Raw genomic sequence first — 51,892 nt, 5'->3', positions numbered from 1 at the left:
GCCTGGTAGTCGGCATAGAGTTTGGGCGCCTTGCCGTCGGCGAAGCCCTCGGCATCGGCGGCGTCGATAAGGTCGGGGGTGAGGCCCTTATTCTTCCACTTGTCGATAAGGCCGGCCATCTGGCGCGCGGGCCAGCGTTTCACGTCGATCCGCTCGGCCTCCATCAACTGCTTCAAAAGGCGCAGCTGGTCGTCCGTGTCGATGATGGTGAAATTGTTCTGGAGGCCCACCAGCTCGGCATGGCGGCGCAGCATGCGCGCGCACACGCTATGGAAAGTGCCGAGCCAGGGCATGTTGTCGACCGCGCCATTGGTGATTTGCGCGACGCGCTCCTTCATCTCGCGTGCGGCCTTATTGGTGAAGGTCACGGCAAGGATCTGGTTCGGCCAGGCGCGGCGGGTGGCGATAAGGTGGGCGAGGCGGGCGGTGAGTGTCGCTGTCTTGCCCGTGCCCGCGCCCGCGAGAATGAGGACAGCGCCATCCAGCGCTTCCGCAGCCTCGAGCTGGGCCGGATTGAGATGCGCAAGATAAGCGGGCTTGTCGCTGTTCTGGGGTAGAGATTCGGTCACGAGTGACAGGTAGGGCGAGGGGAACATTTGGGCAACCCGGACGAGCGCCCATCCGAATCGATTCGTCGATTCGACGCGATTCGGTGCGAATCATTGGTGGCGGGATGCGATTCGGGCTTGCGAATCGGCTGGACCGGGGGTACTTGGCCCGCAATTCTGGGGTAGTGCCCGCAAAAAAGCGCCACTTACGCACGATATCCCCGTTATCCACAGGCAAAAACACTTCTGAAGCGGTTGAAAACCAACCACTTACACACCATCTTGAAAATGTGATCGGGGCAAACGACCCGGCCCCCTCGGGGGAAGGGAACCGAAGCACCGATCTCCGCCGGCAGGCGATGCGATGCGACGATCGAGGGAGCCCTCGAAGGTCTTCGGACCGGAGAGAGCGTTGAAGCCGATCATCTCGCAGAGCAGACCAGCCGGTCAGAGGCGCCGGAAGAGCCGGGTGTCCTAACGCAGCCGCGTTGCGAGGCTTGCCCCCGCAACGAAGGGCGCGAGAAGGTCCCGGTCCAAGAAGGGCCGCAAACGCGCCGCCAGGGTGCGATCCGCTTGACGGGTCGGATCTGGAGGGAGCCGAAGTGGAAAGCGATATGCGGGAAACTGCATGTTGCGAGAAGCGGAGGAAACCAAGAGGTAGCCAGTCATGCTGGCAGGCCTGGAGGAGACGAGCGACGCCTGAGTGGGCGCGCAAGGATGGCGACGGAGCCACGGAAGCCTTCGGGCGGAAGTGGAAGACCGAACCAAGACCGGCAAACCAACTCGGCGCTAGTGGGGTCCAGCAGCAATGCTGGGCCCCATTTCGTTTTGGGGTGTGCGAAGGCGCAGCTAATTGGCGGGTGGTTACGCGCCAACACGCAGACCTGTTCAATTGAAATCAAGATTTTCGGCCCTAGGATGGCGTTAAAGCGGCGGACGATGCGCCATGTTGCGAATGTGATTGCGGGAATTGTCGTATGTTTGCGTTTCTTCTCGATGCCTTGCCTGGGTTGCCGGCCCGAAGCCGATGTCGGTCCCATTCGTCATACTCTCACCCGGACGCGAACGGCGTTCGCAGGATCTCCGGAGACATTCGATGATGCTTATGGCGCTGTTCGCCTCGCTTGCGGTTGATCCGCCGGCGGAAGAGGAAGCCGCGCCGCCGCAGCCGGTGCCGCAGATTACGACGCGCGACATCGAGCCGCCGCGGCCGCCACGCTTGTCGGCGCCGCCGCCGCCGGTGCTGGTGCAGCGCCCGCTGCCGACGCCGCCAATGCCGACCAGCGACCCCATCCGCCTGTTCGACGCGGACAGCTATCCGCGCGATGCCGCGGCCAATGACGATGTCGGGCGCACCGACACCGATTTGTTCATCGACGAGGAGGGCATGCCGATCGCCTGCCTGGTGCGCGCCAGTTCGGGGTCGGCGAGCCTCGATGCGACCACCTGCGATATCCTGATGCGCAACATGCGCTTCGAGCCGGCGACCATCTATGGCGGCGGTGTGGGCAAGGGAATGTGGGACGCCCCGGCCATCGCCTGGCGCCTGCAGGGATACAATCGCGAAGGACCATCGAGCAGCGATCGCCGCTTTCGCGAGCGCATGGCGGAAGCCGGCTTTTCGGACGGCGATGAAATGGTCTTCGATCGGCTCGCCGAGCAGAGCAGGCTCGCCTGCACGGTGACGCGCGACGGCGAGGAGCCGCGCGACTGCAATAATGATGAGAAGCAGATGGCCCGCTGGGCCTGGATGGAAGAGTTTTCACGCCGCGTCGGGACCGGCCCGTATCGCATGGCGATGGGCCGCCAGAAGGTCGACAGCGTTGAATTGCCGATCCTGTGGGATGCCGAAAGCGAGCGCCTGCACCAGTATGACCATGTCTTCCGGTTCATGGAAAATGGCGTGGCAGGCTGTTTCGTCCCGTGGCGACGTGGTGACCGGCCGCTCATCGGACTGAAGCAATGGGGCTCGCGCCTCTGCGAGGAAGACGATGTGATCATCTTCGCCAAGGAGCTGGACCTGTCAAAAGCCGATGCCGGCTACGAGTTCCGCTACTTCCTGATCGCGAGCACTTCCTCGCCCGAATGACCTTTGGAGCGCTCGACGATGCGGCGTAGCTGCTTGATCGTTTCCTCGAGCAGCAGCAGCGCCTCCTGCACGGCCAGCCGGACGGTGGCCGAGAGGTCGGACTGCTCCATCATCTCGGACAGCATGGTCTCGACCTGCTGGTCGCAATCGGCAAGGCGCTCCAATAGCCCCGAATAGTCACCCGTCCGATTGGCTTCCTCGCACGCATCGAATTCGGTGATCGCACAGCATTCCCAATTGTCCTGCTCGAGCGCATCGCCGTTATGCTCGGCGATCGCCTCGTCAATCTGTTCGCCAAGGGCGCTCCGCTTGGTGGCGCAATCGAGCAGCACGCGCTCGAGCTGGCGATTGTCGATCTGTCCCGCGACATGACGGATACGCGCTTCGGTCTGGTCGACCGCAGCACGCATGCGCGTCAGCACTTTCCCGTCATCCGGGCGGTTAGACATGATCCCTCTTTTCGGCACGCGACCACCATGAACGCGGCTGGTCGACACAGAAATCTTTCGGTCACAACGCCGGGGGGCGGTGACGGTTTCAATACTCATCGATTTTGAACGCAATTCTACAAACCAAGGGGGAGGATTAGCGGCCGGAGATTTCTCGAACTTTTTCGGAATAAAGGCGGCCGACCGGCTGCTCGGTATCGTCCTGGAGGCGGGCGACCCAGCGGCCCGACGCATTGCGGGCGAAACCGGCGATAAAGTCCTTGCGAACAATCGCGCTGCGATGCAAGCGCGCAAACATTTCGGGGTCGAGCCCCTTTTCCAGCGCAGTCATCGAGTGGTGGATGAGCCAGCTGCGCTGACCGACATGGAGGCGCATATAGTCCCGCTCGGCCGAGACGCGGTCGATGTCGCGCGCGGCAATGCGGACCAGGCCAGACAGGTCGGAGGCCCAGAACTCCTCCAGATATTCGCTCTTTTCCTTCTTGCCCGTCGGCGCGCTTTCGTTGCCGATCATGTCGCGGGCGCGCTCGATCGCGGTTTCGAGGCGTTTGCCTTCGACCGGCTTCATCAAATAGTCGACCGCGGCGACCTCGAAGGCGGCGACCGCGAACTGGTCGAAGGCGGTGACGAAGATGACGGCGGGCGCGTCATCCTGCTCGGACAGCGCGCGCGCGACTTCGATCCCGTCCTGGCCCGGCATCGAGATATCGAGCAGCAGGAGGTCGGGCTTCAGCTTGTCGGCCATCGCGACGGCCTCGTCGCCATCGCTGGCAACGCCCGCAACTTCGACATTTTCCATGCGACCGAGCAGGGTTTCGAGACGCTCGGCGGCGAGCGGTTCGTCGTCGGCGATCAGGATCTTGAGGGGCTTGTTATCGGCCATGGAGCTCACGCTTTTTCAATGGGGATGATGATGTCGACGCGGTAGCCGTCATCGACGGCACCGAAGCGACATTCGGCGCGATTGCCGAAATGGGCGGCAACGCGTTCGCAGACATTGGTCATGCCGGTGCCGGTGCCTGCCGGGGCAGGGCGGTCTTCCTGCGCGAGCGGGATCGTATTGTGGACGCTCAAGGTGGCGCGGCCGTCGCGGCGTTCGCTGGCGCTGATGGTTACCTTGACCGGCTCGCGGGTGCGGCTGACGCCATGCTTGATGGCATTCTCCACGATCGGCTGGAGGATGAGCGCGGGCACGCGCATCTCGGACAGCTCGTCGGGCACGTCAATTTCGACCTTGAGGCGCTCGGGGAAGCGGCGCTTCTCGATTTCCAGGTAGAGCGACTGCAGTTCGATCTCCTGCGCCAGCGTCACGCTCTCGCTGGGGTCGAGCGACAGGCTGGTACGAAAGAAGGTGGAGAGGGCGAGCAGCATCTGCTCGGCCTGTTCGTTGCGGCCGGTCATGACCAGCGAGGACAGGCTGTTCAGCGTATTGAACAGGAAGTGCGGATTGACCTGGTAGCGCAAGGCCCGGACCTGCGCGGCAGTGGCGGCGGCTTCGGCCTCGGCAAGACGGCGGCGCGTGTCCTGGATCTGACTGGCCGAAATGCCGGCGAGATAGACCGCGCTCCAGGCGGCGAAGAAGAAGAACCAGACGACCGCGGCATCGGCGGTGACGCGCAACTTGTCGGTCTCGTCCAGCTCGTCGATGCGGGGCAGCGTGAAGATCATCGGCTGTTCGCCCGAATGGCGCTGGATGCGGATTTCGTTGCCCTGCTGGATGATGACGGCGCCTTCGCGGGCCTCGACGCGATATTCCTCGCCGGTTTCCTGGCGCAGCGGTGCGGTAGCGATGATCAGCAGGGCCTGGCCGATCGCAGCGACGAGGCTGGCGATGGCGGCGATGCTGGCGCGGACGCGGATGCGGGCATTGTCGTCGACCGCTTGCATCGCAAGGTAGATGCAGCCGGTAAGGACGATACCGGTGCAGATGGTCGGGAGCCGGTTGGAGATAAGCCCGGTGAAACTGCCGCCCAACGCTGCCCGGATGAGCAGGGTGCCGACATAGATGCACCAGAAGATCGCGATCGAGCCGACCGCGAATTTCCAATCGGCGAATAGTGGGCGCCCCCCCGGGGCCTTCAAAGTCACGTGCCGCATAATCTGACCTGTCTAGGCCAATTATCGCGCCGCTGCCAGCGCGTGGCGGCGCTTGGCCGAAGGAAATCCGCCGTTGATCGAAGGAACGCGGGCGCGGGGGTGTTCGTTGGTGGGGGTAGAAGGAGGCTACATGACCGACCGATCCACGACCAAGGACGAACCCAGCCGCGAACTGGAAGAGAAATTGGCGCGCAATCCGCACGATGCCGACACGAAAGTCGATGTCGGGCTGGATGAATCGATGGATGCATCGGACCCGGTATCGGCCACGCGCAGCGATGATGACGAGCCGCATCCCAATTCGGATGCGCCCAAGGACTGACGCGCAAGTCGTTGCGTAACCGCAACGCTTTTCCAATATCGTGGTAAATATCGCACAGTCGCGAACTGCTTTGCGACGTGCGCCCCTAAATCCTTGCGAGAACAAGGATTTCCCGCATGACTATGGGTCGGGAGCGGGAGTCGTTGATGGTTAATGCTTTTTAAAGGCGTGGCCATCTAACGTCTTCATGAAGGGGTGAAAGGAGCAAGAAGAACAATGAGTAACAACCGGGCCGGGGGGAACGTGACTGGCGAAGTGACCATCGCCGAAATGAAGGAATTTGCGAGCTTCCCGAAGGCGACGCAGCGTTACATTCGTCGAAGCCTCGACAATGCGTTCGGACGCAATGATCCGGTCGCAACCTGGGCACGCGACGAGGTCGAAGCCGCTTCGATCGAAGCGCAGCATCGCTTCTACCAGCAGCTCGACCATCTGCGCATGGATATTCCCGACGATAGCGGCCTCGACATGCTCGAGCCTTTCCTCGGCATGCTCATCACCCTGTCGGCGTTCGACCTGGGGCAGGACCGCCTCGACAATTTCAACGCCTATCGCTTCCTTTACGAACGGCTGCTCGGTGCCGCCGTGCGTCCTTGGCTGCCGGCCGCCTTTTGCGCCGCCGCCTCGCTCCCGCACCTGCACCCCGATCGCCGCCGCATGCTGCTCCAGTCGATCAGCGAAAGCGCGGCAACGGCCGCGGGCTGGTCCAATCGCGAGCCCGCATTCTGGCCCGAATGGGTCGAGAAGGTGGACGCGGAGGAAGCCGCCTAAAGCTCGAAATATTTGCCTAGTTCAAGGAGCGTCGTTTCGGGCGCCTTGTGAAGGATGAAGCGGCCTCGGCCCTTCTCCTTCCAGGGCGCCCGAGCCGTTTTGCGGTCATCGACGAGCACGTCGCCGGCCTCGGCATATTTCCATTTGTCGCGTGCCATGCAGGTGATCATCGGGATGCCCGGCAGGTGCCGGTCGCGCCAGGCGAGCTTCTGCCGCCGCGCCCAATTGCCCATCGGCAGCCCGGTGAGGATGGTCGGCTCCAAGTGCCGAACCGCCTCGACCATGTCGAGTGCGCCGGGCAGGGGATCGAGGTCGGCATAAAAGGCGTCGGCGCGCGCCAAGGCTTTCCAGAAGCCACCTTTGCCACGCTCGGCCTCGAGCGCATCCGGCGACAGGCCGGTCAGCTTGCGCACCCCGCCATCGAAATCGGCGAGGACCCCGTCGCAATCGAGAAAGAGGCGGACACTCATCCGATATAGGCCGGGACGGCGGTGACGGGGATCGGATCGATCTCTTCCCAATCATGGTCGGCGATGAGGACGTTGCTGTCCTTTGGCTTCTTGCCGCTGGCGGGATCGAGCGACCAGGTGATGTGATAGTGCGAGCCGTCAGGGCGGTGGACGTTGCCGTCGACGGTAACGACCAGAGCTTCGATGCCGTCGCCTGCATCGGCATGGCCGACGACGGCGATTTCGGCAGGGTCGGGCGGGGTGGCGCGATATTTGCGGCCCCAGAGCGTCACGTGATGCGCGATGATCTCGGCATAAAGCGGCGGGAATCGGTCGAGCAGCTTGGCCCGGCTTTCATCCTCCAGCAGCCATCCGACCGGTCGTCCCATCAGGCGCGCTCCTCCAATTTGGTAACGAAGTCGTGGGCATAGGCGATCAAGCTGTCGTCGCGCGCGCCCATGACGAGGATCATGTCGCCTTCGCCGACATCTTCGAGGATCATCGCGGCCAGCGCCTCGCGGTCGGGATGGTGGACCGCATTGCCGCCATGGCGCTTCACTTCGGCAGCCAGCCAGGCCCCGCCGCGCTCGCGATTGACGGTGCCGCCCTGATAGACCGGGTCGGGCACGTAAAGGCGGTCGTTCTTGTCCATGAGGTCGGCGAAGACCTCGGCCAGTTCATCGCCCATCTGCTTCAGGGGACCGTAGCCGTGCGGCTGGAACATGATGTGGAGGCGTCGCCCGGTGGCGCGCGCGGTCCGCAAGGTCGCGGCGGCCTTGTCGGGATTGTGGCCGAAATCGTCGATGACGGCGACGCCGGCGGCTTCGCCCACCAGTTCGTAGCGACGCTTGAGGCCCGCAAAGCTGGCAAGCGCGGCGATGGCGACTGGCAGCTCAACGCCCGCCTGGTGTGCCGCAGCGATGGCGGCGAGGCCGTTCATCGCATTGTGGCGCCCGGGCATGGGAACGGTGACGGCCAGCGCGTCGTCCTGATGGTGCAGGGTGAGGCGGGTCTGATGCGCGTCTTCGGTGAGGTCGCTGGCGCGATAATCGGCATCGTCGGCAAAGCCGAAGCCGAGCGCATCGTCTGGCGCGATGCCGCGGGCTTCGGCGTCATCCGCGTTGTAGATCGCCTTGTTACCGGCGCGCAGGAAGTCGCCGAACAGCTGGCGCAATTCCTCCATCGATTTGTGGTCGAGGCTGATATTGTTCACCAACGCCACGGTGGGCCGGTAGAGCGCGATCGAGCCGTCGCTTTCATCGACTTCCGACACGAAGAGGTCGGGATCGCCGACGAGCGCGCTCGCAAAGGGTGCTTCGGGGGTCGCGAAATTCTTCATCACCGCGCCATTCATCGCGGTCGGGTCGCGGCCGGCTTCGTGCAGGATCCACGCGGTCATGCCGGTGACGGTCGACTTGCCGCTGGTGCCGCCGATGGCGATGCTGGTGGCAGCCTCGTTGAGCAGGTCTGCGAGCAGTTCGGGGCGTGTGCGACGGGTAAGGCCCAACTCTTCTGCGCGCACCATATCGGGGACGGTGTCTTCGACGGCGGCGCTGGCAACCAGCACCTGGCCGTCCTTGAGACCGGTACCGTCCTGCTCGTACAGGTCGATGCCGAGGCGGCGGAGATAATCGAACTTGCTCGACATGCGGCCGGCATCGAGGCTGCGGTCGCTGCCCGACACGTCGGCACCGCGCGCCTTGATGATGGCGGCGAGCGGCAACATGCCCGATCCGCCGATGCCGCAGAAAAAATAGTTTTTGTTCATGAAGTCGCCCTATGCGAAGAGGATTAGTCACGCAATTGGAGGTGTCATGCGGATCGCGGTAGTTGCGCCGAGTTGCCCGCTGGACAAGGCGGCAGTCCCCCATGCGGCCATCGCCGCTGAGGAAGCCGAAGCAGAACTTATCATCCACCCGCAATGCTTTCGCGAGGACGGCCATTTTGCCGGCAGCGATGGCGAGCGGTTGGAAGCGCTAACCGAGATGCTCGAGGATCCCGACGTCGACGCGGTCTGGTTCGCGCGCGGCGGCTATGGGTCGAACCGGATTGCCGAGGCGGCGGTAAAGGGCCTGTCCGAAGTTGCGCGCTCGAAGACGGTGATGGGTTATTCGGACGGCGGCTTCCTGCTGTCGGCGCTGCACCGGCACGGGCTCGACGTCGCACATGGCCCGATGGTGCAGGACGTGCTGCGCGAGGGCGGCCAGGCGGCGCTGGAACGTGCGCTCGCATGGCTGGTCAATCGCGACGAGGAATCGCTGGAGCCTCATCTCGACAGCGGACGTTCGACCTTCGCGTTCAACCTCGAAGTTCTGGTGAGCATGCTGGGCACGCCGATCGCGCCCGATCTTCGCGACTGCGAGCTGCTGATCGAGGAGGTCGATGAATATCAATATGCGGTCGACCGCGCGCTGTTCGCGCTGATGCGCCAGCGTAATCGGCCCGCAAGCTTGCGGCTGGGCCGGATGGCGCTCAAGGAGAATGATCGCGACTTTGGCGAGGGCGTCGAGGCGATGGTCAAGCGCTGGTGCGAAATCGGCAATGTCGATTATCGCGGCCGCGCCGATATCGGGCATGATGCCGACAACCGCGTCGTGCCCTTTTCATGAGTTAACCACAAAAGCGTCATTTTCTGCGCTTTCCCCCTTGCGGGGCCCCTCAAAGGGCGCTCTACTGTCCCTCTTAGTTTAACAGGGAGGGCCAAGTTAAAATGGCAGATAAACGTAAAGCTGGTGGTGGTCTTGCTCGTCCGGTGACGCCTTCGGCGGAACTGGCGAAGATTACGGGACCGAGCCCGCTTCCCCGCAGCGAAGTGGTTTCGAAGATGTGGGCTTACATCAAGTCCAACAATCTCCAGAATCCGCAGAATAAGCGGGAAATCATGGCCGACGACACGCTCCGTCCGATCTTCGGCGCGGACAAGGTGACCATGTTCGAAATGAACAAGCACCTGTCGAAGCACCTCTCGTAGGCCGCTTGGCATGCCCCCTGATGGGGGTCTGAATTAGGAAGGGTCGTCCGGCCAGGGGGTCGGGCGGCCCTTTTTTCATGGGAATTGGCGCCTGCGAGTCGGGTGCTGCGGCTAGCGGCAGGCGCTCCATCCGACCGCTTCCTCGCGCATGGCGAGGTGGAAATGGTCGGCATGGGCAGCATTATAGTCGGGCGACAAGGTGCTGGAGAAAAGCTCGCACGCCCCGTTGCGGACTTCGCGCAGGAAGGCTTGTTCGGCCTCGCTGCCGCCGTCCCAATCCGCAAGCAGGGTGAGGCGGCGCCCGTCGGCGAGCACGAAACCCGAAATGTCGAGCGCATCGGCCGTGGCATGGCGCGACCAGTTGCCCGATGTGCGGCCGTAGAGGCGGCGGCAATTATAGCTGCCGAGATGGGTGAAGGCGGTGACCTCTGTGCCGAGATGCGTGGCCGCGGCAGGGGCAACAACATCGCGCGCCCAAAGGTGCATCGCCGCAGCGATGGGACAGGCGGTGACGAGGTCGCCGGGCGAGGGTGCGATGGTGAGGGCGGCCATGGAAATGCCGTCGGCATAGCCGCAGGCGGGCTCGCTATTGGCGACCGGCGGGGCGAAGTTATTGGCGAGCGCGACTTCGTCAACCAGCGCGAGGCAGCGGAGCGGCTCGTTGCCGAGGCCCGCCAATTTGTCGCCGGTGAAGGGGCCGATCGGATCGGCGAGCGAAAGCTCGGTCCAGGGAAAGCGTTCAGGATGCTCGCGCGCCATGCGCTGATATTCGCTCCAGCCGTAGAAGCCGAGCGCGGCAATGATGCCGAGCAAGAGGAGACGACGGATCGTGCGCCCCGCCTTAATGCTCGCCACGAAACGCCTCTTCAGTGGGGACGGCGGTGACAGGATAGCCGGCATTTTCGGGGATGCAGATATGCTCGACGCCACCGCGATCCTCGATCCATGGCACGATCTTCTCGACCGTGCGGCCCGCCGTGTCAGTGAAGAGCGCTTCTATCGTGTCGAATGCGGCGAGGCGTTCGAGGTTGCGCATCGTCGGGAAGATGGCGTGGGCTTCGCCTGCAGCGATGCGGTCGAGCATGGCAGCGGCGGTGGTCCAGCTTGCCTCGGCAACCTCGCCTTCCTGCAGGCTCAATGGCGTGTCGTCTCCATCGGCGCGGGCGATCAGGAACCAGGTATCGAAGCGGCGCTTGAGGTCGAGATTGGGGGCCCAACGTGCAAAGGGCAGCAGCTTGTCGGGCTGGAGGGTGAGTTCATGCCGGTCGAGTTCGTCCTTCACCGACGCGCCGCCAAGGAAGGCCGATTGCAGCTCGCGGCGTTGCGCAGCCGTCGGGTGGGGCGACAAGGCCGCTGCGAGGCCGACTTCCTCGACAAGCTCGCGCAAGGCGGCGACCTGGTACGGCGCAGCGCCTTCGATGGTGTGATCATGATCGTCGATGCGTCCGCCGGGCCAGACCCAGGCGCCAGCGGCAAAGGCCATGCGGCGGGTGCGCCGGACCATCAGCATTTCGGGCGCGCCCCCTGCCTCGCGCAGCAGGATGATGGTGGCGGCAGGAAGGATAGGAGAGGGGGAAGCCATGAGCGCGTACCTTGGCAAAGGGCCTTGCAAAGAAAAAGGGCCGGAGGCTGGCCCCGACCCGTTTTTTAAATCAACCGATGATCGTTTGCCCCTTAGAGGCCGACGACATCCTCGGTTTCCGGATTGTCGATGACGACATCGCTTTCGTCGATCTGCGGGGGAGGCGGCGGGGCCGGCTCCTCCACGACCTCTTCCTCGGCCTCGTCAGCCGTTTCCTCAAGGGTCGCAGCATCTTCGTCGTAATTTTCATCGACGAGGGTCGCGTCTTCGGTTTCCGTGTCGACGACTTCCTCGTCGCCGCCCGAGCAGGCAGCGAGCATCAGCGCGCCACCGATCGACAGGGCCGCAGCCTTGGTCATGGTGAGTTTCATTGCTCAGTTTCCTGTTGCTGGCTGTCCAGGGCAGCCTGTTCGGCCTCGAGCTCGTCGAGTTTTTCCTGGAGCCGTTGAACTTCGGGATTGTCGCTGACCGGGTCAGCTTCGCTGGCGAGTTCGCTGGAGGCCTCAGCCTCCGATGTCTCGCCGCTGTCGCACGCCGTGAGGCCCGCGAAAAACAAGAGGGCGGCTGCCCGCGCTGCCAGGGTCATCAAATGGTGCATGATGAGCTTTCCCCGGACCGGCAGGCAACCGCCCGCCCGTCAATTACATGTCGCCTTCGGCAACTTCTTCAGCAATTTCGCCGGCTTCTTCGACGGCGTCAGCCTGCTCTTCGAGAGCTTCGGCTTCGGCTTCGTTGCCAGCAGCTTCGGCGCCTTCAGCAGCTTCTTCGAGGATTTCAGCGTCAGCTTCATACTCTTCGGCGACTTCGTCACCGGCGGCATCTTCGGCCGGGTTGCAAGCGGCCAGACCCAGAGCGGCGGCGCCGGCAACGGCAAAAACGATCTTCTTCATAACAAGTATTCCCCTAGACTTAAAAAACGTTCAGCCGGCAGCGTGGGCTTTGCGCACATCGCACCGACGAACCGCACCAACGGCGGTGCTGCTCCATTGGTTCCGTTCCCGGAGCAATATGTCAATCACTTGTCTCGCTGGCCGCCGATCCTTATCTAGGAAGGGCCGGGCAACCGGCTACGTCGGTAGAGTATCTTATGGAATAGGCGTTTCGGACCCGGGGGGCAGTACCCCGGCGCCTCCACCACCAGCCGCTGGAAAACACAGCGAAATCAAGCGGTTGATGATGGGGGCGAAATAGGATCGACGAGCGCAATAAAGATAAGGTTGCCGATCGGCATGAGACCACCGTGACGGCTCATTTTCACAAGTGCCAACGATAACGAGGCGCTCGCTATTGCTGCGTAACCGACACGGCTAACGCCTTAAGGTTACAATGAAATAAGCGCGGTCGGACCCCACCGGGCAACAGAAGGGGATTCCAGCGGTTTGGGGGGTACCGGGCAACAGAAACCCCCCACTTTTTCCAATTCGAACCGCTGGCCTTCTCTCTGTGGAAGGCCGAATCGCGTCAGCCCTGCGGCCCAGGCGGGGTCGAGCCCTGCGCCTTCAGCTCGGCGAGGATGTCCTTCAACAGGTCGGTCTCGCTCGGGCCGGCGGGTGCTTCTTCCTTGGCTTCCTCTTCGGCCTTGGCCTTTTCGATGACGCCCTTCACCCAGCGCACCATCAGGAAGACGATGAAGCCCAGGATGATGAAATTGATGATGGTGGTAAGGAATGCGCCCCAGCCGATCATTGCGACGCCAGCTTCTTTCAGCTCGGCATAGTTGGTGGTGCTGCCTTCATAGCCTTCGGGAATGTCGCCCAGCAGGATGAAGTAGTTGGAGAAATCGAGCCCGCCGAAAATGTAGCCGACGAGCGGCATGATGACGTCGTTGGTGAGCGCTGCGGTGATGAGCGCAAAAGCGCCGGCAATGATGACGGCCACGGCCAAGTCCATGACATTGCCCTTGGCGATGAAATCCTTGAACTCCTTGAACATCCTGATCCCCATATCCCTGTTGGTGGTACGCCTACCTTATGTCATCGGCCCGACATTGAAAGAGGGCATGAGGCGTCCTATCTTAGCAACACACAGGTTTTAGGGGATTAATCGATGACCAAGCTGCGCCGTTATGGCCTTCTCGTCCCGCTCGCCGCGCTGTCGCTGGCTGGATGCGGGATCAACAGCGTGCCGACTGCCGAAGAGGCGGTGAATGCCGAATTCGGCAATTTGCAGGCCGAATATCAGCGGCGCGCCGACCTCATCGAAAATCTTGTCGAAGTGGTGAAGGCCGGTGCGGCGAGCGAGGAGGAAATCCTCACGCAAGTAACCGAGGCCCGCGCCCGCGCGACCTCGACGCAGCTCAGCCCCGAACAGCTGGACGATCCGGCGGCGGTACAGGCCTTCACGCAGGCACAGGCCGAGCTCACGCAGGCGCGCAGCCTGCTCGGTACGGTGATCGTCGAGAAGTATCCGGAAATCCGCTCGCAGGATCTGTACACGCAGCTGCTCGACCAGATCGAGGGGACGGAGAATTCCATCCTCGTCGGGCGCCGCGACTATAATGCGGCGGTGCAGCGTTATAATACGACCATCCGGACTTTCCCCGACGCCATCGGCGCCAAGATCATCCATGGTGCGGAACCCAAGATCCCGTTCGAAGCCGCAGCCGGCGCGGAAGACGCGCCGTCGGTCGATTTCGACAGCTAGAGGTGTCGCAGAGCCTTTTTCGCCAGCCTGTGCTGCATGGCCTCGTCGCTTTCCTCGCGGCGTTGGCGATGCTGTTCGCGCTGCCCGCAGCTGCGCAGGACTTCCCCCAACCTGACGGCAGCTGGGTAGTCGACGAGGTCGGCCTGTTGAGCGAGACCGAACAGAATAGCCTTGAACTGCGCCTCGATGATTTCTCGCAGACCAGCGGCCGCCAGGTGGTGGTGGCAATCGTCGACAGCTTGGATGGGCTGGAGCCGTTCGACTATGGCTACCAGCTCGGCCGTCTCTGGGAAGTCGGTGATGCCGAGGCGGATGATGGGGTCGTCCTGCTCGTCGCGCCCAATGATCGCGAAGTGTGGATCGCCACCGGCTATGGCGCGCGGATCAACCTCACCGATGTCACTGCAGGCCTGATCGTGCGCGAGGACATTCTGCCGGCGTTTCGGGACGGCAATTATTATGCGGGCATCGATGCCGGGCTGACGCGCATTTTCGAGCGCATGTCCCTGAGCCCCGAAGAGGCGGCAGCGCGCGCCGAGGCCGAGGCAGTGCAACAGGAAGAAATCGTCGCCCAAGCAGGCCGCGCCGGCATGGGCGCGATGATCGGCTTCCTTATCATGATCTGGTTCATTCTCGCCTTTGCGCGGCGACGGATGGGCGTTGCCTATCGCGGCAAGGGCAAGAAGGGCCGTCGTCGGCGCAAACGGCGTCGGCGCGGCGGTTTCGATTCAGGAGACCTTGCAGTTTTGCTGTGGGGCATCGATGCTGCGGCGCGGATCGCCAGCGGTGGTCGCGGCGGTTTCGGCGGCGGCAGCAGCGGCGGATTTGGTGGTTTCGGCGGCGGGGGCGGCTTTGGCGGCTTCAGCGGCGGGGGCGGATCATTTGGCGGCGGCGGCGCCGGGGGGAGTTGGTAGATGTACGAGTTGACGGCCAAGGATCACGAACGGGTGAGCGCGGCCATTTCCAAGGCCGAGGAAGCATCGGACGGCGAGATCATCGCGGTCACGACCGATTTGTCGGATCGCTATCATGATGCGGGGCTGCAATGGGCGGCGCTTGGCGCCTTCGTGGTGCTTGGGCTGCTGACCTTCGTGCCGGGGCTGCTGGAAGGCATGTACGAGATGGTGACGGGCGGCTGGACCGCGCCGCGCCTTGGCGAGCTCATGACGCTCGTCCTGCTCATGACCTTGCTCGCCTTCGTGCTGATCTGGTTGGCGATGAAATATATGCCGCTGCGTCTCGCGCTCATTCCGGGTTCGACCAAGACGCGGCGCGTGCGTCGGCGTGCGGTCGATATCTACAAGGCGGGCGCGGAGCGGCGTACGATCGGGCGCACCGGCGTGCTCATCTATCTCTCGATGGGCGAGCATCGCGCCGAAATCGTCCACGATGAGGCGATCACCGAGCGGGTCGGCCACGAAATCTGGGGCGATGCGATGATCGCGCTGCTGGGGCCGGTCAAGGAAGGCCGCGTCGCCGACGGCATCGTCGCGGCGATCGAAGTGGTCGGCGAGGTGCTGGCCGAGCATTTTCCCAAGACCAGCGAAGACACGAACGAGATCCCCGACAAGCTGATCGAGCTATGAGCGCGGACATGAGCCCCAAGGGCGAAATCAAATATCAGGGCAAGTTCATCACCGCGGTAAAATCGGGGACGTGGGAGTTTGTTCGCCGCGCGCGCGGGATCCGCGCCGTGGTGATCGAGGCGATCGTCGATGACTGCCTGTTGATGGTCGAGCAGCATCGCATCCCCATCGGCAAGTCCTGCCTCGAACTGCCTGCCGGCCTGGTCGGCGATGACGAGGGCGGGGCCGACGATGACTTCGAGAAGGCGGCCTTTCGCGAGCTGGAAGAGGAAACGGGCTATCGCCCCGGGCGCATCGAAGTGATCGGGGAATTCTATTCCTCGCCGGGGCTGGTGGCCGAGAGCTTCACCGCAGTGCGGGCGCTCGATTGCGTGAAAGTAGGCGAGGGCGGCGGTGTCGAGGGCGAGAATATCATCGTCCACAAGATCCCGCTGGCCGACGTGCCCGATTTCGTCGCGCGGCGGCGCGCAGCGGGGGCGGCGGTCGATGTCCGGCTGATGGCCTACCTGTCGGGTCGTTAATCGAACCGTTCCTTGTGGGTTCAGGCGGTCGATGCCATGAAGGCGCCGATATGAACACCAATGGGAATTTTCGCATGAAAAAGACGATGTTGCTGGCCTGCGCGTCAGCGCTGACGCTGTCCGGATGCATGGGTGCGGGCTCGTATGATGCGGCGATCGCCGACGCGGCCGCGATGGCCACCGGTGCCGCCGACCGACAGGAGGCCGAGGCCGTGGCATACAACCCCGTTTTGCAGGAATGGACCGGTCCCTATGGCGGCGTGCCGCAGTGGCAGGATTATTCGGTCGAAATGTTCGACGAGGCCTTCGCCTTTGCGATCGACGAATATCTGGCCGAGATTGACAGCATCACGATGCAGCGCTCGATGCCGACCTTCGCCAACACGATCGACCGGTTGGAGCTGTCGGGCGAGACCTTGTCGCGCGTCCAGTCCATCTTCGGCATTTACACGAGCAATATCTCGACCCCCGAAGTGCGCGCCATCCAGGCCGAATGGAGCCCCAAATTGTCGGCCGCCTTCGACAAGGTGACGCTGAACGAGCAGCTCTTCTGGCGCATCAAGACGCTCTACGATGCGCGCGAGACGCTCGACCTTACCGACCAGCAGATGCGCGTCCTCGAGCGTCGCTATGAGAGCTATGTGCGCAACGGCGCGCTGCTCGATGCGGCGGGCAAGGAGCAGCTGTCGGCCTATAATGGCCGCCTTGCCGAACTGTTCAGCGAATTTTCCAGCCGCGTGCTGGCGGACGAGAATGTCTACACGCAGGCGACCGCAGCCCAGCTGGCGGGCGTGCCCGCCGACGTCGTCGGTGCCGCCAAGGCCGCTGCCGAAGCGCAGGGCATGGACGGCTATGCGATCAAGAATACCCGCTCGATGGTGCAGCCGGTCCTGTCCTACGGCACCGACCGCGCCTTCCGTGAGCAGGTGTGGAACGCCTTCGTCAATCGCGGCGACAATGGCGATGAGAATGACACCAATGCGATCATCGCCGAGATCGTGAAGGTCCGCGCGCTGCGCGCCGACCTGCTCGGTTATGAGAGCCATGCGCACTGGCGGATGCAGGACACGATGGCCGGCACCCCCGATCGCGCCATGGAGCTGATGATGAAGGTGTGGCCCGCCGCTGTCGCACGCGTCGGCGAGGAAGTCGACGACATGATGGTATTCGCCAGCGCCGACGGCGTCCGCGAGATCAAGCCGTGGGACTATCGCTTCTACCAGGAGCAGGTGCGCAAGGCGAAATATGACCTCAGCCAGGACGAGCTGAAGCCCTATTTCGAATTGAACAACATGGTCGACGGCATGATCTGGTCGGCCGAGCAGCTCTACGGCATCTCGATGACCGAAAATACGGGCGACGTGCCCGTTTATCATCCGGACATTCGCACCTTCGAGGTGACCAACAGCCGGACGGGCGAGAATATCGGCCTGTTCTACTTCGACACCTATGCGCGCGACGGCAAGCGCTCGGGCGCGTGGATGAACAGCTTCCGCATCGGCACGACGCTTGAAGGCAATGAGCCGGGCCTGTTCACCAACAACAACAATTTCGTGAAGCCCGCGCCGGGCGAGCCGGTGCTCATCAGCCTGGATGACGCACAGACGCTGTGGCACGAATTCGGCCATGCCATCCACTACATGCTGGTGGACGTCGACTATCCGAGCCTCACCGGCAACCAGCGCGACTTCGTGGAGTATCCGAGCCAGGTGAACGAGAATTGGCTGCTTAGCGAGCCGGTGCTCGAGCGCTTTGCCGTCCATTACGAGACGGGCGAGCGCATGCCGCAGGAATTGCTCGACAAGATTGCCGCCTCGTCGACTTTCAACGAAGGCTTTGCGACGGTGCAATATCTCTCGTCGGCCCTGGTCGACATGGCGTTGCACACCGATCCTGACGGCGATGTCGATGTCGATGCGTTCGAACGCTCGGCGCTTGCCAATATCGGGATGCCGGTCGAGACGGTGATGCGTCACCGCCTGCCGCACTTCAACCACCTGTTCAGCTCGGACGCTTATTCGGCCGGCTATTACAGCTATCTGTGGTCGGAGACGATGGATGCGGATACGTGGGAGGCCTTCGAGGCGACCGGCAACGTCTACGATCCGGCAATCGCCGCCGCGTTTGCGGAGAATATCCTCGCGACGGGCAATGCGACCGACCGCGCGGAGGCTTATCGCGCCTTCCGCGGCCGCGATCCGGACGTCGACGCACTGCTGCGTCGTCGCGGTTTCCCGACCGAGTAAATTCTAGAGCCGGGCGGCCTGGGCGTTGGCCCAGGCCAGCTCGGCCAGGGGTTCGAGCGCCTTTGCGGTTTCGACCGCATGGGCGCTCGATGCGTTTCCGCGGGCGACGCGGCCCTTGATGCCGTGCACGATCGCGGCCAGTCGGAACATGTTGTAGACGATGAGATAGTCGAGGTCGGCAACACCGTCGCGGCCGGTACGCTCGCAATAAGCGGCGACATAATCGGCTTCGCTGGGGATGCCGAGTTCGGCCAGATCGCGGCCCAACAGGCCGGTGAAACTACCCGCGCTCGGCATGCGATACATGAGCAGGTGATAGGCAAAGTCGGCGCCGGGATCGCCCAGCGTCGAGAGTTCCCAATCGAGCACGGCAAGTACTTCCGGCTTCTCCGCGTCGAAGATCATGTTGTCGCAGCGAAAATCGCCATGGATGACGCGAACGGGTTCGCCCGAGCGGTCGGGGGCATTGTCCTTGAGCCAGTCGACCAGCTTGTCCATCGCCTCGACGCGGCCTGCCTCGACATCATTCACATATTGCCCCGACCAGCGCGCGACCTGGCGAGCGATGAAATCCTCGCCCTTCCCATAGTCGCAGAGACCGATGGCGGCAGGATCGAAGCTGTGCAGCTGCGCGATCGTGGCGTTCATCGCATCGAAGTGCGCGGCGCGGTCGTCCGTGTCGGGGAAATGCGCTTCCCAGATGATCCGGCCCGGCACCATATCCATGACGAAGAAAGGCGTGCCGATGATCTCGGCATCTTCCTCGAGACCGTGGGTCCTCGGCGCCGGAAAGCCATTTAGGCCCAATTGCGTCATCACGCGATATTCGCGTTCGACCGCATGCGCGCCGGGCAGCAGGCGGCCGGGCGGCTTGCGGCGCAGCACATATTGGCCCGACTTGGCCGTGAGCTTGTAGGTCGGGTTGGACTGGCCACCCTTGAACTGTTCGACCTCGAGCGGGCCTTCGAAACCCTCGACATGCTTTTGCATCCACTGGGTGAGGCTATTCTCGTCGAACGCGAGACGGTCTGAAACGGGGCGCGTGCCCGTATTGGCGCTGGTCCTGTCCATGGCACGTCTTGTGACAGGCGCGGGAGCCAAGGCCAAGCCCCGTGCGTTGGCGCCCCATGCATACGATCCTACACTTTTCCGACGTCCATTTCGGCATCCATGAAGAGCATCTGGTCGCGGCGACCGAGCAATATCTTGCGGAAACCGAAAGCGATCTCGTCGCCATTGCCGGCGACCTCACCCAATGGGCCAAGGAGGAGGAGTTCGAAGCCGCACGCAACTGGCTCGACAAGATCGAGCAGCGCGGCCACCGCCTGATGGTCGTGCCGGGCAATCATGACGTGCCGAGCTTCAACCTCGTCAAACGCTTCATGAGCCCCAATGCGACCTATGAGAAGCATATGGGCGAGTGGGGCGAGGAGCTGAACCCTTGGCTCAACGAAGAGGGATTCGCGATCCTCGGCCTCAATTCGATGCGCGGGCTGGTGATCAAGAATGGCGAGATTTCGGACGAGCAGATCCAGCTGATGCGCGACAAGTTCGGCGAGGCGCAGGACGATGATCTTCGCATCCTGATGCTGCACCATCCGATGTGGAAATTGCCGCGCGGCGAGGAATTGTCCGACCCGATCCAGAACCAGGTCGCAGCAGTCAGCGCGACCGACGATGTCGGCATCGACCTCATCCTGTCGGGCCACAATCATACGTCGAGCGTGCATCGCACCGTCGACCTGCCCAAGGGGGACGGCTCGGCGCTGGTCATCCAGGCGGGCACGGCTTTTTCGACGCGGATCAAGATTGAGCCGCCCAGCTTCAACCATATCACCGCCGACCGGCATAATTGCGTCATCAAGGTGATCGGCTGGGACGGCGACAATTATGTCGAACGGCGCCAGCATCATTATGTGCGCGAGCATGACGAGGCGCATTGGCAGCCGACCAAGGGCAATACGATGGGGCTCGTCGCCGAGATGGCGCGCGCTGCCGAAGGGAAGGCTTGAGGTTCGGCGCGATGGCAGGCACAGCCAAGCCATGAGCGACCTACCCGAACATTTCGATCTGGATGAATATGTCCGCGCCGTGCTTGCCGAGGATCTGGGCGAGGGCGGCGACGTCACCTCTGCGTCGACCCTCGACGAGGATGCGCGCTTCACCGCGATCATGGACACGCGCGAGGATATCGTCGTCGCAGGCATGGAAGTTGCCGCAGCCTTTTTCCGTGGGCTGGACCCCGATGTCGTCATCGAACAATTGGTCGAGGACGGGGAGAGGGTCGAGGCGGGACGCGACCTGATGCACATCGAGGGCAAGGCGCGGGCGATGCTCAGCGCGGAACGCTCGGCGCTCAATACGATGCAGGTCCTGTGCGGGATTGCGACGATGGCGCGTCGTTTTGCCGACGAGATTTCGCATACCGAGGCGCAGGTGCTCGATACGCGCAAGACGATCCCGGGCCTGCGCGCACTGAGCAAATATGCCAGTGCCATGGGCGGGGCGACCAATCATCGCCTGCGCATGGATGATGGGCTGCTCATCAAGGACAATCATATCGCCGTGAATGGCGGCGACATTGCCGAGACGGTGCGCAGGGCCAAGGCGGCCGATCACGGGTTGGATGTGCAGGTCGAGGTCGACCGGCTGGACCAGATCGAACCGGCGCTGGAGGCCGGGGCCGACCGCCTGCTGCTCGACAATATGCCGCCGGACGTGCTGCGTGAGGCCATCGCCATCGTGAAGGGCAGGGTGCCGCTGGAAGCATCGGGCGGGGTCTCGCTGGAGACCATCCGCGCGATTGCCGAGACCGGCGTCGACTATATCTCGACCAGCAAGATCACGATGGGTGCGCCAGCGGTCGACATCGGGCTCGACTACGCCATCGCCGACTGAGGCGGCCACGGCAATTAAGGCGGGATTGTGGCGGGCGAGGATGCCCCCTATAGCCTGCTCTCGAATCTCAGGAGATTAGTGAACGTGTTCAAGGGTCTTTCGCCCATCCAGTATAATGGCAAGGAAGTCTGGCCGCTGATCGAAGGCGGCAAGGGCGTATCGGCAACCAACCATGCATCCTCGGGCGCCTGGGCGGCGGCCGGCGGCATCGGTACGGTCAGTGCGGTCAATGCCGACAGCTACGATCCCGACGGCCGGATCATCCCGCAGGTCTATGAAGAAATGACCCGTCGCGGCCGCCATGAAGAGCTGATCCAATACGCCGTCGATGGCGCCACGGCGCAGGTGACGCGCGCGCACGACCTTGCTGGCGGTAAGGGCGCGATCAACATCAACGTCCTATGGGAGATGGGCGGCGCCGAACGCGTCCTTCATGGAACGCTGGAGAATGTCGGTGAACTCGTCGACGGTGTGACCTGCGGTGCTGGCATGCCCTACCGGCTGAGCGAAATTGCTCGCCAATATGGCGTCAAATATCTTCCCATCGTGTCGTCGGGCCGTGCCTTCCGCGCGCTGTGGAAGCGGGCTTACTCGAAGTATCCCGAAGGACTTGGCGCGGTTGTTTACGAAGATCCGTGGCTTGCGGGCGGGCATAACGGCCTTTCGAACGCCGAGGACCCGAAGAAGCCGCAGGATCCGTACCCTCGCGTTGCAGAGCTTAGGAAGATGATGCGTGACAATGGCGCGCCCGAAGTGCCGATCGTGATGGCGGGCGGCGTCTGGCGCCTCGACGAGTGGAACAACTGGATCGACAACGAGGAATTGGGCCCAATCGCCTTCCAGTTCGGTACGCGCCCGCTGCTTACCCAGGAAAGCCCGATCCCGCCCGAGTGGAAGGCGCGGCTGATGACGCTGGAGGAGGGTGACGTCCTCCTGCACAAATTCTCGCCCACCGGTTTCTATTCAAGCGCGGTGCGCAATCCGTTCCTGCGCAATCTCGAAGCCCGCAGCGACCGCCAGATCGCCTTCACCAAGGAAGAGACTGGCGAGCATACCTTCGCGCTCGATGTCGGGGTGAAGGGGCGCAAGAATTACTACGTCACCAAGGCCGACCTCAATCGCGCGCGCGAATTCCATGGCGCGGGGTTCACCGAGGCGATGAAGACGCCCGAGGACACGCTCATCTTTGTGACGCCGGAAGAGTTTGCTGAGATCCGCAAGGACCAGGCCGACTGTATGGGCTGCCTCTCGCAGTGCAGTTTCTCCAGCTGGGCGGATAATGAGAAGAATACGACGGGCCGCCTAGCCGACCCGCGTAGCTTCTGCATCCAGAAGACGCTCCAGGACATCGCCCATGGCGGGCCGGTCGACGAGAATTTGATGTTTGCCGGCCATTCGGCATATCGTTTCAAGGATGATCCTTTTTATTCCAACGGCTTCGTGCCGACCGTGAAGCAGCTGGTCGACCGGATCCTGACGGGGGCGTAAATGCGCGTAGTTGCAGGCCTGCTTGCAGTCACTCTGGCCTCGACGGCCCTGGCGCAGGATGAGCGCGAGGTACCCTATTGGGCCTCGATCAGCTCGGGCCAGGTGAACATGCGCACGGGCCCGGGCGAGAAATATCCTGCCATCTGGTTTTTCCAGCGCCGCGACCTGCCGATCAAGGTGGTTCAGCGCTACGACAATTGGCGCAAGGTCGAAGATCCGGACGGGGTCCAGGGTTGGATGGCGGTCGCTTTTCTCGCCGATCGCCGGACCGGCATGGTCAACAGCTCGATCCCCGCCGCCATTCGCAGCGGTCCCGATGCCGACGATCCGGTACGCTATCGCGCGGAGCCCGGCGTGGTCGGTCGGCTGGAGGAGTGCAACGGCACGCGCTGCCTGATCCGCGTCGGCGAACGCGAGGGCTGGATCGACCAAGGTGACCTTTGGGGCGTCGATCCGGACGAAGTCTTCGACTGACCGCTTTTACCCCATGTTGAGCCACTTCTGCTAAAGGAGGGCGAATGGGGATCGAACGCCACATCCTGACGCCTATCCACGACGCTTTCATGGAGCGCCGCTCTGCGCTGTTCGTGCAGGGCGCGATCTTGATCGTGCCGGTGATTATCATGGCCTGGCTCGGCGCCAAGGACTGGAACGGCTTCTTTGCCCTGGCCGGCGTCTATTTCGTCGGCGCGCTGAAGCTGATGGCGCGTAACCGGGTCATCGGCATGGTCGCCACCAAGGCGGTGAAGAATGCGGTGGAGACGGACGAGCGCCTGGCCCCGCCGACGCTCGACCATGTCTATTATGACGATCCCGAGCGGCGCAGCGGTCGCTTCCTGCTCGACACTTTCGGGGCGGAGCTTGAGAAAGATGGGATGAATGTCTTCATCGGCCAGCGTCTCTGGGCAAATGCGGACAAAGCGCATTGGGAAGTGACGCCCGAACGGTCGATGTTTCGCATCGAAAGCAAGGATGCCGATGCGGGCGAGCGTTCGATGTTCAAATTGAAGCTGCTCGAATTCCTGCAGGCGCGTGGCGTGCTGACAAGCGGCGGCGGCGGGCGCATCAACTTCCATCCGACCAACTCGCAATGAAAAAGGCCCGGCGGAACACCGGGCCTTTTCCTTTTGATCGATGAGCTTCTTGTTAATCGGTGCTCAACGTGTCTTCGCGGCCGGGGCTACCCTGACCCGGCGAGGCGACGGCTTGTTCGCCATCGCCATCTGCAGTCGCGGTCTCGATGCTTTCGGCGCTGTCCTGGATACGAATGATCGTGCCAGTTTCATTGCCGTCAGAATCATAGCTGGTCCAGCTACCGTCATCGTTCACGCTGCCGTCGCCACCCGGGTAGCAGATCGGGCCGGCATCATCGTCGGCGGCATCGAAGCAGGGCCAGTCTTCATCATTGAAGCTGAACGTGCCGGTTTCGGTCTCATCACCCATGGTGCGCGAATAGGACCAGTCGCTGTTGATGGTGAGCGTACCGCGCTCATTGCCGTCCGGGTCGCGCATGGAATAGCTGCCGACGACGGTTTCGCCGTCAGGTGCCGTACGGTCGGCATCGCTGACTTCGGTCGTGTCTTCGGTAACCATTTCGTTCATGTCGGCATCGGTGGCATCATCGTTGGCGCCACAGGCAGCCAGCATCATGGTGCCGGCAAGAAGCATTACTTTTTTCATTTCATTCCCTCTTTGTAACAATAGTCGACCCCAGCGGGTCTTGTGCGTTCAACGGATGAAGAGGGGGGAAAAGTTCCGTTTTTCGGTTACGGTGTCGCAACGAAAATGGGGCGCCCCTTATGATAAAGGACGCCCCGATTTCTGCGGTTTTTAAGGTTTAGGCCGCTTCGAACGTCGAATAGGCCGTTTGCGGCTCCTCGGCATCGCTGGTCCAGGCGGTGCGCCCGTCCTCGCCGGTCTCTCCGGGGGTCCAGCAGGTCACGCCGCTATCTTCCTCGCCCTCGGCTTCGTCGCCATTGACGCACAGCGCGCCATCGACATTTTCCCAAGTGCCCGTGCCGGTCGATCCGTCGGCATCGTTCCAGACGTACGTGCCGTCGGCATTGTGGGTGGCCGTGCCGAATGCGCTGCCGTCTTCGGCAGTCATCGTATAGGTTCCGACCATGCCCGGACCTTCGGCCTCCATAGCGGCTTCTTCGACCGGTTCTTCGGCGGGTGCCGCCTCTTCCTCGGCGGCGGGCGAGCAGGCGGCCAGCGTTGCAGCGCCGGCCATCAGGATGAGTTTCTTCATGTCATTTCCCCTTGTTGCAAAGACGGGCTTCAGCCGCCCGGCATGCTGAGTTCGGTATATTCGACACGCGTCACGTCGAGGGAATCGCCGTTGCTGCCGACCGTGGTTTGCGTCTCGCCGACATTGTGCGGCTCGATCGTCCAGCAAATTTCGCCTTCGTCATTCATGGCGCTGGTGAAGCAGCCTTGCCCGTCGACCATCCGCATCGTGCCATGGTCGAGATGCGCGCCGTCGGTGCTGTCGGCGATGTAATTGCCATCGGCGTCGATCGTCTCGATGACTTCGTTCCCGTCTGGATCGGTAAAGGTCCAGGTGGTGCCGAGCAGCGAGGTATCGCCAGCAGCTTCCATCGAGGCGTCTTCGGTGACCTCTTCCGCCGGTGCCGCTTCGTCTTCGGCGGCGGGCGAGCAGGCCGCCATCATGGCAGCGCCGGCAAGCAGGATGAGTTTCTTCATGCGTGTTTCCCTTATCAATTGAGTCCAAATGAAAAGGCCCCGCCGAAGCGAGGCCTTATCAGGTGGCGGTGCTTACGCGGTACGACGGACCGTAATCGTGGTGCCGTCCTGGTCGGTCGATTGCCAGGAACCGTCTTCGGCGGCCTCGCTATTGGTCCAGCAGCGCGGTGCCTCGTCGCTGCCATCCTGGGCGAAGCAGGTCTGGCCTTCCTCATTCTCGGAAATGGTGCCGGAGACGGTCTCGCCATCTTCGCCGACCGCCGACCAGGTCATGTCTTCGCTGACGGTGGTGACGCTGGTGCTGCCATCGGGCCAGGTGACCTCGTAGGTGCCGGCCATGCTTTCTTCTTCCGCAGCGCCGTCATCGGCTTCCATCGCCATGTCTTCGGCGGGCGCCTCGTCGGCGGCGGAATCGGCATTGTTGCAGGCGGCGAGCGTCAGTGCGCCTGCGAGCAGAACGAGTTTCTTCATGATGTTTCCCCCTCGTTGGAAAGCGCGGGTTTACCATAACTATGTCGGCTAGGCGACTCTGGGGCGCAAAGAGTGGATTGCATCTCAACCACTCGTTCAATTTTTCGCGGTAAACCGGCTTTCATGTTGGAATGGTTTCAAGAGCGCTCCGCTGCGGCGGCCAAGAAATTCCTGCCTTACTGGGCGGTGATTTTCTTCGGCGGCCTGCTGATCGGAATCGTCAGTTTCGACGATACCGGCACCTTCTTCATTGCGGCCTTCGGTTGGGCAGGAGTGAGCTTCATGCTCGCCTTGCGGTTCGCCGGTGGCGATGCGCTGATGGAGTTTGTGCCGAGCGGCGACGATGTGATCAAGGATCGCGGCAAGGACGTGATCTTCTACGACGATGCGCAGCACCGCGATCCCGACGCCTTGCTCGCCAGCTTCGCGGAAAGACTGCGCCAGCAAGGGATGACAGTCGCCTATATGGGCACGCTCGAATTCCATGCCGGCGGCGCGAGCTTCACGGTGATCCCGATGTCGGGTCAGTTCGTGATCAATACCGTGGGGGCGAGCGACGATGTACGCGAGGGTCTCAAGGGACAGCTGATCGAAACGCTGCTGGAGCAGGGTGTCGCGGTCAATCGCAGCGGTAGCGCAGCCGGAATCGGCGCGCCGCTTGCCCCGCAACCAGCCGCAGCGCCGGCAGCGCCTCCCGTTGCCGCCGCAGCGCCGGTCCGTCCGACCTTCGGTCGCAAGGGGCTCTAGCGAATTTTTATTGCGGAGCTTCGACCCGCGCGATCGTATAGGGCAATCGCAGCAGGATCAGGTCCTCTCCGGCTTGATTTGTGGCCAGCTGCTCTTCACCCTCATTGACTGGGTCCGCCACCATTTTCCAGCAATCGCCATCCTGCTCTTCAAGCGCGCTGGTTAGGCAGATTTCGGTCGTTTCCGAATTCCAACTCCAACTACCGAAATCTTCAACTTCACCTGATCCCAACTGGTAGGCGCTGTCCTCGGTGAAGGTGGTCTGGATGCGGCTGCCATCGTTGGACGTCCATTCCCAACTCGTATTGGCATAGGGCGTGCCGGCGACGGACGACACCTCATCGCCGAGCGCGATATCGCTCTCTTCGACATCGTCGGACGTCACGGGTTCTTCGGACGCGCAGGCAGCAAGCGCCAGCGCAGCGGTGGCAAGAATGAACTTCTTCATGGGAATTTCCCCTCTATTTTAGGGGAAGAACGCTCTGTACGGCGACAGGCTCCAGCACTGTCCCATCATGAAACGGGGCGGCCTGGAGGAGGGTGAGCCCCATCCAGACTGCCATGCCGACCATCATGAGGTTTTCAGTAAGGCTGATGAAGCCTAGCGGGACATTGTTATTGCCGCCGACACAGGCGCATTTGAGATCGCGCTTCTGGACATAGACCGCATAGAAGACGCTGATTGCACCGATCGTCCCGATGAACAAGGCGATGGGGACGGCGATCTCGAGGAATACCTTGCCGAGCATCAGCACGCCCGCCGTCGCCTCAAGAAAGGGATAGAGGCTGGCATAGGGCACCCAGCGCTTGGCGAGCAGGTCGTAGCCCAGGAACATGGTCGCGAAGCTGCGCACATCCTGCAGTTTGAGGAGCGCGAGCATGCACATGGCGATGGGCACGAAGTCCATCGTCCACGTCTGGAAAAATGACCCCGGAATGTTGCGCAGCACGTCGAGGTTCATCGCGAGCGCCATGAAGGCCGCGAGACCGAATAGCATCGCGACCGGCCGATAGGTTTTCTTGTCCGGGTCGGGATTCTTGAGGCCGAAATGTGTCCGCAGGTCGGTATAACCGCCAATCCGCTCCTCGCCGATGAAGATTTGCGGCGTGGTCTTCACGCCCAGCTCGGCCTTCAGTGCCTCGGTTTCTTCGGCGGTGCGCAGCGGATGGTCCTCGACCTTGTAACCGCGCGAGCGAAGGAGATGCAGCGCCTGCAAGCCAAAGGGGCAGACATGCTTCTCCTTCACCATGCGGTAGATCCGCGCTGTCTTGGTAGCGCGGCCCAGCATTTACGCCATCTCCACCGCGATGGCCGTGGCTTCGCCGCCGCCGATGCAGAGGCTCGCGACGCCCTTCTTGAGGCCGCGCTTCTTCATCGCGTTCAAGAGCGTGACGAGGATGCGGGTGCCGCTGGCGCCGATCGGGTGACCGAGCGCAGTGCCGCCGCCATTCACGTTGATCTTGTCGTGCGGGATGCCGAGATCCTTCATCGCGAACATGGCGACGCAGGCGAAGGCCTCGTTGACTTCCCACAGTTCGACATCGTCGACGTTCCAGCCGGCCTTATCGAGCACTTTCTCGATGGCGCCGATGGGGGCGATGGTGAACTCGCTCGGCTCCTGCGCATGGGCAGCTGTCGCCACGATATGCGCAACCGGGGTCTGGCCGGCGGCCTCGGCGGCGTCCTTGGACGTCACGACAATCGCGGCGGCACCGTCCGAGATGGACGAGCTGGTCGCCGCGGTGATAGTGCCGTCCTTGGCGAAGGCGGGGCGCAGCTGCGGGATCTTGGAGGGATTACCGCGGCCGGGGGCTTCGTCCGTGTCGACCACGACATCGCCTTTGCGGGTCGAGATGGTGACGGGAACGACTTCGCCCTCAAAGCGGCCTTCGGCGATGGCGGCATTGGCGCGCGCCAGGCTCTCGATCGAATAATCGTCCATCTGCTCGCGGGTCAGCTGGTAGTCGTTGGCGGTTTCCTGCGCGAAGCTGCCCATGGCGCGGCCTTCTTCGTAGGCATCTTCGAGGCCGTCGAGGAACATGTGGTCATAGGCCGTGTCATGCCCGATGCGCGCGCCGGAACGGTGCTTCTTGAGGAGGTAGGGGGCGTTGGTCATCGACTCCATGCCGCCCGCGATGATCGTGGTGGCGTTGCCGGCGCGGATCGCTTCGTCAGCCTGGATGACCGTCTGCATGCCCGAGCCGCACACCTTGTTGACCGTGGTCGCTTGGACCGATTTGGGCAGGCCGGCCTTGAGCGCCGCCTGGCGAGCCGGGGCCTGGCCGAGGCCGGCGGGCAGCACGCAGCCCATGTAGATACGGTCGATATTGGCGCCGTCGACACCGGCGCGCTCGACCGCTGCCTTGACGGCGGTGGCACCAAGATCGGTCGCGGAGGCGTCCGAGAGCGCTCCCTGCATCGAGCCCATCGGTGTACGGGCATAGGAAAGAATTACAGTCTGGCTCATCGGGTCCTCCGGGAGTATGTTGTTTGGCAAGCGACATAGTGACTGGAGGGGCGGCTATCAATCTCCGGTTCAGGTCGGATGACCAAGCTATGCGGCGAAACGGCTAAAGGCTCGGATTTTCGGGCGGGCTCGTTTCACGAAAAGGGGAGAAGTGGGATGTCGATGCTGATTGCGGCAACACTGGCAATAGCGAGCCCGTTCGCGCTGACGTCGGTCGCGCTGGTCGGGGACGAAGTGAAGTCCAGCCAGGATCGACGCGCCGCAGCCGACCCCGATGATGACGATGAGGCCCGCGAACGCGAAAAGGCAGCCAAGAACAAGGCCCGCCGCAGCGACCGCGAGGATAATCGCACCCGGGATTGCCGCCGCGACCCGATGAGCGGGCGCTGCAATCTCTATTCCTCGCCTTTGATGGCGGGCTGACCCTTGAAGCGTTCGATCGCCGCGCTGGCCATCGGCGCAACCGCCTTTGCCGTTGCCGCCGCCAATGCGCATCCCGAACATGCCGACAGACTTGCAAATGCGCAGGTCCTCGACCCGCATACGCCCAAGGAAGACGTGACCGCGCTTATGAAGCATTTCACCCAGGCGCTGGGCGTCCGGTGCAGCTATTGTCATGTCGGCGAGGAGGGCGCGCCGCTGTCGACCTACGATTTCGCCAGCGATGCCAAGGCGGAGAAGCGCCGCGCGCGCGAGATGATGCGCCTCACCATGATGATCAACGAGAGCGACATGCTGCCGGGTGAACCCTTTGCCAGCCATACGGCGATGGATCGCAACCGCGTTAATTGCATCACCTGCCATCAGGGCAATACGCGCCCCGCGACGACGCTGCCCGAGGACGCGCCTGACGCCTTGTAAGGGCGCTTCATCTCCTGCTAGGCGGCAGCCCGAACAGGAGAGAAGATTCACATGAGCAACGAACCCGGCCTCGACTTCCAGCTTGGCGAGATGGCTGACACGATCCGCGATACGACGCGTCGCTTCTCGATGGACAAGATCGAGCCGATCGCGGCGGCGATCGACGAGGAAGATCGCTTCCCCATCGAGCTGTGGCCGCAGATTGGCGAGCTCGGCCTGCACGGCATCACGGTGCCGGAAGAAGATGGCGGGCTTGGCCTCGGTTATCTTGAACATGTGGTCGCGCAGGAAGAAATTGCACGGGCCTCGGCCTCGGTCGGCCTTTCCTATGGCGCGCATACCAACCTCTGCATCAACCAGATCGCCAAATGGGCGACCCCCGAGCAGAAGGAAAAATATCTCGCGCCCCTGATTTCGGGCGAACATGTCGGCGCGCTGGCGATGAGCGAGGCGGGCGCGGGCTCGGACGTCGTTTCGATGAAGCTGAAGGCCGACAAGGTCGATGGCGGTTATCGCCTGAACGGCACCAAATTCTGGATCACCAACGGCGCCTATGCCGACACGCTGGTCGTCTATGCAAAGACGGGCGAAGGCTCGCGCGGCATCACCACCTTCCTGATCGAAAAGGACGACGAGGGTTTCTCGATCGGCCAGAAGCTCGACAAGATGGGCATGCGCGGCTCGCCGACGGCGGAGCTGGTGTTCAACGATTGCTTCGTGCCCGAGGATCGCGTCATGGGGCCGCTCAATGGCGGTGTCGCTGTGCTGATGAGCGGGCTCGACTACGAGCGCACGGTGCTGGCCGGCATCCAGCTCGGCATCATGCAGGCCTGTCTCGACGTGGTTCTGCCCTATGTGCGCGAGCGCAAGCAGTTCGGCACGCCGATCGGCAGCTTCCAGCTGATGCAGGCCAAGATTGCCGACATGTATGTCGCGCTCAATTCGGCGCGTGCCTACGTCTATACGGTCGCGAAGAATTGCGATGCCGACAAGACGACGCGGTTCGATGCAGCGGGCGCGATCCTGCTGGCGAGCGAAAGCGCGTTCAAGGTGGCGGGCGAGGCGGTCCAGGCGCTGGGCGGCGCGGGTTACACCAAGGACTGGCCGGTCGAACGCTTCCTGCGCGATGCCAAGCTGCTCGACATCGGAGCGGGCACCAATGAAATCCGCCGCATGCTGATCGGGCGCGAACTGGTGGGCGCCGGCAACTAGGCCGATTTGACGCGGGTCAATGCGCCTCCCCATAATTCGGCTTAGGCCGAGTGATGAGGAGGTGCCCCATGATCCGAACTACCTTCATTTTCCTTGCCGGCACGGCGCTCATGTCCTGCACGCAGGACGAGCCGATCGCGCGGGCCGACTTTGCCGACGCGACCTTTATCGGCGCGCAATCATCGTCGGTGGCAGAGCGACGCGCGCATGGCGCGCGGCTGGCCGACGTGCTTGGCTGCACCAGCTGCCATGCCGAGAATTTGCAGGGCGAGGCCTTTGCCGACGATCCCGATGGCGAGGTCATCTACGCCCCCAACCTGACGCGTGAGATCGGCAAGTATAGCGACGCCGAGTTCGAGCGGCTGATGCGCACCGGCGAGCATCGCTGGCGCGAAAATCTCTTCTATATGCCGTCCAAGAGCCTGCAGCGCCTGTCCGATCCCGACATGGCGGCGCTGGCCATGTATCTGCGCTCGCTCGAGCCGGCCGGGCGCAATTGGCCATTTCCCAAGGATGGCGAGGCGACCGAGCGACTGGTCGAACTCGGTATTTTTTCGACGAGCAACGCCAAGGTCGATGCCTTTCGCGACAATGTCCCGCCCGATTTCGGGCCGCAATTTGCGTTGGGCCGCTACATCGCGTCGGTGACCTGCGCCGAGTGCCATGGCGCTGATCTGAGCGGCGTGCCGAACGGCGCGCCGGGGCTGCAGAATATGGGTGCCTATGATGCCCAAGCCCTCGAGCTGTTGCTGAGCAAGGGCATCAATCGACACTATGAGACCAGCGGCATGATGACCCTCGTGGCGCGGCGCGAATTGTCTGCGCTCACCGACGCAGAGCGCACTGCCGTCATCGATTACGTGATGGCGCTGTCGGAGGACGAATAGCCCCGCTGCTTCCCAGTCAGCCTAACCTGTGTTAACTCTGCTGTCACAACAGAGGGAGATGCAGGATGCGGGGGTTTGTCGTCCTGCTGGCGGGGGCCAGCCTGTTTGCGTGCGCTGTCGAACAATCGAACGAGGATTCTCTAGAAGGCGCAGTGCTCGAAGACGCCGCGGTGACTTTTCAGGGCGCCGATTATGGCGATGACGAGGCGGCCAAGGTCGCGCATGGCGAGCGGGTGTCGAAGGTGCTGCTCTGCACCGCCTGTCACACGCCCACATTGACCGGCACACATATGGGTAATTTCGATCCGACGCTGGACGGCATCTGGGCTTCCAATGTCACGCGTGCCGTGCCCGATTTGACGGACGAGCAACTGGAGACGCTTCTGCGCGAGGGGGTGCATCCCACGCGAGATGAAATCTACATGATGCCGTCCAAGGTCTATCAGAAGGTCTCGGACGCCGACATGGCAGCGTTGATCGCCTATCTGCGCACGCTCGAACCGACGGGCGAGCCGACGCCGCTGACCAAGCTCAATCCCGGTCTCGCGGAAGCGCGTGCGGCAGGCCAATATCCGACATCTGCCGAAGAAGTGCCGCTCTATGCCGGCAACCATCCGCCCGATCCGGGCGAGGAATATGCGCTGGGTCGCTATGTCGCGACGGTCAACTGTGCCGACTGCCACGGGCCGCAGCTCGATGGCGAGGATGGCTTCGCGCCCGACCTCAGCCAGATGGTCGGGACCTATTCGGATGCCGAACTGGTGCAAATGCTGACGACCGGCGAGGCGCCTGGCGGGCGCGATATCGGGCTGATGAGCTTTATCGGCGCCAATGTGACCTCGCACCTTACCGACGAAGAGCGTGCGGACCTGGTCGCCTATTTGCGCAAGCTCTCCGAGGACAAGATGGCCGCGGCGCAGTAGCTTCCCAAAGCGGGTTTGCCGCGCTAGGCCACGGCCCATGAGTGCACCGACGCTGGACAGCAAGATCGACCTTTCCTCGCCCGAGGCGCAAGCCCGGGCAAAGCATAATCGCGCGCTCGTGGAGCGGCTTCGTGATGACGTGGCGGAGGCCGCCAAGGGCGGGCCCGAGCGGCATCGCGAAAGGCATGTTGCCCGCGGCAAGCTGCTCCCGCGTGAGCGTGTTGAGCGGTTGCTCGATCCCGGTTCGCCCTTTCTCGAGATCGGCCAGCTGGCGGCCTGCGATATGTATGAAGGCCAGGTGCCGGGCGCGGGCATGATCGCGGGCATCGGGCGTGTGTCGGGTCGGCAGGCGATGATCGTGTGCAACGATGCCACTGTGAAGGGCGGCACCTATTATCCGATGACGGTGAAGAAGCATCTGCGCGCGCAGGAGATTGCCGAGGCCAACCGGCTGCCGTGCATCTACCTGGTCGACTCGGGCGGCGCGAACCTGCCACATCAGGCGGAAGTCTTCCCCGACCGCGACCATTTCGGGCGCATCTTCTTCAACCAAGCCAATATGAGCGCCAAGGCGATCCCGCAGATTGCCTGCGTCATGGGGAGCTGCACGGCGGGCGGCGCCTATGTCCCCGCGATGAGCGACGAGAGCGTCATCGTGAAGGAGCAGGGGACGATCTTCCTTGCCGGGCCGCCGCTGGTAAAGGCGGCGACGGGCGAGGAAATCTCGGCCGAGGACCTAGGCGGCGGCGATTTGCATGCGCGCAAGTCGGGCGTGGTCGACCATTTGGCCGAAAATGACGAGCATGCGCTGACCATCGTGCGCGATATCTTGTCAACTGTGCCGCAGGGCGCGGAAAATGCCGACCTTAATTATGCCGAACCGCGCGCGCCCAAATATGACGCCGAGGAGCTTTATTCGATCATCCCCGAGGATGTCCGCGCGCCCTACGACGTGCATGAGGTGATTGCGCGCATCGTCGATGGCAGCGAGTTTCACGAATTCAAACCGCTCTACGGGTCGAGCCTGGTGTGCGGCTTTGCGCATATCCATGGCCTGCCGGTCGCGATCCTCGCCAATAATGGCGTGATTTTCAGCGAAAGCGCGGTCAAAGGCGCGCATTTCATCGAGCTGGCGGCGGAGCGGAAAATCCCGCTCCTTTTCCTCCAGAACGTGTCGGGCTTCATGGTCGGCGGGAAGTATGAGGCGGAAGGGATCGCCAAGCATGGCGCCAAGTTGGTGACTGCGGTCGCCACCGCGCAGGTGCCCAAGATCACCGTGCTGATCGGCGGCAGCTTCGGCGCGGGCAATTACGGCATGGCGGGGCGCGCCTACAGCCCCAACTTCCTCTTCACCTGGCCCAATTCGCGTATCTCGGTGATGGGCGGCGAACAGGCGGCCAGCGTGCTTGCAACGGTGCACCGCGATGCGGACACATGGAGCGAGGAAGAGGCGGAGGAATTCAAGAAGCCGATCCGCCAGAAATATGAGGATGAGGGCAATCCCTGGCACGCCACCGCGCGCCTGTGGGACGATGGCATCATCGATCCGGCGCAGACGCGCGATGTGCTGGGCCTGGCGTTTGCCGCGTGCCTCAATGCGCCGGTACCCGACCAGCCGAAGTTCGGCGTTTTCCGGATGTAAATATGACTCGCCAAAGCTTTTATGATCCTACTGTGGAACGCCTGATGGCTGATTGTCCGAGCCTTTGGTCGCTGGATTGGTCTTCTTTTTCACCTCGTCAGGACGGCGCGAGCTTGATCTATGGCGAAGCAGCATCTCAAGTGATCGAAACGAAAGACGAGCAACAGCTACGTGAACTGATGTCGCATTTGAGCACGGTGTTTGGCGGCCGCGACGAAGAGGTAAAGGCTGCGGCATTCGTGGGAGCATTGGAAAGTTTCGCGCTTTCGATCGAAGGATTGCAGTTGGGCAGAAGCTGGCTGACTGGAATCGCGCGGGAAGAGTTAGAGCGCGCGCGATCTCTATCTGAAAACTAAGTCGCTGGGGGATCTTATGGCCAAAGAGAAACCGTCCTTCGTGACGACATTTTTGATGACGATTCTCATCGGGATCGTGCTGCATCTCATTCATGAGCTGGCGCATATGCTCACGGCGATTGCGTTCGGGGCGAGCGGGAGCATGGGGACCAACACGGTCAACTATTCGACGTCGATGAGCGATACGGCGCGGCTGTGGACCAATATTGCAGGGCCGGGCATCATGCTGGTGATTGCGATTGCGGCGCGGGCGATGCAGTGGCGCTGGACGGCGATTATCCTGTGGGTGGTCTTCTTCCAGCGCCTGATGGCCGCCGTGCTGACGGCGATGGGTAGCCCCAATGACGAAGCGCGGATCGGCGCGATATTAGGGCTTGGCCAATGGCCGATCTTTGCGGCAACCGTTGGCGTTGCCGGTCTTCTTTTCGCCGCGCAGTTTCGCGACGAACGGCTCGGTTGGCGTTGGGCCTTGGCGGCCTTCCTCGGCATGAACGTGGCGATCACCGCAGTGGTGTTCGGCGACGACATGCTGCCCCGCATCAATTTCTAGGTCTGGACCCGGTTCGGCACGGCCTCTATCGCTGGCGCCATGATCAAGAGCCTGCTCATCGCCAATCGCGGCGAAATCGCCTGTCGTGTCATGCGGACCGCGCAGGCCATGGGGATACGCTGCGTCGCGGTCTATTCCGAAGCGGATGCCAAGGCGCTCCACGTGCGCATGGCGGACAGGGCGGTGTGCATCGGGCCGGCGGCGAGCGCGGAAAGTTATCTACGTGGCGACAAGATCATCGAAGCCGCGATGGAGACCGGCGCTGAAGCGATTCATCCCGGCTATGGCTTCCTAAGCGAGAATGCCGATTTTGCGCAGGCAGTGATCGATGCAGGGCTGATCTGGGTCGGTCCGAAGCCCGAGAGCATCCGCGCCATGGGCCTCAAGGATGCTGCCAAGAAACTGATGGCCGATGCGGGCGTGCCGGTGACGCCGGGCTATCTGGGCGAGGACCAGTCGGAGGCGACGTTGACCGCCGAAGCCGACACAATCGGCTATCCGGTGCTGATCAAGGCGGTTGCTGGTGGCGGCGGCAAGGGCATGCGCAAAGTCGAGGCTGCTGGCGATTTCGCCGATGCGCTGGCCAGCGTGAAGCGCGAGGCGACGGCCTCGTTCGGCAATGACGTCGTCATCCTCGAGAAATGGATCGAGAGCCCGCGCCATATCGAAGTGCAATTGTTCGGCGACAGCCATGGCACTGTCGTTCACCTGTTCGAACGCGATTGCTCGCTACAGCGCCGCCACCAGAAAGTCATTGAGGAAGCGCCCGCGCCCGGCATGGACGAAGAGACCCGCGCCGAAGTCTGCGCAGCCGCGGTCCGCGCGGGGCAAGCGGTGAATTATGAGGGCGCGGGCACGGTCGAGTTCATCGCCGATGCGAGCGAGGGGCTGCGCGCCGACCGCATCTACTTCATGGAAATGAATACGCGCCTGCAGGTCGAGCATCCGGTGACCGAAGAGATTACCGGCGTCGACCTGGTCGAATGGCAACTGCGCGTGGCGTCGGGCGAGCCGATCCCGGTGGCGCAGGAGGATTTGGCGATCGACGGGCATGCGATTGAGGCGCGACTCTATGCGGAAGATCCGGCGACGGGGTTCCTGCCTTCGACCGGGCGGCTCAATCATTTCGACCTCGGCCGCGAGCAGTGGCGCGGGCGTCGTCGGCGTCGCATCGAAACGGGTGTCGAAGAGGGCGATGTGATCAGCCCGCATTACGACCCGATGATCGCAAAGCTCATCGCGCATGGCGAGGATCGCGATGCGGCGATCGAGGGGCTGGCACGCACGCTGTCTGGCGTTGAAGTCTGGCCGGTGCGGACGAATGCCGCATTCCTGCTGCGGGCGCTGACGCAAGACGATTTCGTCGAGGCCGATCTCGACACGGGTTTTATCGCCGAGCATGAAGAAGCGCTTGTCCCCGATGGCGCGCCGAGCGATGCGCATTGGCGCACGGCGGCGATGATTGCGCTGGCTGGGGAAGAGCCGCAGCCCTTGGCAGGTTTCCGCCTCAATGCCGCGCCTCGCGCTGCGGTGGCGCTGAGTTTCAAGGGGGAGACGGTGACGGTCGACCTGGCCGATGGCGGCGAGACTTTGCCTTCGTCCGGTTTTCGCGATGACGAACGAGTCGTTCTGTTCAGTGCAGGCGAGGCGCATGAGTTCATGCTTTCGCATCGTCCGGGTTCGGGCGGCGCTGCCGCAGGCGACGGCGCGATCCTTGCGCCGATGCCGGGCAAGGTGACGAGCGTTTCGGTGGCCGAGGGTGATGAAGTTAAGGCGGGGCAGCGACTTCTAACGCTCGAAGCGATGAAGATGGAGCATGGCCTCACCGCGCCATTCGACGGGACGGTTGCCGAGCTCAGCGTGGAGCCCGGCCAGCAGGTCGCCGTGGAAGCGTTGCTGGCGCGGGTCGACGCGGGCTAGCGGCGGCGGGTGGCGCCAGTGGCGCTGCCGCCCGGTTGGTGCAAGGCCCGGCTGCCATAGCTGAAGGCGATCTTGTTGTAGTAGAAGGCGACTTCCTCGGTCGGGCGATCGCTCGACGTGCTGCCCATGCAGGCGGTGACCATCGCATCGGTAAGGACATAGGTGTCGTCGCCGTCGCGCACGCTCAGCGCATCCATCTTGGCGCCGACCTCGCAGGTCGCAAACTGCCCTGAGGCCATCAGGATCGGGGTCGACTTGTCGATCTCGCCGCGCGCCATATCGGGAGAGGCCCTGTCGACCTCGCGGCGGATGCGGACTTCGCGGCGGACTTCGCCATCTTCGCCGGCTTCCGCGTCGCGCTTGCCGACTTCCTTGATGATCACGCGCCGTTGGGTCTCGACGACCTCGCCGTTCCCGCCGGCATCGGCGCTGCGGGCAAGCTGGGGGCTGGCTTTGTCGATTTCCTTGATGACCGTGAAGGGTTTGTGCTGGCGCTTGCCGGTGGCCATGCCACTGCCCCGCTCGCGGCGTACGGTCTCGACGTCCATATCGCCATCGCCTTCGCCGTCGGGCGCCACGATCGACATTTCGATGCGGTTGACCTTGAATTCCTGGCCGCGCGTCATGCTGTCGATGCCATCGCCGTCATCGTCAGGGTCGAGCGCGTCGACTTCGCGCAAAAGGTCGCCCATCGTCGCCCAGCTGATCGACTGGACCTCGATCCACTCATCATGTGCTTCGGTGCCGCCCGTGCGCTCGCTCTCGCCTTGGATATCGCCGATCTTGAGATAGCCCGGTCCGGCCATCGCCGGCGCGGTCAGAGCCAGTACAGCAGTGGCAGCAAGCATGGTTCGCATTGTCTTGATGGTCATGGTTCGTCCCCTCTCTGACCCGAAGCTGCGGCGATCATACTGTATCCGGAATGAATGGGCGAGGGCGATTGCGGTCGCTCGATGCTTGGCAAGCGCGGGTGGGGTCCTTAGAGCAGGCGCCGAACAGTGATCACAGGAGACAGATGATGGACGTCAACGGAGTAGCAGCAGTCGTCACCGGCGGTGCGTCGGGCCTCGGCGAAGCGACCGCGCGCAAGCTTGCGAGCATGGGTGCCAAGGTCGCGATCTTCGATCGCAACGAGGATGCGGGCGAAAAGGTCGCGGGCGAGATTGGCGGCGTGTTCTGCAATGTCGACGTGACCAGCGACGAAGCGGTGAGGGCCGGCTTCGACAAGGCGCGCGAGGCGCATGGGCAGGAGCGGATCCTCGTCAACTGCGCGGGCGTCGCCAATGCCGCCAAGACGGTTGGCGTCAACAAGGAAACTGGCGAGCGGCTGCTCTATCCGATGATTCAGTTCGAATTGGCCATCAACATCAACCTTATCGGCTCGTTCCGCTGCATCGCCTATTCGGCGCAGGGCATGGTCGGGCTCGACCCGCTGGAAGATGGCGAGCGTGGCTGCATCATCAATACGGCGTCGGTGGCGGCCGAGGACGGCCAGATCGGCCAGGCGGCCTATTCGGCGTCCAAGGGCGGCGTGCTGGCCATGGCGCTGCCGATCGCGCGCGACCTGATGAATGACGGCGTGCGCGTCAACACGATCCTGCCCGGCGTCTTCAAGACCCCGATGGTCGCGATGATGCCCGAGAAGGTGCAGGATGCCCTCGGCGCGCAGGTGCCGTTCCCCAAGCGTCTCGGCAAGGCCGAGGAGTATGCGGAGCTGGCCGCCTTCATCGCCGAAACGCCCTACCTCAATGCCGAGAGCATCCGTCTCGACGGCGGTATCCGGATGGCGCCGCGCTAAGATGGGCGTTGCCAGTATCGAATTGCTCGACGCGCTCGGCCAGACCGCGCGCGAGGCAGGCGATGAAATCCTCAAGATCGTGGAGCGCGGCTTCGACGTCGACGTGAAGGGCGACAAGTCGCCCGTCACGGAGGCCGATCATGCCGCCGAAAAGGTCATCCTTGCCGCGCTGAAGCAGCATTGCGGCGACGTGCCGGTGATCGCCGAGGAGCAGGTCGCGGCCGGCAACGTGCCTGCGCACGAAGATACCTTCTTCCTGGTCGACCCGCTCGACGGGACCAAGGAATTCATCCGCGGCGGCGAGGATTATACGGTCAATATAGGCCTGATCGAGAACGGACTGCCGGTGATGGGGATCGTCTTTTCGCCGGCGACGGGTCGCTTGCATCTCGGCCTCAACGGTCGTGGGGCATGGCTCGAGGGACCGGGTGGCACGCGCAGCGTCATCATGACCCGCGAATTGGGCGAGGACCGCGTCGCGGTCGCCTCCAAGTCGCATCTGAGCCAGGAAACGGTCGACTATCTTGGCAGCGTGTTCGGCGGCCGCGAGCCCGAACGTGTTTCGGTCGGATCGAGCCTCAAATTCTGCATCGTCGCCGAAGGGCGTGCGGACATCTATCCGCGCCTCTCGCCGACCTGCGAGTGGGACACGGCTGCGGGCCATGCGGTGCTGCTGGCCGCCGGCGGCCGCGTCGACGGGCTCGACGGCAAGTCGCTCGCCTATGACAAGCCCAAATATTTCAATCCGGGCTTCGTCGCGACGGCGGGCTGGCAGGCGCCGCGCATCGACGCCTTCATGGCCTAGCGCTTCTTGGGGAGGGGCGGGGGGAGATTGTCGTCTCCGTCCGCCTCATCACTGCTGCGATCGGGTTCGAGCGCCTCGGGCAGGTTTCCGGCCCAGTGGGCGAGCTCGCGGAACAGTTTGCGCTGCGTATCGGCATCGGCAGGGCGGCTTTTGCTGACCCCCTGGAGCCGATCGATGTCGCGCCGGGCGCGGTCGATCCGCAGGCTCAATTCGCGCGCTTCCGGACAATCGGGGTCGATCGTCGCGAGCATCGTTTCGCAATCCAGCAACACCGCCTGCAATTCGGCGAGGCGCCGTGCGCGCGCCGCGCCGCGCAGTGCATGTCGGTCCGCCTTGTTTCGATCATCCGAGCACATCATGGCACGCTCCCTAGCCCGGTGATGCTTGCGCGCGGCTTGCCGATCGGTCCGGAACGGAGCGTTCACTTTGCTCTGGTCGAGCGCGCCGCTTGGGGCTAGGGTTGCGCCGCTCGGTACAAATGTGACGGTCCTGCCCGAAGTGATGGGGGACCGGCGTCTTGGGGGACCATCAAGTGACCGAGCAATATCCGACCCTTTCGCAGGCCGAGGCCATGGCTGCGCCGCGCCGCATCGACCTTGTCGTCTCGAGCGACATGGCGGCGAGACGCGTGCAGGGGGAATTGGAACGGATTGGCCTCGCCGTCGGCAATTTGCTGCATGTCGGCGACAATGGCGTCGATGAACTGGGCGAATATCCGGTCTGGGTCGAAATCGACGAAGATAAGGGCGCAGCGCTCGATCGCTGGCTGATGGCCTTCGACGCGCGCGTCGACAGCGCCGCCATTCCCGCCGCCGTCGCGGTGCCGCGGCAGATGGTCGATCCCGTCACGGCGCGGGTCGGCGGCGACGTCGATATTCTCGTGGCCGCCGATGCGGCGACGCGCAGCGGGGCGATGGCGCTGCTCGCCGCGCAGGACATGTCCGGCAGCGGTGTCGGCGAAAGTTCGAGCGGGAACGATGGCCAGCTGAAGCGGCTTTCGGAAGAGGTGCAGCGCATCGCTGCGGCGCTGTCGCGCCTGTCTCAGGATGGCGAGGCCGATGCGGCGTCGGGCATGGTGAGTGCGCCGGCCTCAGGCGACCTGCCCGAATTGTCGGTGGAAACGGTGCGATCGATGATCCGCGCGCGCCGGCTTCGCGAGGACTATTTCGACAAGGAGCTGTTCCACGATCCGGCGTGGGACATGATGCTCGACCTGCTGGCCGCCGAAATCGCGCAGCATCGCGTCCCGGTCAGCTCGCTGTGCATGGCCGCTGCAGTGCCGCCGACGACGGCGCTGCGCTGGATGAAAACCATGGTCGACCGCAACATCTTCCTGCGCCGCGCCGATCCGCATGACGGTCGCCGCGTCTTCGTCGAGCTGTCGCGCGATGCCAGCCATGCGCTCCGCCGCTACTTCGCCAAGCTCGGCCCGCGCTTCGCTGTCTAGACACAAATTTGTCACAAGCGCTTGACGAGGGCTTCAATTCGATCTTTGTTACGCAAAGTAAACGGCGTCTCGAGGGGGTGAGGGATGACGATCCGCTATATCAAGATCCTGGTCGTGCTGGCCGCTGGCCTGCAGGCTTTTCTCTATGCCCTGCAGAATATGGCCAATCTGGAGGCGGCACGCGGCGCGGTCGCCTACGTCCTCTCGCAAGCTGACAATGCGGTGTACACCGATAGCGTCATCCCGGCGGTCACCTCGCCGGGGCTCGTCTCGTTTGCCATGTGGTCGATCATCGCGCTCGAACTGGTGGGCGGCATTGCGGTGCTTGCCGGGGCCGGACGCATGGCCCTGTCTATCAAGGGCACGCGGCGCGCCTTCAATGCGTCGAAATGGCTCGCTTTGTCGGGCCTCGGGCTTCTCGTCTTCACGTGGCTCGGCCTGTTCCTCGCGATTGGCGGGGCGGGTTTCCAGATGTGGCAGACCGAGGTCGGCGGCGGCTCGCTAGAGGGTGCCTTCATCTACGCCATGACCAGCGGCCTGGTGATGCTCATCGTCGCGCAGGACGAGCCCTGCTGGGCCGACCGCACGGAAAAGGTTGATCATCGCCAGGAGGGATGGCAGGAGCCTGACCGTTCGCACAGGTAGGGCGGTTAGCTCAGTTGGTAGAGCATCTCGTTTACACCGAGAGGGTCGGCGGTTCGAGCCCGTCACCGCCCACCATGTGCGATCCCATTCCCTAGATTAGAGCTTGCGCACCAGCGTTTCGACCGTGGCCAGCCAGGGCGGGTCTTTGACGACTTGCTGGCGGCTACCTGCCCCCGGGGGGAGGATGAGGAGATTGCCACCCTGGCGATCGATCAGGCGGCCGAAAATGTAGCGGCCGGCCGGGCGCGGGACGAGTACGTCCTTGTTGAGCGCGCTGCCGAAATCGTCGGGCCCCAGCTGTCGGCACCAGATTTCGTCGCCGCTGCGATAGTCGCCAATCCCCGCCTCGACGCGCAAGGCGACGATGTCGCTTGCCGGGCTGGGGGGGAGCGCGATGAGGCGCTGGGTCGGGGCCTGGGCATTGCCACCAGCTTCGAGGATGGCAGCGACCTCGACTTCCTGCGTTTCCTCGTTGGCGACCAGTTCTGCGGCATCGACGCCGAGCGCGCCAGCAATGCGGTTGAGCCAGGCCAGCGACAGCGTGCGCGTGCCGGTCTCGAGCCGGCCGATGGTCTGCGCCGTGGTCGGCGGTTGGCACCGGGCCGCGACCTCGGCGAGCGTCATTTTCTTGGCTTTGCGCACTTCGCGAATGCGTGAGAGCATCGCCGCTTCTCCCCTATGAAATAACCAAATCGGTTTTCCTCTGTCCTACAGATGTGCCGTCATGGCAAGTAAAAAGCGACTCGGCGAAGGAGAAGAGGCATGAAGGCGAAGGCAGGACGTATTCTTGAGGACGCGGCGATCGAAGGTGAGACGGTTGGCGGTAAGGCCAAGGCCCGAAGCGTGACCGTGAACCGGCTGGAGAGCCCGCTGGGCTGGCTACGCTCGCGCGGGCATATCAGCGAGCGCCAGCATGATGCGGGCGAGCGATTGCGCGACGATTATGAGCGCGCGCAACTGTCGCAGCGCATCACCATGGCCTGGGACGCAGCGCCCGTGGCACGCAGCCGCGGCGGCAGCGGGGACATGCCCGATCTGTCGGGCAGCCAGATGGATGCCAAGCGGCGCTTCGAGGGGGCGATCGATGCGGCGGGCAAGGGGCTCGGCGATATTCTGTGGCGCGTGGTCTGTGCGGGCCAGGGCATGCGCGAGGCGGAAAGCGCGCTCAAATGGCCGGCGCGGTCGGGCAAGTTGGTGCTTACGCTGGCGCTGGACCGGGTTGCGGATTACTACCGAATCGTATGAGCGAGATGATCATCTACGGGGCGAGCATGTCGCCCTATGTGCGCAAGGTTATCGCTGCGGCGATGCTGAAGGAATTCGACTTCAAGGTGAAATCGCTCGGCATGCGCGATCCCGATCCGGAATTTCGCGAGGCCAGCCCGTTCGGCAAGATCCCCGGGCTGCGCCATGGCGACTACACGCTCGCCGATTCAAGCGCGATCATCCACTATTTCGAAGCGCTGCAGCCCGAACCATCACTGCTGCCCAAAGATGCCGAGGCGCTGGGCAAGGTCATCTGGTGGGACGAGTTTGCCGACACCATTCTGGTCAGCTGCGGGCTGAAGATGTTCTTCAATCGAGTGGTGTCGCCGTTATTCGCAAAACAGCCCGGCGACCTTGAAGAGGCGCGCCGGGCGGAATGCGAGGAATTGCCACCCATCCTCGACTATTTCGAGGGGCAGGTGCCCGATGCAGATGGCTATCTGGTGGGGGGAAGGCTGACGCTTGCCGATCTCGCCGTGGCGTCACCCTTTGCCAATCTCGACCATGCCAATGCCGAGGTGGACTGGGCGCGCTATCCGCGCATCGAGGCCTGGTCGCGCCGGATGCTGGCCGAACCCTATTTCAAGGGATCGGTGAGCCGCGAGCAGGCTTTCTTCCGCAAGGTCGGTCACGAAGTGACCGGCCGCGTCGGCTAGCCTTATTCTTCCTCGTCTTCGGACAGGCCCTTGACCGGGCCGCCCTGGCCCTGCGCCTGATATTTCACCGGATCGAAATTGTCCGCGTCCATCGCGTCGATGCGATCTTCTTCGCTCAGCGCGGGTGCGCGTTCGTTCGAAACATTTTCCTTGTCGCTCATCATCGTCCTCCTTGGGGGTCGACAGGATAACGAGGGACATGCGCAGCGCGTTCCGCACGCGAAAAAGGCCGCCCGGTTTCCCGAGCGGCCCATTTCTTTTCGGCAATGAGGAGAAGCTTACTTCTCTTCTTCGCTCGCTTCCTCAGCGGTGTCCGCTTCGGCTTCGGCATCGCCTTCGTCAGCGTCGGCAGCTTCGGCCTCGGCTTCGATTTCGGCGATTTCCTCTTCCTTGGCAGCAGCCGGGTCGGCGACTTCGATCGAACCGTCTTCGGCAACGACTTGGCCGGGCTCGAGGACGACTTCTTCGTCCACGCCGGCGTCGATCGCATTCTCGACCAGTTCGGCCTGCTCTTCTTCATACATCTGCTGGATGATGTCGATGCCCTGGGCCTGGAGTTCGGCTTCCTCGGGCGAGCGGGCCACGTTGGCCTTCACCGTGATCGAGACTTCGGGGTGCAGGACGACAGTGACGTCGTGCATGCCGATGGTCTTGATCGGACGGATGAGCTGGACCTGGCTCTTTTCGATCTTGTGGCCTTCTTCGTCCATGCCGGCGACGATGTCGCGAGTCGCGACCGAGCCGTACAGCTGGCCGGTGTTCGAAGCCTGGCGGATGAGAACCAGCGTGGTGCCGTCCATCTTCTTGGCTTCGCCTTCGGCGCTGTCGCGCTTCTCGGCATTTTCCTTTTCAATGCGCTCACGGTTGGCTTCGAAAACAGCCTTGTTGGCGGCGTTGGCGCGAAGGGCCTTCTTGTTCGGCAGCAGGAAATTGCGCGCATAACCATTCTTCACGGTCACGACATCGCCGATGCCACCAAGCTTTTCGACGCGTTCAAGCAGGATAACGTCCATCGTAGCTCTCCTTACTTAACGACGTAGGGCAGCAGGCCGATGTGACGCGCGCGCTTGATCGCCTTGGCGAGTTCGCGCTGCTTCTTGGCCGAAACTGCGGTGATGCGGGAAGGCACGATCTTGCCACGCTCCGAGATGAAACCCTGGAGCAGGCGCGTGTCCTTGTAATCGATGACGGGCGCGTCATTGCCCGAGAAGGGGCACGACTTGCGGCGGCGGAAGAACGGACGGGCCATTAGTTGCGCTCCTTCTTGCCGCGACGGCCGTCGCGGTCATTCTTGCGCATCTGCACGGACGGGCCTTCTTCATGCTCGTCGACGCGGATGGTCATGTAGCGGACAATGTCTTCGTTGATGCGGGTCTGGCGCTCGAGCTCGGCAACGGCGGCCGGCGGCGTGTCGAGACGCAGCATCACATAGTGCGCTTTGCGGTTCTTCTGGATCTTGTAGGCCATCGACTTGAGGCCCCAATTTTCGGTTTCCACGACCTTACCGTCATTGTCGGTAATGATCTTGGTCGCTTCCTCGGTCAGCGTATCGACCTGTGCCTGGGCAAGGTCCTGACGCGCGAGGAAGATATGCTCGTAAAGAGCCATATCATTTCTCTCTTATTCTTGGCCGATCGCTGACGCCGCACCATGCGAACGCCCCTCCGGCTATCGTCAACATTCAAAGGCCGGCGGAGAATCCTCCGTCGGCTGGGGGCGCCTATAAGGGCAAAGTGCCCCCTATTGCAAGTCGTTAGAGGCGCTTGGAAAAGATCAATTTGTCGAGGCCATCGTCATAATAATCAGCGATGCGCGCCTCCTTGCTATAGCCATGGCCGCGATAGAGCGCCCAGGCGGGCGCGAACATGGCATCGCTCGCGGTCTCGATGATGGCGAGGCGGTTGGCCTTGCGGGCTTCCGCCTCGAACGCCTGCAGCAGCGCCGCGCCATGGCCGCTGCGCCGTGCCTCGGGGCGCGTGCCGATGAAGAGGAGGTTGGCGACGCCCTGCGCCATCGCTTCGGGCTGCCAATAGGCGGCGGCTTCCGGGCCGTTGCCGTGATCGGCGACGAGCAGGGTGGGCTTGGCGCCGCTTTCAAGCTCGGCATCGAGCATGGCGGCGAAATGATCGAGTTCGTCGCCGAGGAACATCTGGGTGCCCTCGGCAATGGCACGCAGCGCGTCACGGTCTGCGGCAAGTGCGGGTCGGATCATGATGACTTGTTTCTTTCGTGCAAACGGGAGTCAGGGCCGCGCGCCGGGGTGGCGGCGGCGACAATGAAACAAGCCCGTTCCCATTGCCGCCCTTCGGGCGCTGTGGCAAGCCTTCGCGCATGGCGACGCGACCCGAACCGCGCAGCGATCCGCAAGACGATCTCAGCCTGCCCGGCTGGGTCTATCATGATGCGGAGTTCTTCGAGGCGGAGAAGGCGGCGTTTCTCAGGAAAGCGCCGCAGGTCGTTTGCCATGTCAGCGAAATCTCGCAGCCGGGCGACTGGCGCAAACTCGATTATCTCGGCGAGAGTATCATCGTCATTCGCGGCGATGACGGGACCGTGCGTGCCTTCCACAATGTCTGCCGCCATCGCGGCAGCCGGCTGGTCGATGGCGAGGGTGGCTGCGACCGCGTGCTGACCTGTCCTTATCATGGCTGGAGCTATGGGCGGGACGGGGCATTGAAGGGCGTGCCGCATCGCGAGGATTATCCGGTGCTCGATACGCATGGCCTAGGGCTCAAACCCGTCCCGCTGGAAGAATGGCAGGGCTTTTACTTCGTGACGCTGCAGGAAGGCGCGCCGTCGGTTGCCGAGATGATGGCGCCCTATGCCGAGGAAATTGCGCCCTATCGCTTTGCCCAAATGGAGCCGATCGGGCGGGTGACGCTGCGACCGCGCAGGCTCAACTGGAAGACGATCGCCGACAATTATTCCGACGCGCTGCACATTCCGGTTGGCCATCCCGGTCTCACACGCCTGTTTGGCAAGAGCTACGGGATCGAGGCTGGCGCCCATGTCGACAAGATGTGGGGCGATTTGCGCGACACGCCGTCGGCCAATCCGTCCGAGCGTGCCTACCAGCAATTCCTGCCCGACGCAGCGCACCTGCCGGACAGCCACAAGCGCAAATGGATCTATTTCAAGCTGTTTCCCAATGTCGCCTTCGACATCTATCCCGACCAGGTCGATTTCATGCAGTTCCTGCCGGTGAGCGCGACGGAAACGGTGATCCGCGAAATCAGCTATGCCCTTCCCGACGATCGCCGCGAGATGAAGGCAGCACGCTATCTCAACTGGCGCATCAACCGGCAGGTCAATGCCGAGGATACCGAACTGATCGCGCGGGTGCAGGCGGGGATGGAAAGCGATGCCTACGAACCCGGTCCGCTGGGTCGGAGCGAAGTGTGCCTTCGCAGCTTTGCGCGCCGACTGCGCGAGGAACTGCCGCAAGCACGACTGCCTCATCCACCCGGGCGGAACGACTAGTCTTCGCCTGCCGTTGGCGTGTCGATATCCCAACAGGCAGAAGGAGACAGGCAGATGGGCGGACGTTTCGAAGGCAAGCGCGTACTCATCACCGGCGGGACGAGCGGCATCGGGCTGGCGACGGCCAAACGCATCGTCGAGGAAGGCGGCGAGGTCGGCGTGACCGGCACCAGCCAGGATAATCTCGATCGTGCCGGCCGCGAATTGCCGCCGACCAGCCTGGTCCTGCGCAACGACGCGGGCGACCCCGATGCGGTGGCGGAGCTCAAAAAAGCCGCCGAAAAGATGGGGCAGATCGACGCGCTCTACCTCAATGCAGGCTATGGGGGGCAGACCCCCATCGGCGACACGTCGGCCGAGGAATTCGACCAGATGATGAACGTCAATGTGCGGGGGCCGGTGTTGCAGATGAACGCACTGGCGCCGCTGGTGAAGGATGGCGGATCGATCCTCATGACCTCGTCGGTCGCGCCACATCTCGGCATGCCGATGGGTAGTGTCTACGCCGCGACCAAGGCCTGCAACGCCTCGATGGCGCGCAATTGGGCGCGCGAACTCGCGCCGCGCGGAATCCGGGTGAATGCGGTGGCGCCAGGCCCCATCGATACGGGTTTCTTCGCGCGATACTCGGAGGAAAGTGGCGGCATGAGCGAGAACGATATGAAGGATATGCAGAAGCGCATCCAGGAAGCGGTGCCGCTGGGCCGCGTCGGCAATTCCGATGAAGTCGCCGCCGTGGCCGCCTTCCTGCTCAGCGACGATGCGTCCTACGTCACCGGTAGCGAATATATGGTCGATGGCGGCATGACGATGCGCTGATCGGACCGCAGATCGGACAACAAAAAAGGGGCCGGACGGCATATACGCCGCCCGGCCCCTCTTTTCGTGGGGCGTATCGCTTAGAAGCGGATACCGACGCCGGCGCTCACGCGCAGCGAGTCGAACTCGATCGTGTCGACATTGCCGCGGAGCATGAAGTTGCCGAGGCCGACATCGGCGCCGACACCGACGAGCCAGCCTTCGGCCTTGTCGTCGTCGCCGAAGCCGTCGAGGAAGCCGACGATGAAGGCGTTGCGGTCGTCACCGGTCATGGCGAACGCGTCCGCGCCTTCGTTGGCGAGGAATTCGGTGTCGAAGTCGACGAGCTGGTAGCCCGAACGGACGTACAGGTCGGCGACGCCAACCTTGGTGCCGACGAGGGCGGCCACGCCATATTCGGCGTCGATCGCGTCGCTACCGGCCATGTAGTTGCCTTCGACGCCGTAGAAGACATTGCCTTCGCCGCCGATCTTCACGCCGGCGAAACCGCCATAGACGAGGCCGTCAACGTCGAGGGTGCCCGTGGCGCCGAAGTCGCTGAGGTCGAGGCTTTCGATGTCGTGATAACCGACGCTGCCACCGGCATAGATTTCGGTTTCGGGGCCGACCTGCGCAAAGGCAGGCGTGGCGATCAGCGCGGCAGCAGCCGACGCGGCGAGAAACAGGTTTTTCATTGAAATACTCCAATTTACAGATACTTCCGCCGCCGGGCAGAACGGCCGGGAGGCGACGGGGAGCGCCCATGTAGCGACTTCGGCGCAGATGCCAAGGCGTATCGGCTTCCATTTGTCGAAACTTCGCGAAGGCTTGTCAGGCCGAACGTGCCTGAGTACCTCCGCGCCAGGACACAGGGGAGCTTTCATGTACGCATTCATTTTTCCGGGGCAGGGCAGCCAGAAGGTCGGCATGGGCGTCGAACTGGCCGAAGCGAGCAAGACCGCCGCGGACGTATTCGGCGAAGTCGACGAGGCGCTGGGCCAGCATCTGTTCAAGCTGATGGCCGAAGGTCCGGCCGACGAGTTGACCATGACCGCCAACGCCCAGCCCGCCATCATGGCGCATTCGATCGCAGTGCTGCGCGCCAGCGGCATCGACCTTGCCAACAAAGCGAGCTTCGTCGCCGGGCACAGCCTTGGCGAATATTCGGCGCTGGCGGGCGCTGGCGCGTTCGAACTGTCGACCACGGCCAAGCTGCTGCGAACGCGCGGCGATGCGATGCAGCAGGCGGTGCCGGTGGGCGAGGGCGCAATGGCCGCGCTTCTCGGCGTCGATATCGCCAAGGCCGAAGAGATTGCCGCTGCCTGCGCCGAGGGCGAGGTATGCGAAGTCGCCAACGACAATGATCCGGGCCAAGTCGTGCTGTCGGGTCACAAGGGCGCGATCGAGCGTGTCGTCGAGCGAGCCAAGGATATGGGTGCCAAGCGCGCCATCCTGCTGCCCGTCTCCGCCCCGTTCCATTGTTCGCTGATGAAGCCTGCTGCCGACGCAATGGCAGTGGCGCTGGCCGACGATGTGCTGGTGGGCCCAAGCGTGCCGCTGGTCGCCAATGTGACCGCCGAGGCGACACAGGACGTGAACACGATCCGTGCCCAGCTGATCGAACAGGTTACGGGCCGCGTGCGCTGGCGCGAAAGTGTCGCCTGGATGGCCGACCAGGGCGTCACGCATTTCGTCGAAGTCGGCGGCAAGGTGCTCGCCGGCATGGTCAAGAAAATCGCCCCCGACGCGGCCATGACGAGCCTCGTCACGATGGGCGACCTCGAAGCATTTGCGAAGGAAATCTGATGTTCTCACTCGAAGGTAAAACCGCGCTCGTCACCGGTGCGTCCGGTGGTCTCGGTTCGGAAATTTCGAAGGCGCTTGCGGCGCAGGGCGCGCGGCTCGCGCTGTCGGGATCGAACGAGGAGAAGCTGAAGGCGTTCGCGGCCGAACTGGGCGGCGACCATGTGACGCTGGTTGCGGACCTTTCGAACGCCGAAAGCGTCGACGGGCTCGTGCCGGCTGCGGTCGAGGCACTCGGCAAGCTTGATATCCTCGTGAACAATGCCGGCATCACCCGCGACAATCTCGCCATGCGCATGAAGGACGAGGAGTGGGAGCAGGTCATCAAGGTGAACCTCGAAGCTGCGTTCCGGCTGATGCGTGCTGCGGTGAAGCCGATGATGCGGGCGCGCGGCGGGCGGATCATCAATATCAGCTCGGTCGTCGGGGAGACGGGCAATCCGGGGCAGATGAACTATGTCGCGGCCAAGGCCGGCCTTGTCGGCATGGGCAAGGCGCTGGCGCAGGAAGTGGCCAGCCGCAACATCACCGTCAACGCCGTCGCACCGGGCTTCATGGCTAGCGCCATGACCGATGCGCTCGATGAAAAGCAGCAGGGCGCGATCCTTGGTCGTATCCCGATGGGCAAGATGGGGTCGGGCGCCGATATCGGCGCTGCGGTTGCCTATCTGGCGAGCGATGAAGCCAGCTACATTACCGGCCAGACGCTGCACGTGAATGGCGGGATGGCAATGCCGTAAGGCGCATATGCGCGGCGAACAAAATTACGTCCGTAACCTGGGATGGGGCTGCATCTGGACGCCCCTGATCATGTTATTTCCGCTGTGGCTCGGCCTTTTTTCCGAGCCACGGCTAATCTTGGAATATGCCCAGACCTACGCCCTCTTGTTCGGCGTACCGATTGCGACCGGGGTCGCAATCCTCGTCTGGGAGCATCGTCGCTCCAGCCGTTAAAAGTCTGTTCTGGTGACCCGCCACCGTGCATCGCCCATGTGCCGGTGCGTACTGCCCGCGCCGATCGGCTGCACCGGCACGATATGCTCGGCATGGGCGTGGCCATCCGCGTGATCGATGCGGTCAAACGCGACGCGGCCGTGGCGCTTGAGGTCCTGCAACCCGCTTTCCTCGATGTTGCGATAGTCCGCGACCAGCTCCGCGCCATCGCTCTCGGCCTTGATGATGCCGACATGATGTTGCCGGCTGTAGCTGATGATTTCTCCAAATTCGGTCATGCGCCGTCTCCCTTTCATTTGCGTAAGGCAGTCGGCCAGGCGTTGGTCACTTCCATCCGAATGGCACAGCGTCTAGCTGACTAGAACGTTCTACTTGAAAAATCCCAGTTTTTCAATGTTTTGTTCGGCGATCTTTCAAGGGTCCGAGATTGTCGAGTGACTCATCAGAGAGATCATAGAAGAACCCGGCCTTTCGACGATCCGGCTGTGTCGCGCGACCAACACACCTGATTGCCTCGCGGCTTTTGACGTGCATGTTGCCTGCAGCCCTTGATGGTGAAAATACGCCACCTATATCGCCCTCGAGTTTGAAACAGGTGCGCTCTCGGGGGAGGGCGCCAAACAAGAGTTGAATTGAGAGAGGGAAACCAGATGTCGAAAGTCATTGGTATCGACCTTGGCACCACCAACAGCTGTGTGGCTGTCATGGAGGGCGGCAAGCCCAAGGTGATCGAGAATTCGGAAGGCGCGCGCACGACCCCGTCGATCGTTGCCTTCACCAAGGATGGCGAGCGCCTCGTCGGCCAGCCGGCCAAGCGCCAGGCCGTCACCAACCCCG

At 63.0% G+C, this 51,892-nt stretch carries 67 protein-coding genes, 1 tRNA gene and 1 other RNA gene (2 of these 69 only partly in view); 39 read left to right on the top strand and 30 right to left on the bottom strand.

The features are described from left to right. A protein-coding gene (locus tag NDO55_RS05780) for an ATP-dependent helicase (protein WP_252113299.1) crosses the window boundary here: on the bottom strand, positions 1-596 show its start. Its footprint begins 1,720 nt before the window's first position; the window shows 596 of its 2,316 coding nt (coding positions 1-596); the start codon lies at positions 594-596; the stop codon falls past the left edge of the window. A gap of 1,048 nt (positions 597-1,644) precedes the next feature. On the opposite strand from NDO55_RS05780, the gene NDO55_RS05775 reads away from it, so the two are divergent. Then, entirely contained in the window at positions 1,645-2,637 is a 993-nt protein-coding gene (locus tag NDO55_RS05775; RefSeq protein ID WP_252113298.1) for an energy transducer TonB, read from the top strand. Here the strand turns inward: NDO55_RS05775 and NDO55_RS05770 are convergent. The 3 genes from NDO55_RS05770 to NDO55_RS05760 all read right to left on the bottom strand — a co-directional run bounded on the left by NDO55_RS05770 (position 2,601) and on the right by NDO55_RS05760 (position 5,174). Continuing rightward, positions 2,601-3,086 carry a hypothetical protein gene (locus NDO55_RS05770; protein WP_252113296.1) on the bottom strand — a complete coding sequence of 162 codons (486 nt, stop codon included), beginning with the start codon at positions 3,084-3,086 and terminating at the stop codon, positions 2,601-2,603. The genes NDO55_RS05775 and NDO55_RS05770 overlap by 37 nt on opposite strands. Positions 3,087-3,222: 136 nt before the next feature. Then, positions 3,223-3,969 carry a LytR/AlgR family response regulator transcription factor gene (locus NDO55_RS05765; protein WP_252113294.1) on the bottom strand — a complete coding sequence of 249 codons (747 nt, stop codon included), beginning with the start codon at positions 3,967-3,969 and terminating at the stop codon, positions 3,223-3,225. 5 nt (positions 3,970-3,974) lie between these two features. Next, positions 3,975-5,174 carry a sensor histidine kinase gene (locus NDO55_RS05760; RefSeq protein WP_252113292.1) on the bottom strand — a complete coding sequence of 400 codons (1,200 nt, stop codon included), beginning with the start codon at positions 5,172-5,174 and terminating at the stop codon, positions 3,975-3,977. Positions 5,175-5,313: 139 nt separating this feature from the next. On the opposite strand from NDO55_RS05760, the gene NDO55_RS05755 reads away from it, so the two are divergent. Next, positions 5,314-5,505: a hypothetical protein gene (locus NDO55_RS05755; protein WP_252113290.1), complete on the top strand. Its 192-nt coding sequence runs from the start codon at positions 5,314-5,316 to the stop codon at positions 5,503-5,505. Between the two features lie 216 nt (positions 5,506-5,721). After that, positions 5,722-6,276, top strand: coding sequence for a hypothetical protein (locus NDO55_RS05750; protein ID WP_252113288.1), 555 nt, complete (start codon positions 5,722-5,724; stop codon positions 6,274-6,276). Here the strand turns inward: NDO55_RS05750 and NDO55_RS05745 are convergent. From NDO55_RS05745 to NDO55_RS05735, 3 genes are read right to left on the bottom strand one after another with little or no spacing between them, the layout of a single operon-like run. Continuing rightward, positions 6,273-6,746 (bottom strand): 5' nucleotidase, NT5C type, encoded by a 474-nt coding sequence (locus NDO55_RS05745; protein ID WP_252113286.1) that lies wholly within the window; start codon positions 6,744-6,746, stop codon positions 6,273-6,275. The two genes, NDO55_RS05750 and NDO55_RS05745, sit on opposite strands and share 4 nt — an antisense overlap. Then, positions 6,743-7,114 (bottom strand): hypothetical protein, encoded by a 372-nt coding sequence (locus NDO55_RS05740; protein WP_252113284.1) that lies wholly within the window; start codon positions 7,112-7,114, stop codon positions 6,743-6,745. The genes NDO55_RS05745 and NDO55_RS05740 overlap by 4 nt, the downstream gene beginning before the upstream one ends. Continuing rightward, positions 7,114-8,493, bottom strand: a complete 1,380-nt coding sequence (locus NDO55_RS05735; protein ID WP_252113282.1) for a UDP-N-acetylmuramate--L-alanine ligase — start codon at positions 8,491-8,493, stop codon at positions 7,114-7,116. Before NDO55_RS05735 ends, NDO55_RS05740 begins: the two co-directional genes overlap by 1 nt. A 46-nt stretch (positions 8,494-8,539) precedes the next feature. Between NDO55_RS05735 and NDO55_RS05730 the strand changes: the two genes are divergently transcribed. After that, complete coding sequence (locus NDO55_RS05730; RefSeq protein WP_252113280.1) at positions 8,540-9,334, top strand: LD-carboxypeptidase; 795 nt, start codon at positions 8,540-8,542, stop codon at positions 9,332-9,334. A gap of 101 nt (positions 9,335-9,435) precedes the next feature. Next, positions 9,436-9,696 carry an SWIB/MDM2 domain-containing protein gene (locus NDO55_RS05725; RefSeq protein WP_252113278.1) on the top strand — a complete coding sequence of 87 codons (261 nt, stop codon included), beginning with the start codon at positions 9,436-9,438 and terminating at the stop codon, positions 9,694-9,696. A 111-nt stretch (positions 9,697-9,807) separates the two neighbouring features. Here the strand turns inward: NDO55_RS05725 and NDO55_RS05720 are convergent, their stop codons facing one another. The 4 genes from NDO55_RS05720 to NDO55_RS05705 all read right to left on the bottom strand — a co-directional run bounded on the left by NDO55_RS05720 (position 9,808) and on the right by NDO55_RS05705 (position 11,876). After that, positions 9,808-10,551 (bottom strand): extensin-like domain-containing protein, encoded by a 744-nt coding sequence (locus NDO55_RS05720; protein ID WP_252113276.1) that lies wholly within the window; start codon positions 10,549-10,551, stop codon positions 9,808-9,810. Beyond that, on the bottom strand, positions 10,538-11,278 hold the full coding sequence (locus NDO55_RS05715) for an NUDIX hydrolase (RefSeq protein WP_252113274.1): 741 nt from the start codon (positions 11,276-11,278) through the stop codon (positions 10,538-10,540). Before NDO55_RS05715 ends, NDO55_RS05720 begins: the two co-directional genes overlap by 14 nt. Before the next feature lie 92 nt (positions 11,279-11,370). Next, complete coding sequence (locus NDO55_RS05710) at positions 11,371-11,649, bottom strand: hypothetical protein (RefSeq protein ID WP_252113272.1); 279 nt, start codon at positions 11,647-11,649, stop codon at positions 11,371-11,373. Continuing rightward, positions 11,646-11,876, bottom strand: a complete 231-nt coding sequence (locus NDO55_RS05705; protein ID WP_252113270.1) for a hypothetical protein — start codon at positions 11,874-11,876, stop codon at positions 11,646-11,648. Before NDO55_RS05705 ends, NDO55_RS05710 begins: the two co-directional genes overlap by 4 nt. Between NDO55_RS05705 and NDO55_RS05700 the strand changes: the two genes are divergently transcribed. After that, a complete protein-coding gene (locus NDO55_RS05700) occupies positions 11,875-12,327 on the top strand; it encodes a hypothetical protein (protein WP_252113268.1) in 453 nt (150 codons plus the stop codon). The genes NDO55_RS05705 and NDO55_RS05700 overlap by 2 nt on opposite strands. Continuing rightward, positions 12,294-12,651: a transfer-messenger RNA gene (gene ssrA / locus NDO55_RS05695) on the top strand. The genes NDO55_RS05700 and ssrA overlap by 34 nt, the downstream gene beginning before the upstream one ends. Positions 12,652-12,739: 88 nt before the next feature. On the opposite strand, the gene mscL is transcribed toward ssrA, so the two are convergent. Next, positions 12,740-13,210 carry a large conductance mechanosensitive channel protein MscL gene (mscL, locus tag NDO55_RS05690; RefSeq protein ID WP_252113266.1) on the bottom strand — a complete coding sequence of 157 codons (471 nt, stop codon included), beginning with the start codon at positions 13,208-13,210 and terminating at the stop codon, positions 12,740-12,742. Between the two features lie 114 nt (positions 13,211-13,324). On the opposite strand from mscL, the gene NDO55_RS05685 reads away from it, so the two are divergent. The 5 genes from NDO55_RS05685 (at position 13,325) to NDO55_RS05665 (ending at position 18,274) form a co-directional block, all read left to right on the top strand. Continuing rightward, the gene (locus NDO55_RS05685; RefSeq protein WP_252113265.1) at positions 13,325-13,921 is read left to right on the top strand and encodes a LemA family protein; all 597 of its coding nucleotides are present in this window, start codon (positions 13,325-13,327) and stop codon (positions 13,919-13,921) included. Between the two features lie 2 nt (positions 13,922-13,923). Beyond that, on the top strand, positions 13,924-14,835 hold the full coding sequence (locus tag NDO55_RS05680) for a TPM domain-containing protein (protein ID WP_252113263.1): 912 nt from the start codon (positions 13,924-13,926) through the stop codon (positions 14,833-14,835). After that, a complete protein-coding gene (locus NDO55_RS05675; protein WP_252113260.1) occupies positions 14,836-15,507 on the top strand; it encodes a TPM domain-containing protein in 672 nt (223 codons plus the stop codon). It abuts the gene before it with no gap. After that, positions 15,504-16,028: an NUDIX hydrolase gene (locus NDO55_RS05670; protein WP_252113258.1), complete on the top strand. Its 525-nt coding sequence runs from the start codon at positions 15,504-15,506 to the stop codon at positions 16,026-16,028. The genes NDO55_RS05675 and NDO55_RS05670 overlap by 4 nt, the downstream gene beginning before the upstream one ends. A 74-nt stretch (positions 16,029-16,102) precedes the next feature. After that, the gene (locus NDO55_RS05665; protein WP_252113257.1) at positions 16,103-18,274 is read left to right on the top strand and encodes a M3 family metallopeptidase; all 2,172 of its coding nucleotides are present in this window, start codon (positions 16,103-16,105) and stop codon (positions 18,272-18,274) included. Between the two features lie 3 nt (positions 18,275-18,277). On the opposite strand, the gene NDO55_RS05660 is transcribed toward NDO55_RS05665, so the two are convergent. Beyond that, complete coding sequence (locus tag NDO55_RS05660; protein WP_252113254.1) at positions 18,278-19,345, bottom strand: phosphotransferase family protein; 1,068 nt, start codon at positions 19,343-19,345, stop codon at positions 18,278-18,280. A 56-nt stretch (positions 19,346-19,401) separates the two neighbouring features. Between NDO55_RS05660 and NDO55_RS05655 the strand changes: the two genes are divergently transcribed. The 5 genes from NDO55_RS05655 (at position 19,402) to NDO55_RS05635 (ending at position 23,754) form a co-directional block, all read left to right on the top strand. Continuing rightward, positions 19,402-20,286, top strand: a complete 885-nt coding sequence (locus tag NDO55_RS05655) for a metallophosphoesterase family protein (protein ID WP_252113252.1) — start codon at positions 19,402-19,404, stop codon at positions 20,284-20,286. Positions 20,287-20,317: 31 nt separating this feature from the next. Then, positions 20,318-21,172, top strand: a complete 855-nt coding sequence (gene nadC, locus NDO55_RS05650) for a carboxylating nicotinate-nucleotide diphosphorylase (protein WP_252113250.1) — start codon at positions 20,318-20,320, stop codon at positions 21,170-21,172. An 84-nt stretch (positions 21,173-21,256) separates the two neighbouring features. Then, complete coding sequence (locus NDO55_RS05645; RefSeq protein WP_252113248.1) at positions 21,257-22,660, top strand: NAD(P)H-dependent flavin oxidoreductase; 1,404 nt, start codon at positions 21,257-21,259, stop codon at positions 22,658-22,660. Next, on the top strand, positions 22,661-23,134 hold the full coding sequence (locus NDO55_RS05640) for an SH3 domain-containing protein (protein ID WP_252113247.1): 474 nt from the start codon (positions 22,661-22,663) through the stop codon (positions 23,132-23,134). It abuts the gene before it with no gap. A 44-nt stretch (positions 23,135-23,178) separates the two neighbouring features. Continuing rightward, a complete protein-coding gene (locus NDO55_RS05635; protein ID WP_252113246.1) occupies positions 23,179-23,754 on the top strand; it encodes a hypothetical protein in 576 nt (191 codons plus the stop codon). A 52-nt stretch (positions 23,755-23,806) separates the two neighbouring features. Here NDO55_RS05635 and NDO55_RS05630 read toward each other — a convergent pair whose 3' ends face one another. From NDO55_RS05630 to NDO55_RS05615, 4 genes are all read right to left on the bottom strand, one after another. Beyond that, positions 23,807-24,340 carry a hypothetical protein gene (locus tag NDO55_RS05630; RefSeq protein WP_252113245.1) on the bottom strand — a complete coding sequence of 178 codons (534 nt, stop codon included), beginning with the start codon at positions 24,338-24,340 and terminating at the stop codon, positions 23,807-23,809. A gap of 157 nt (positions 24,341-24,497) precedes the next feature. Beyond that, complete coding sequence (locus tag NDO55_RS05625) at positions 24,498-24,911, bottom strand: hypothetical protein (protein ID WP_252113244.1); 414 nt, start codon at positions 24,909-24,911, stop codon at positions 24,498-24,500. Positions 24,912-24,940: 29 nt separating this feature from the next. Next, positions 24,941-25,366, bottom strand: a complete 426-nt coding sequence (locus NDO55_RS05620; protein WP_252113243.1) for a hypothetical protein — start codon at positions 25,364-25,366, stop codon at positions 24,941-24,943. A gap of 72 nt (positions 25,367-25,438) precedes the next feature. Next, positions 25,439-25,837 carry a hypothetical protein gene (locus NDO55_RS05615; RefSeq protein ID WP_252113242.1) on the bottom strand — a complete coding sequence of 133 codons (399 nt, stop codon included), beginning with the start codon at positions 25,835-25,837 and terminating at the stop codon, positions 25,439-25,441. A 123-nt stretch (positions 25,838-25,960) separates the two neighbouring features. On the opposite strand from NDO55_RS05615, the gene NDO55_RS05610 reads away from it, so the two are divergent. Then, a complete protein-coding gene (locus NDO55_RS05610; protein ID WP_252113241.1) occupies positions 25,961-26,584 on the top strand; it encodes a hypothetical protein in 624 nt (207 codons plus the stop codon). Between the two features lie 7 nt (positions 26,585-26,591). On the opposite strand, the gene NDO55_RS05605 is transcribed toward NDO55_RS05610, so the two are convergent. From NDO55_RS05605 to NDO55_RS05595, 3 genes are read right to left on the bottom strand one after another with little or no spacing between them, the layout of a single operon-like run. After that, positions 26,592-27,032 (bottom strand): hypothetical protein, encoded by a 441-nt coding sequence (locus NDO55_RS05605; RefSeq protein WP_252113240.1) that lies wholly within the window; start codon positions 27,030-27,032, stop codon positions 26,592-26,594. Between the two features lie 13 nt (positions 27,033-27,045). Beyond that, positions 27,046-27,873, bottom strand: coding sequence for a glutaredoxin (locus tag NDO55_RS05600; protein ID WP_252113239.1), 828 nt, complete (start codon positions 27,871-27,873; stop codon positions 27,046-27,048). Next, complete coding sequence (locus NDO55_RS05595; protein WP_252113238.1) at positions 27,874-29,052, bottom strand: thiolase family protein; 1,179 nt, start codon at positions 29,050-29,052, stop codon at positions 27,874-27,876. Between the two features lie 156 nt (positions 29,053-29,208). On the opposite strand from NDO55_RS05595, the gene NDO55_RS05590 reads away from it, so the two are divergent. The 9 genes from NDO55_RS05590 (at position 29,209) to NDO55_RS05550 (ending at position 37,403) form a co-directional block, all read left to right on the top strand. After that, positions 29,209-29,475 carry a hypothetical protein gene (locus NDO55_RS05590; RefSeq protein ID WP_252113237.1) on the top strand — a complete coding sequence of 89 codons (267 nt, stop codon included), beginning with the start codon at positions 29,209-29,211 and terminating at the stop codon, positions 29,473-29,475. A 3-nt stretch (positions 29,476-29,478) separates the two neighbouring features. Then, entirely contained in the window at positions 29,479-29,913 is a 435-nt protein-coding gene (locus NDO55_RS05585; RefSeq protein ID WP_252113236.1) for a c-type cytochrome, read from the top strand. Between the two features lie 51 nt (positions 29,914-29,964). Next, positions 29,965-31,125: an acyl-CoA dehydrogenase family protein gene (locus tag NDO55_RS05580; protein ID WP_252113235.1), complete on the top strand. Its 1,161-nt coding sequence runs from the start codon at positions 29,965-29,967 to the stop codon at positions 31,123-31,125. Between the two features lie 68 nt (positions 31,126-31,193). Beyond that, the gene (locus tag NDO55_RS05575; protein WP_252113234.1) at positions 31,194-32,012 is read left to right on the top strand and encodes a cytochrome c; all 819 of its coding nucleotides are present in this window, start codon (positions 31,194-31,196) and stop codon (positions 32,010-32,012) included. 65 nt (positions 32,013-32,077) lie between these two features. After that, complete coding sequence (locus NDO55_RS05570) at positions 32,078-32,935, top strand: c-type cytochrome (RefSeq protein WP_252113232.1); 858 nt, start codon at positions 32,078-32,080, stop codon at positions 32,933-32,935. A 37-nt stretch (positions 32,936-32,972) separates the two neighbouring features. Further along, entirely contained in the window at positions 32,973-34,577 is a 1,605-nt protein-coding gene (locus NDO55_RS05565) for a carboxyl transferase domain-containing protein (protein ID WP_252113230.1), read from the top strand. A gap of 44 nt (positions 34,578-34,621) precedes the next feature. Continuing rightward, positions 34,622-34,933 (top strand): hypothetical protein, encoded by a 312-nt coding sequence (locus NDO55_RS05560; protein ID WP_252113228.1) that lies wholly within the window; start codon positions 34,622-34,624, stop codon positions 34,931-34,933. Positions 34,934-34,988: 55 nt separating this feature from the next. Continuing rightward, on the top strand, positions 34,989-35,483 hold the full coding sequence (locus tag NDO55_RS05555) for a hypothetical protein (protein WP_252113226.1): 495 nt from the start codon (positions 34,989-34,991) through the stop codon (positions 35,481-35,483). 39 nt (positions 35,484-35,522) lie between these two features. Beyond that, complete coding sequence (locus NDO55_RS05550; RefSeq protein ID WP_252113223.1) at positions 35,523-37,403, top strand: acetyl-CoA carboxylase biotin carboxylase subunit; 1,881 nt, start codon at positions 35,523-35,525, stop codon at positions 37,401-37,403. Here the strand turns inward: NDO55_RS05550 and NDO55_RS05545 are convergent. After that, entirely contained in the window at positions 37,400-38,275 is an 876-nt protein-coding gene (locus NDO55_RS05545) for a type VI secretion system tube protein Hcp (RefSeq protein WP_252113221.1), read from the bottom strand. The genes NDO55_RS05550 and NDO55_RS05545 overlap by 4 nt on opposite strands. A 146-nt stretch (positions 38,276-38,421) precedes the next feature. Between NDO55_RS05545 and NDO55_RS05540 the strand changes: the two genes are divergently transcribed. Then, the gene (locus NDO55_RS05540) at positions 38,422-39,201 is read left to right on the top strand and encodes an SDR family oxidoreductase (protein ID WP_252115550.1); all 780 of its coding nucleotides are present in this window, start codon (positions 38,422-38,424) and stop codon (positions 39,199-39,201) included. A gap of 1 nt (position 39,202) precedes the next feature. Beyond that, a complete protein-coding gene (gene cysQ / locus NDO55_RS05535; RefSeq protein ID WP_252113219.1) occupies positions 39,203-40,006 on the top strand; it encodes a 3'(2'),5'-bisphosphate nucleotidase CysQ in 804 nt (267 codons plus the stop codon). Here the strand turns inward: cysQ and NDO55_RS05530 are convergent. Further along, positions 40,003-40,365 carry a hypothetical protein gene (locus tag NDO55_RS05530; protein WP_252113217.1) on the bottom strand — a complete coding sequence of 121 codons (363 nt, stop codon included), beginning with the start codon at positions 40,363-40,365 and terminating at the stop codon, positions 40,003-40,005. The genes cysQ and NDO55_RS05530 overlap by 4 nt on opposite strands. Before the next feature lie 158 nt (positions 40,366-40,523). Here NDO55_RS05530 and NDO55_RS05525 point away from each other — a divergent pair, with 158 nt between their 5' ends. The 3 genes from NDO55_RS05525 to NDO55_RS05515 all read left to right on the top strand — a co-directional run bounded on the left by NDO55_RS05525 (position 40,524) and on the right by NDO55_RS05515 (position 42,173). After that, positions 40,524-41,453: a hypothetical protein gene (locus NDO55_RS05525; protein WP_252113215.1), complete on the top strand. Its 930-nt coding sequence runs from the start codon at positions 40,524-40,526 to the stop codon at positions 41,451-41,453. Between the two features lie 84 nt (positions 41,454-41,537). After that, entirely contained in the window at positions 41,538-42,098 is a 561-nt protein-coding gene (locus NDO55_RS05520) for a DUF2165 domain-containing protein (protein ID WP_252113213.1), read from the top strand. Further along, a tRNA-Val gene (locus NDO55_RS05515) sits at positions 42,098-42,173 on the top strand. The genes NDO55_RS05520 and NDO55_RS05515 overlap by 1 nt, the downstream gene beginning before the upstream one ends. Positions 42,174-42,194: 21 nt before the next feature. Here NDO55_RS05515 and NDO55_RS05510 read toward each other — a convergent pair. Next, positions 42,195-42,761 (bottom strand): helix-turn-helix domain-containing protein, encoded by a 567-nt coding sequence (locus NDO55_RS05510; protein ID WP_252113211.1) that lies wholly within the window; start codon positions 42,759-42,761, stop codon positions 42,195-42,197. A gap of 99 nt (positions 42,762-42,860) precedes the next feature. On the opposite strand from NDO55_RS05510, the gene NDO55_RS05505 reads away from it, so the two are divergent. Together NDO55_RS05505 and NDO55_RS05500 are read left to right on the top strand one after the other, a co-directional pair. Then, entirely contained in the window at positions 42,861-43,343 is a 483-nt protein-coding gene (locus NDO55_RS05505) for a DUF6456 domain-containing protein (RefSeq protein ID WP_252113209.1), read from the top strand. Beyond that, the gene (locus tag NDO55_RS05500; protein ID WP_252113207.1) at positions 43,340-44,020 is read left to right on the top strand and encodes a glutathione S-transferase family protein; all 681 of its coding nucleotides are present in this window, start codon (positions 43,340-43,342) and stop codon (positions 44,018-44,020) included. The genes NDO55_RS05505 and NDO55_RS05500 overlap by 4 nt, the downstream gene beginning before the upstream one ends. 2 nt (positions 44,021-44,022) lie before the next feature. Here the strand turns inward: NDO55_RS05500 and NDO55_RS05495 are convergent, their stop codons facing one another. The 5 genes from NDO55_RS05495 to NDO55_RS05475 form a co-directional block, all read right to left on the bottom strand. Next, positions 44,023-44,184, bottom strand: coding sequence for a hypothetical protein (locus NDO55_RS05495; protein ID WP_252113205.1), 162 nt, complete (start codon positions 44,182-44,184; stop codon positions 44,023-44,025). 114 nt (positions 44,185-44,298) lie between these two features. Further along, positions 44,299-45,033, bottom strand: coding sequence for a 50S ribosomal protein L9 (gene rplI / locus NDO55_RS05490; RefSeq protein ID WP_252113203.1), 735 nt, complete (start codon positions 45,031-45,033; stop codon positions 44,299-44,301). A gap of 11 nt (positions 45,034-45,044) precedes the next feature. After that, positions 45,045-45,269 (bottom strand): 30S ribosomal protein S18, encoded by a 225-nt coding sequence (gene rpsR, locus NDO55_RS05485; protein WP_244382668.1) that lies wholly within the window; start codon positions 45,267-45,269, stop codon positions 45,045-45,047. Further along, on the bottom strand, positions 45,269-45,628 hold the full coding sequence (rpsF, locus tag NDO55_RS05480) for a 30S ribosomal protein S6 (protein ID WP_252113201.1): 360 nt from the start codon (positions 45,626-45,628) through the stop codon (positions 45,269-45,271). Before rpsF ends, rpsR begins: the two co-directional genes overlap by 1 nt. Before the next feature lie 145 nt (positions 45,629-45,773). Then, the gene (locus NDO55_RS05475; RefSeq protein ID WP_252113199.1) at positions 45,774-46,232 is read right to left on the bottom strand and encodes a GNAT family N-acetyltransferase; all 459 of its coding nucleotides are present in this window, start codon (positions 46,230-46,232) and stop codon (positions 45,774-45,776) included. A 119-nt stretch (positions 46,233-46,351) separates the two neighbouring features. Between NDO55_RS05475 and NDO55_RS05470 the strand changes: the two genes are divergently transcribed. Next, positions 46,352-47,500, top strand: coding sequence for an aromatic ring-hydroxylating oxygenase subunit alpha (locus NDO55_RS05470; protein WP_252113197.1), 1,149 nt, complete (start codon positions 46,352-46,354; stop codon positions 47,498-47,500). Positions 47,501-47,554: 54 nt separating this feature from the next. Beyond that, positions 47,555-48,319, top strand: a complete 765-nt coding sequence (locus NDO55_RS05465) for an SDR family oxidoreductase (protein WP_252113195.1) — start codon at positions 47,555-47,557, stop codon at positions 48,317-48,319. An 80-nt stretch (positions 48,320-48,399) separates the two neighbouring features. Here NDO55_RS05465 and NDO55_RS05460 read toward each other — a convergent pair whose 3' ends face one another. Beyond that, complete coding sequence (locus NDO55_RS05460; RefSeq protein ID WP_252113193.1) at positions 48,400-48,993, bottom strand: hypothetical protein; 594 nt, start codon at positions 48,991-48,993, stop codon at positions 48,400-48,402. A gap of 187 nt (positions 48,994-49,180) precedes the next feature. Here NDO55_RS05460 and fabD point away from each other — a divergent pair, with 187 nt between their 5' ends. Both fabD and fabG read left to right on the top strand, forming a co-directional pair. Further along, positions 49,181-50,104 carry an ACP S-malonyltransferase gene (gene fabD, locus NDO55_RS05455; RefSeq protein ID WP_252113191.1) on the top strand — a complete coding sequence of 308 codons (924 nt, stop codon included), beginning with the start codon at positions 49,181-49,183 and terminating at the stop codon, positions 50,102-50,104. Then, positions 50,104-50,841, top strand: coding sequence for a 3-oxoacyl-[acyl-carrier-protein] reductase (gene fabG / locus NDO55_RS05450; protein WP_252113189.1), 738 nt, complete (start codon positions 50,104-50,106; stop codon positions 50,839-50,841). Before fabD ends, fabG begins: the two co-directional genes overlap by 1 nt. A 210-nt stretch (positions 50,842-51,051) precedes the next feature. Here fabG and NDO55_RS05445 read toward each other — a convergent pair whose 3' ends face one another. Continuing rightward, positions 51,052-51,333, bottom strand: a complete 282-nt coding sequence (locus tag NDO55_RS05445) for a hypothetical protein (RefSeq protein WP_252113187.1) — start codon at positions 51,331-51,333, stop codon at positions 51,052-51,054. A 372-nt stretch (positions 51,334-51,705) separates the two neighbouring features. Here NDO55_RS05445 and dnaK point away from each other — a divergent pair, with 372 nt between their 5' ends. Beyond that, positions 51,706-51,892: the 5' portion of a molecular chaperone DnaK gene (dnaK, locus tag NDO55_RS05440; RefSeq protein WP_252113185.1), read on the top strand. The gene runs 1,769 nt beyond the window's last position; 187 of the gene's 1,956 nt are visible here — the first part of the coding sequence; the start codon lies at positions 51,706-51,708; its stop codon lies beyond the right edge, outside the window.

Origin of the sequence: Sphingomicrobium sediminis (genome assembly GCF_023805295.1) — a bacterium.
In the GTDB taxonomy this organism is placed as follows: Bacteria; Pseudomonadota; Alphaproteobacteria; order Sphingomonadales; family Sphingomonadaceae; genus Sphingomicrobium; species Sphingomicrobium sediminis.
This window is presented reverse-complemented; position numbering and strand designations above follow the sequence as displayed.

Excerpts from the sequence above, each read along its gene's own strand:
- rpsR (WP_244382668.1), bottom strand. The coding sequence starts at position 45,269 with ATGGCCCGTCCGTTCTTCCGCCGCCGCAAGTCGTGCCCCTTCTCGGGC.
- NDO55_RS05635 (WP_252113246.1), top strand. The coding sequence starts at position 23,179 with ATGGGGATCGAACGCCACATCCTGACGCCTATCCACGACGCTTTCATG.
- NDO55_RS05470 (WP_252113197.1), top strand. The coding sequence starts at position 46,352 with ATGGCGACGCGACCCGAACCGCGCAGCGATCCGCAAGACGATCTCAGC.
- NDO55_RS05510 (WP_252113211.1), bottom strand. The coding sequence starts at position 42,761 with ATGCTCTCACGCATTCGCGAAGTGCGCAAAGCCAAGAAAATGACGCTC.
- NDO55_RS05765 (WP_252113294.1), bottom strand. The coding sequence starts at position 3,969 with ATGGCCGATAACAAGCCCCTCAAGATCCTGATCGCCGACGACGAACCG.
- NDO55_RS05610 (WP_252113241.1), top strand. The coding sequence starts at position 25,961 with ATGTTGGAATGGTTTCAAGAGCGCTCCGCTGCGGCGGCCAAGAAATTC.
- NDO55_RS05670 (WP_252113258.1), top strand. The coding sequence starts at position 15,504 with ATGAGCGCGGACATGAGCCCCAAGGGCGAAATCAAATATCAGGGCAAG.
- NDO55_RS05615 (WP_252113242.1), bottom strand. The coding sequence starts at position 25,837 with ATGAAGAAACTCGTTCTGCTCGCAGGCGCACTGACGCTCGCCGCCTGC.
- NDO55_RS05575 (WP_252113234.1), top strand. The coding sequence starts at position 31,194 with ATGATCCGAACTACCTTCATTTTCCTTGCCGGCACGGCGCTCATGTCC.
- NDO55_RS05505 (WP_252113209.1), top strand. The coding sequence starts at position 42,861 with ATGAAGGCGAAGGCAGGACGTATTCTTGAGGACGCGGCGATCGAAGGT.
- NDO55_RS05710 (WP_252113272.1), bottom strand. The coding sequence starts at position 11,649 with ATGAAACTCACCATGACCAAGGCTGCGGCCCTGTCGATCGGTGGCGCG.
- NDO55_RS05705 (WP_252113270.1), bottom strand. The coding sequence starts at position 11,876 with ATGCACCATTTGATGACCCTGGCAGCGCGGGCAGCCGCCCTCTTGTTT.
- NDO55_RS05740 (WP_252113284.1), bottom strand. The coding sequence starts at position 7,114 with ATGGGACGACCGGTCGGATGGCTGCTGGAGGATGAAAGCCGGGCCAAG.
- NDO55_RS05620 (WP_252113243.1), bottom strand. The coding sequence starts at position 25,366 with ATGAAGAAACTCATCCTGCTTGCCGGCGCTGCCATGATGGCGGCCTGC.
- rplI (WP_252113203.1), bottom strand. The coding sequence starts at position 45,033 with ATGGACGTTATCCTGCTTGAACGCGTCGAAAAGCTTGGTGGCATCGGC.
- NDO55_RS05665 (WP_252113257.1), top strand. The coding sequence starts at position 16,103 with ATGAAAAAGACGATGTTGCTGGCCTGCGCGTCAGCGCTGACGCTGTCC.
- mscL (WP_252113266.1), bottom strand. The coding sequence starts at position 13,210 with ATGTTCAAGGAGTTCAAGGATTTCATCGCCAAGGGCAATGTCATGGAC.
- NDO55_RS05715 (WP_252113274.1), bottom strand. The coding sequence starts at position 11,278 with ATGGCTTCCCCCTCTCCTATCCTTCCTGCCGCCACCATCATCCTGCTG.
- fabD (WP_252113191.1), top strand. The coding sequence starts at position 49,181 with ATGTACGCATTCATTTTTCCGGGGCAGGGCAGCCAGAAGGTCGGCATG.
- NDO55_RS05475 (WP_252113199.1), bottom strand. The coding sequence starts at position 46,232 with ATGATCCGACCCGCACTTGCCGCAGACCGTGACGCGCTGCGTGCCATT.
- NDO55_RS05565 (WP_252113230.1), top strand. The coding sequence starts at position 32,973 with ATGAGTGCACCGACGCTGGACAGCAAGATCGACCTTTCCTCGCCCGAG.
- NDO55_RS05730 (WP_252113280.1), top strand. The coding sequence starts at position 8,540 with ATGCGGATCGCGGTAGTTGCGCCGAGTTGCCCGCTGGACAAGGCGGCA.
- NDO55_RS05600 (WP_252113239.1), bottom strand. The coding sequence starts at position 27,873 with ATGCTGGGCCGCGCTACCAAGACAGCGCGGATCTACCGCATGGTGAAG.
- NDO55_RS05550 (WP_252113223.1), top strand. The coding sequence starts at position 35,523 with ATGATCAAGAGCCTGCTCATCGCCAATCGCGGCGAAATCGCCTGTCGT.
- fabG (WP_252113189.1), top strand. The coding sequence starts at position 50,104 with ATGTTCTCACTCGAAGGTAAAACCGCGCTCGTCACCGGTGCGTCCGGT.
- NDO55_RS05545 (WP_252113221.1), bottom strand. The coding sequence starts at position 38,275 with ATGACCATCAAGACAATGCGAACCATGCTTGCTGCCACTGCTGTACTG.
- NDO55_RS05745 (WP_252113286.1), bottom strand. The coding sequence starts at position 6,746 with ATGAGTGTCCGCCTCTTTCTCGATTGCGACGGGGTCCTCGCCGATTTC.
- NDO55_RS05465 (WP_252113195.1), top strand. The coding sequence starts at position 47,555 with ATGGGCGGACGTTTCGAAGGCAAGCGCGTACTCATCACCGGCGGGACG.
- NDO55_RS05500 (WP_252113207.1), top strand. The coding sequence starts at position 43,340 with ATGAGCGAGATGATCATCTACGGGGCGAGCATGTCGCCCTATGTGCGC.
- NDO55_RS05755 (WP_252113290.1), top strand. The coding sequence starts at position 5,314 with ATGACCGACCGATCCACGACCAAGGACGAACCCAGCCGCGAACTGGAA.
- NDO55_RS05520 (WP_252113213.1), top strand. The coding sequence starts at position 41,538 with ATGACGATCCGCTATATCAAGATCCTGGTCGTGCTGGCCGCTGGCCTG.
- NDO55_RS05580 (WP_252113235.1), top strand. The coding sequence starts at position 29,965 with ATGAGCAACGAACCCGGCCTCGACTTCCAGCTTGGCGAGATGGCTGAC.
- NDO55_RS05640 (WP_252113247.1), top strand. The coding sequence starts at position 22,661 with ATGCGCGTAGTTGCAGGCCTGCTTGCAGTCACTCTGGCCTCGACGGCC.
- NDO55_RS05685 (WP_252113265.1), top strand. The coding sequence starts at position 13,325 with ATGACCAAGCTGCGCCGTTATGGCCTTCTCGTCCCGCTCGCCGCGCTG.
- nadC (WP_252113250.1), top strand. The coding sequence starts at position 20,318 with ATGAGCGACCTACCCGAACATTTCGATCTGGATGAATATGTCCGCGCC.
- NDO55_RS05605 (WP_252113240.1), bottom strand. The coding sequence starts at position 27,032 with ATGAAGAAGTTCATTCTTGCCACCGCTGCGCTGGCGCTTGCTGCCTGC.
- NDO55_RS05660 (WP_252113254.1), bottom strand. The coding sequence starts at position 19,345 with ATGGACAGGACCAGCGCCAATACGGGCACGCGCCCCGTTTCAGACCGT.
- cysQ (WP_252113219.1), top strand. The coding sequence starts at position 39,203 with ATGGGCGTTGCCAGTATCGAATTGCTCGACGCGCTCGGCCAGACCGCG.
- NDO55_RS05750 (WP_252113288.1), top strand. The coding sequence starts at position 5,722 with ATGAGTAACAACCGGGCCGGGGGGAACGTGACTGGCGAAGTGACCATC.
- NDO55_RS05655 (WP_252113252.1), top strand. The coding sequence starts at position 19,402 with ATGCATACGATCCTACACTTTTCCGACGTCCATTTCGGCATCCATGAA.
- NDO55_RS05735 (WP_252113282.1), bottom strand. The coding sequence starts at position 8,493 with ATGAACAAAAACTATTTTTTCTGCGGCATCGGCGGATCGGGCATGTTG.
- NDO55_RS05460 (WP_252113193.1), bottom strand. The coding sequence starts at position 48,993 with ATGAAAAACCTGTTTCTCGCCGCGTCGGCTGCTGCCGCGCTGATCGCC.
- NDO55_RS05775 (WP_252113298.1), top strand. The coding sequence starts at position 1,645 with ATGATGCTTATGGCGCTGTTCGCCTCGCTTGCGGTTGATCCGCCGGCG.
- NDO55_RS05555 (WP_252113226.1), top strand. The coding sequence starts at position 34,989 with ATGACGATTCTCATCGGGATCGTGCTGCATCTCATTCATGAGCTGGCG.
- NDO55_RS05445 (WP_252113187.1), bottom strand. The coding sequence starts at position 51,333 with ATGACCGAATTTGGAGAAATCATCAGCTACAGCCGGCAACATCATGTC.
- NDO55_RS05675 (WP_252113260.1), top strand. The coding sequence starts at position 14,836 with ATGTACGAGTTGACGGCCAAGGATCACGAACGGGTGAGCGCGGCCATT.
- NDO55_RS05530 (WP_252113217.1), bottom strand. The coding sequence starts at position 40,365 with ATGATGTGCTCGGATGATCGAAACAAGGCGGACCGACATGCACTGCGC.
- NDO55_RS05770 (WP_252113296.1), bottom strand. The coding sequence starts at position 3,086 with ATGTCTAACCGCCCGGATGACGGGAAAGTGCTGACGCGCATGCGTGCT.
- NDO55_RS05540 (WP_252115550.1), top strand. The coding sequence starts at position 38,422 with ATGGACGTCAACGGAGTAGCAGCAGTCGTCACCGGCGGTGCGTCGGGC.
- NDO55_RS05625 (WP_252113244.1), bottom strand. The coding sequence starts at position 24,911 with ATGAAGAAACTCATCCTGATGGCCGGCGCTGCAACGCTGGCCGCCTGC.
- NDO55_RS05570 (WP_252113232.1), top strand. The coding sequence starts at position 32,078 with ATGCGGGGGTTTGTCGTCCTGCTGGCGGGGGCCAGCCTGTTTGCGTGC.
- NDO55_RS05595 (WP_252113238.1), bottom strand. The coding sequence starts at position 29,052 with ATGAGCCAGACTGTAATTCTTTCCTATGCCCGTACACCGATGGGCTCG.
- NDO55_RS05725 (WP_252113278.1), top strand. The coding sequence starts at position 9,436 with ATGGCAGATAAACGTAAAGCTGGTGGTGGTCTTGCTCGTCCGGTGACG.
- NDO55_RS05590 (WP_252113237.1), top strand. The coding sequence starts at position 29,209 with ATGTCGATGCTGATTGCGGCAACACTGGCAATAGCGAGCCCGTTCGCG.
- NDO55_RS05560 (WP_252113228.1), top strand. The coding sequence starts at position 34,622 with ATGGCTGATTGTCCGAGCCTTTGGTCGCTGGATTGGTCTTCTTTTTCA.
- rpsF (WP_252113201.1), bottom strand. The coding sequence starts at position 45,628 with ATGGCTCTTTACGAGCATATCTTCCTCGCGCGTCAGGACCTTGCCCAG.
- NDO55_RS05495 (WP_252113205.1), bottom strand. The coding sequence starts at position 44,184 with ATGATGAGCGACAAGGAAAATGTTTCGAACGAACGCGCACCCGCGCTG.
- NDO55_RS05630 (WP_252113245.1), bottom strand. The coding sequence starts at position 24,340 with ATGAAAAAAGTAATGCTTCTTGCCGGCACCATGATGCTGGCTGCCTGT.
- NDO55_RS05700 (WP_252113268.1), top strand. The coding sequence starts at position 11,875 with ATGATGAGCTTTCCCCGGACCGGCAGGCAACCGCCCGCCCGTCAATTA.